General features: G+C 62.4%; 56 protein-coding genes (2 of these 56 running past the window's edge). 15 read left to right on the plus strand and 41 right to left on the minus strand.

The genetic code is table 11. The annotated features are described in order from the left end of the window. Together NKH38_RS18500 and dusB are read right to left on the minus strand one after the other, a co-directional pair. On the minus strand, window positions 1–258 hold the 5' end (the start) of the coding sequence (locus NKH38_RS18500; RefSeq protein ID WP_023706549.1) for a two-component system sensor histidine kinase NtrB. The gene continues 888 nt to the left of window position 1, outside the view; the window shows 258 of its 1,146 coding nt (coding positions 1–258); the start codon lies at window positions 256–258; its stop codon lies off the left edge, out of view. Next, window positions 255–1,277 (minus strand): tRNA dihydrouridine synthase DusB, encoded by a 1,023-nt coding sequence (dusB, locus tag NKH38_RS18505; RefSeq protein WP_352762100.1) that lies wholly within the window; start codon window positions 1,275–1,277, stop codon window positions 255–257. The genes NKH38_RS18500 and dusB overlap by 4 nt, the downstream gene beginning before the upstream one ends. A 139-nt stretch (window positions 1,278–1,416) precedes the next feature. Between dusB and NKH38_RS18510 the strand changes: the two genes are divergently transcribed. Together NKH38_RS18510 and NKH38_RS18515 are read left to right on the plus strand one after the other, a co-directional pair. Continuing rightward, window positions 1,417–2,640, plus strand: a complete 1,224-nt coding sequence (locus NKH38_RS18510; RefSeq protein WP_352762099.1) for a bifunctional 2-C-methyl-D-erythritol 4-phosphate cytidylyltransferase/2-C-methyl-D-erythritol 2,4-cyclodiphosphate synthase — start codon at window positions 1,417–1,419, stop codon at window positions 2,638–2,640. Then, entirely contained in the window at window positions 2,637–3,146 is a 510-nt protein-coding gene (locus NKH38_RS18515; protein WP_352444341.1) for a CinA family protein, read from the plus strand. Before NKH38_RS18510 ends, NKH38_RS18515 begins: the two co-directional genes overlap by 4 nt. Here NKH38_RS18515 and NKH38_RS18520 read toward each other — a convergent pair. From NKH38_RS18520 to eno, 11 genes are all read right to left on the minus strand, one after another. Continuing rightward, on the minus strand, window positions 3,122–3,583 hold the full coding sequence (locus NKH38_RS18520) for a type II toxin-antitoxin system RatA family toxin (RefSeq protein ID WP_023688454.1): 462 nt from the start codon (window positions 3,581–3,583) through the stop codon (window positions 3,122–3,124). The genes NKH38_RS18515 and NKH38_RS18520 overlap by 25 nt on opposite strands. A gap of 11 nt (window positions 3,584–3,594) precedes the next feature. Beyond that, window positions 3,595–4,560 carry a lipoyl synthase gene (gene lipA / locus NKH38_RS18525; protein WP_023688453.1) on the minus strand — a complete coding sequence of 322 codons (966 nt, stop codon included), beginning with the start codon at window positions 4,558–4,560 and terminating at the stop codon, window positions 3,595–3,597. Window positions 4,561–4,768: 208 nt separating this feature from the next. Further along, window positions 4,769–5,026 carry a GlsB/YeaQ/YmgE family stress response membrane protein gene (locus NKH38_RS18530; protein ID WP_023668920.1) on the minus strand — a complete coding sequence of 86 codons (258 nt, stop codon included), beginning with the start codon at window positions 5,024–5,026 and terminating at the stop codon, window positions 4,769–4,771. Between the two features lie 102 nt (window positions 5,027–5,128). Next, window positions 5,129–6,577: a dihydrolipoyl dehydrogenase gene (lpdA, locus tag NKH38_RS18535; protein ID WP_352762098.1), complete on the minus strand. Its 1,449-nt coding sequence runs from the start codon at window positions 6,575–6,577 to the stop codon at window positions 5,129–5,131. A gap of 21 nt (window positions 6,578–6,598) precedes the next feature. Continuing rightward, on the minus strand, window positions 6,599–7,240 hold the full coding sequence (locus NKH38_RS18540) for an SGNH/GDSL hydrolase family protein (protein ID WP_023682555.1): 642 nt from the start codon (window positions 7,238–7,240) through the stop codon (window positions 6,599–6,601). After that, a complete protein-coding gene (locus NKH38_RS18545; protein WP_023730643.1) occupies window positions 7,237–7,656 on the minus strand; it encodes a hypothetical protein in 420 nt (139 codons plus the stop codon). The genes NKH38_RS18540 and NKH38_RS18545 overlap by 4 nt, the downstream gene beginning before the upstream one ends. A 14-nt stretch (window positions 7,657–7,670) precedes the next feature. Continuing rightward, entirely contained in the window at window positions 7,671–9,089 is a 1,419-nt protein-coding gene (locus tag NKH38_RS18550) for a pyruvate dehydrogenase complex dihydrolipoamide acetyltransferase (protein ID WP_352762097.1), read from the minus strand. 18 nt (window positions 9,090–9,107) lie between these two features. Beyond that, window positions 9,108–10,529 carry a pyruvate dehydrogenase complex E1 component subunit beta gene (locus NKH38_RS18555; protein WP_023696091.1) on the minus strand — a complete coding sequence of 474 codons (1,422 nt, stop codon included), beginning with the start codon at window positions 10,527–10,529 and terminating at the stop codon, window positions 9,108–9,110. A gap of 15 nt (window positions 10,530–10,544) precedes the next feature. Beyond that, complete coding sequence (gene pdhA / locus NKH38_RS18560; protein WP_023682559.1) at window positions 10,545–11,591, minus strand: pyruvate dehydrogenase (acetyl-transferring) E1 component subunit alpha; 1,047 nt, start codon at window positions 11,589–11,591, stop codon at window positions 10,545–10,547. Window positions 11,592–11,786: 195 nt separating this feature from the next. Further along, on the minus strand, window positions 11,787–12,110 hold the full coding sequence (locus NKH38_RS18565; RefSeq protein ID WP_023682560.1) for an FtsB family cell division protein: 324 nt from the start codon (window positions 12,108–12,110) through the stop codon (window positions 11,787–11,789). A gap of 138 nt (window positions 12,111–12,248) precedes the next feature. Then, window positions 12,249–13,523 carry a phosphopyruvate hydratase gene (eno, locus tag NKH38_RS18570; RefSeq protein WP_023682561.1) on the minus strand — a complete coding sequence of 425 codons (1,275 nt, stop codon included), beginning with the start codon at window positions 13,521–13,523 and terminating at the stop codon, window positions 12,249–12,251. Between the two features lie 103 nt (window positions 13,524–13,626). On the opposite strand from eno, the gene NKH38_RS18575 reads away from it, so the two are divergent. Continuing rightward, complete coding sequence (locus NKH38_RS18575) at window positions 13,627–15,207, plus strand: glycoside hydrolase family 19 protein (RefSeq protein WP_352762096.1); 1,581 nt, start codon at window positions 13,627–13,629, stop codon at window positions 15,205–15,207. 109 nt (window positions 15,208–15,316) lie between these two features. Beyond that, window positions 15,317–15,439, plus strand: a complete 123-nt coding sequence (locus tag NKH38_RS18580; RefSeq protein WP_023688444.1) for a hypothetical protein — start codon at window positions 15,317–15,319, stop codon at window positions 15,437–15,439. Window positions 15,440–15,522: 83 nt separating this feature from the next. On the opposite strand, the gene NKH38_RS18585 is transcribed toward NKH38_RS18580, so the two are convergent. From NKH38_RS18585 to NKH38_RS18610, 6 genes are all read right to left on the minus strand, one after another. After that, complete coding sequence (locus NKH38_RS18585) at window positions 15,523–15,888, minus strand: PRC-barrel domain-containing protein (RefSeq protein WP_023668909.1); 366 nt, start codon at window positions 15,886–15,888, stop codon at window positions 15,523–15,525. An 84-nt stretch (window positions 15,889–15,972) separates the two neighbouring features. Next, window positions 15,973–16,176 (minus strand): dodecin family protein, encoded by a 204-nt coding sequence (locus NKH38_RS18590; RefSeq protein ID WP_023668908.1) that lies wholly within the window; start codon window positions 16,174–16,176, stop codon window positions 15,973–15,975. A gap of 97 nt (window positions 16,177–16,273) precedes the next feature. Then, window positions 16,274–17,152: a 3-deoxy-8-phosphooctulonate synthase gene (gene kdsA, locus NKH38_RS18595; protein WP_031199053.1), complete on the minus strand. Its 879-nt coding sequence runs from the start codon at window positions 17,150–17,152 to the stop codon at window positions 16,274–16,276. Then, complete coding sequence (locus NKH38_RS18600; protein ID WP_352762095.1) at window positions 17,149–18,024, minus strand: VOC family protein; 876 nt, start codon at window positions 18,022–18,024, stop codon at window positions 17,149–17,151. Before NKH38_RS18600 ends, kdsA begins: the two co-directional genes overlap by 4 nt. A gap of 55 nt (window positions 18,025–18,079) precedes the next feature. Beyond that, a complete protein-coding gene (locus tag NKH38_RS18605) occupies window positions 18,080–18,370 on the minus strand; it encodes a Dabb family protein (protein WP_023682566.1) in 291 nt (96 codons plus the stop codon). A gap of 113 nt (window positions 18,371–18,483) precedes the next feature. Beyond that, window positions 18,484–18,618, minus strand: a complete 135-nt coding sequence (locus NKH38_RS18610; protein WP_023688440.1) for a hypothetical protein — start codon at window positions 18,616–18,618, stop codon at window positions 18,484–18,486. 259 nt (window positions 18,619–18,877) lie between these two features. Between NKH38_RS18610 and NKH38_RS18615 the strand changes: the two genes are divergently transcribed. Then, window positions 18,878–20,128 carry a class I SAM-dependent methyltransferase gene (locus NKH38_RS18615; protein WP_352762094.1) on the plus strand — a complete coding sequence of 417 codons (1,251 nt, stop codon included), beginning with the start codon at window positions 18,878–18,880 and terminating at the stop codon, window positions 20,126–20,128. Between the two features lie 61 nt (window positions 20,129–20,189). On the opposite strand, the gene NKH38_RS18620 is transcribed toward NKH38_RS18615, so the two are convergent. After that, the gene (locus NKH38_RS18620; protein ID WP_352762093.1) at window positions 20,190–22,169 is read right to left on the minus strand and encodes a bifunctional 2',3'-cyclic-nucleotide 2'-phosphodiesterase/3'-nucleotidase; all 1,980 of its coding nucleotides are present in this window, start codon (window positions 22,167–22,169) and stop codon (window positions 20,190–20,192) included. A gap of 141 nt (window positions 22,170–22,310) precedes the next feature. Beyond that, entirely contained in the window at window positions 22,311–23,576 is a 1,266-nt protein-coding gene (locus NKH38_RS18625; protein ID WP_352762092.1) for an NAD(P)/FAD-dependent oxidoreductase, read from the minus strand. A gap of 178 nt (window positions 23,577–23,754) precedes the next feature. Between NKH38_RS18625 and NKH38_RS18630 the strand changes: the two genes are divergently transcribed. Then, window positions 23,755–24,438, plus strand: coding sequence for a 5-formyltetrahydrofolate cyclo-ligase (locus NKH38_RS18630; RefSeq protein WP_352762091.1), 684 nt, complete (start codon window positions 23,755–23,757; stop codon window positions 24,436–24,438). 37 nt (window positions 24,439–24,475) lie between these two features. Here the strand turns inward: NKH38_RS18630 and NKH38_RS18635 are convergent, their stop codons facing one another. Further along, window positions 24,476–24,694 carry a helix-turn-helix domain-containing protein gene (locus NKH38_RS18635; protein WP_352762090.1) on the minus strand — a complete coding sequence of 73 codons (219 nt, stop codon included), beginning with the start codon at window positions 24,692–24,694 and terminating at the stop codon, window positions 24,476–24,478. Window positions 24,695–24,763: 69 nt separating this feature from the next. Continuing rightward, on the minus strand, window positions 24,764–25,237 hold the full coding sequence (locus NKH38_RS18640; protein ID WP_023668897.1) for an Lrp/AsnC family transcriptional regulator: 474 nt from the start codon (window positions 25,235–25,237) through the stop codon (window positions 24,764–24,766). Between the two features lie 155 nt (window positions 25,238–25,392). On the opposite strand from NKH38_RS18640, the gene ald reads away from it, so the two are divergent. Both ald and NKH38_RS18650 read left to right on the plus strand, forming a co-directional pair. Further along, entirely contained in the window at window positions 25,393–26,508 is a 1,116-nt protein-coding gene (ald, locus tag NKH38_RS18645) for an alanine dehydrogenase (RefSeq protein WP_027050830.1), read from the plus strand. 275 nt (window positions 26,509–26,783) lie between these two features. After that, window positions 26,784–28,019: an outer membrane protein gene (locus tag NKH38_RS18650; protein ID WP_084569944.1), complete on the plus strand. Its 1,236-nt coding sequence runs from the start codon at window positions 26,784–26,786 to the stop codon at window positions 28,017–28,019. A 390-nt stretch (window positions 28,020–28,409) separates the two neighbouring features. Here the strand turns inward: NKH38_RS18650 and NKH38_RS18655 are convergent, their stop codons facing one another. The 5 genes from NKH38_RS18655 to NKH38_RS18675 form a co-directional block, all read right to left on the minus strand. After that, entirely contained in the window at window positions 28,410–28,877 is a 468-nt protein-coding gene (locus NKH38_RS18655) for a DUF1203 domain-containing protein (RefSeq protein ID WP_352762089.1), read from the minus strand. A 237-nt stretch (window positions 28,878–29,114) separates the two neighbouring features. Next, complete coding sequence (locus NKH38_RS18660; protein ID WP_023688432.1) at window positions 29,115–29,678, minus strand: GNAT family N-acetyltransferase; 564 nt, start codon at window positions 29,676–29,678, stop codon at window positions 29,115–29,117. 5 nt (window positions 29,679–29,683) lie between these two features. Next, on the minus strand, window positions 29,684–30,535 hold the full coding sequence (gene sseA / locus NKH38_RS18665) for a 3-mercaptopyruvate sulfurtransferase (protein ID WP_352762088.1): 852 nt from the start codon (window positions 30,533–30,535) through the stop codon (window positions 29,684–29,686). A gap of 95 nt (window positions 30,536–30,630) precedes the next feature. Further along, entirely contained in the window at window positions 30,631–31,374 is a 744-nt protein-coding gene (locus NKH38_RS18670; protein WP_352762087.1) for an alanyl-tRNA editing protein, read from the minus strand. Further along, window positions 31,374–32,408: a cysteine synthase A gene (locus NKH38_RS18675; RefSeq protein ID WP_023688429.1), complete on the minus strand. Its 1,035-nt coding sequence runs from the start codon at window positions 32,406–32,408 to the stop codon at window positions 31,374–31,376. The genes NKH38_RS18670 and NKH38_RS18675 overlap by 1 nt, the downstream gene beginning before the upstream one ends. A 214-nt stretch (window positions 32,409–32,622) precedes the next feature. Between NKH38_RS18675 and NKH38_RS18680 the strand changes: the two genes are divergently transcribed. Both NKH38_RS18680 and NKH38_RS18685 read left to right on the plus strand, forming a co-directional pair. Then, window positions 32,623–33,444 carry an SDR family oxidoreductase gene (locus NKH38_RS18680; protein ID WP_352762086.1) on the plus strand — a complete coding sequence of 274 codons (822 nt, stop codon included), beginning with the start codon at window positions 32,623–32,625 and terminating at the stop codon, window positions 33,442–33,444. 70 nt (window positions 33,445–33,514) lie between these two features. Further along, window positions 33,515–34,495: an alpha/beta hydrolase gene (locus tag NKH38_RS18685; RefSeq protein WP_352762085.1), complete on the plus strand. Its 981-nt coding sequence runs from the start codon at window positions 33,515–33,517 to the stop codon at window positions 34,493–34,495. A gap of 93 nt (window positions 34,496–34,588) precedes the next feature. On the opposite strand, the gene NKH38_RS18690 is transcribed toward NKH38_RS18685, so the two are convergent. Further along, window positions 34,589–36,025: a DEAD/DEAH box helicase gene (locus NKH38_RS18690; protein WP_023698795.1), complete on the minus strand. Its 1,437-nt coding sequence runs from the start codon at window positions 36,023–36,025 to the stop codon at window positions 34,589–34,591. A gap of 407 nt (window positions 36,026–36,432) precedes the next feature. On the opposite strand from NKH38_RS18690, the gene NKH38_RS18695 reads away from it, so the two are divergent. Together NKH38_RS18695 and NKH38_RS18700 are read left to right on the plus strand one after the other, a co-directional pair. Continuing rightward, a complete protein-coding gene (locus NKH38_RS18695; protein WP_023734050.1) occupies window positions 36,433–37,965 on the plus strand; it encodes an acyl-CoA carboxylase subunit beta in 1,533 nt (510 codons plus the stop codon). Between the two features lie 99 nt (window positions 37,966–38,064). Beyond that, window positions 38,065–39,042 carry a M48 family metallopeptidase gene (locus NKH38_RS18700; RefSeq protein ID WP_352762084.1) on the plus strand — a complete coding sequence of 326 codons (978 nt, stop codon included), beginning with the start codon at window positions 38,065–38,067 and terminating at the stop codon, window positions 39,040–39,042. A gap of 25 nt (window positions 39,043–39,067) precedes the next feature. Here the strand turns inward: NKH38_RS18700 and NKH38_RS18705 are convergent, their stop codons facing one another. Beyond that, window positions 39,068–41,068, minus strand: coding sequence for a hypothetical protein (locus NKH38_RS18705; RefSeq protein ID WP_352762083.1), 2,001 nt, complete (start codon window positions 41,066–41,068; stop codon window positions 39,068–39,070). Next, on the minus strand, window positions 41,065–42,618 hold the full coding sequence (locus NKH38_RS18710; protein WP_352762082.1) for an NAD(P)H-hydrate dehydratase: 1,554 nt from the start codon (window positions 42,616–42,618) through the stop codon (window positions 41,065–41,067). Before NKH38_RS18710 ends, NKH38_RS18705 begins: the two co-directional genes overlap by 4 nt. Window positions 42,619–43,002: 384 nt before the next feature. Here NKH38_RS18710 and NKH38_RS18715 point away from each other — a divergent pair, with 384 nt between their 5' ends. Both NKH38_RS18715 and glnA read left to right on the plus strand, forming a co-directional pair. After that, window positions 43,003–43,341 (plus strand): P-II family nitrogen regulator, encoded by a 339-nt coding sequence (locus NKH38_RS18715; protein ID WP_006205430.1) that lies wholly within the window; start codon window positions 43,003–43,005, stop codon window positions 43,339–43,341. A gap of 58 nt (window positions 43,342–43,399) precedes the next feature. After that, window positions 43,400–44,809, plus strand: a complete 1,410-nt coding sequence (gene glnA / locus NKH38_RS18720; protein ID WP_023672775.1) for a type I glutamate--ammonia ligase — start codon at window positions 43,400–43,402, stop codon at window positions 44,807–44,809. 136 nt (window positions 44,810–44,945) lie between these two features. Here glnA and NKH38_RS18725 read toward each other — a convergent pair whose 3' ends face one another. Then, on the minus strand, window positions 44,946–45,986 hold the full coding sequence (locus NKH38_RS18725; protein WP_023691256.1) for a glutamine synthetase beta-grasp domain-containing protein: 1,041 nt from the start codon (window positions 45,984–45,986) through the stop codon (window positions 44,946–44,948). A 316-nt stretch (window positions 45,987–46,302) separates the two neighbouring features. On the opposite strand from NKH38_RS18725, the gene NKH38_RS18730 reads away from it, so the two are divergent. Then, window positions 46,303–46,500, plus strand: a complete 198-nt coding sequence (locus NKH38_RS18730; protein ID WP_023691255.1) for a DUF2735 domain-containing protein — start codon at window positions 46,303–46,305, stop codon at window positions 46,498–46,500. A gap of 94 nt (window positions 46,501–46,594) precedes the next feature. Here NKH38_RS18730 and NKH38_RS18735 read toward each other — a convergent pair whose 3' ends face one another. The 9 genes from NKH38_RS18735 to rplQ form a co-directional block, all read right to left on the minus strand. After that, the gene (locus tag NKH38_RS18735; protein ID WP_023701772.1) at window positions 46,595–48,481 is read right to left on the minus strand and encodes an MFS transporter; all 1,887 of its coding nucleotides are present in this window, start codon (window positions 48,479–48,481) and stop codon (window positions 46,595–46,597) included. Window positions 48,482–48,659: 178 nt separating this feature from the next. Further along, window positions 48,660–49,451: an ATP12 family chaperone protein gene (locus NKH38_RS18740; protein WP_352762081.1), complete on the minus strand. Its 792-nt coding sequence runs from the start codon at window positions 49,449–49,451 to the stop codon at window positions 48,660–48,662. A gap of 11 nt (window positions 49,452–49,462) precedes the next feature. Next, complete coding sequence (locus NKH38_RS18745) at window positions 49,463–50,320, minus strand: DMT family transporter (protein ID WP_081726945.1); 858 nt, start codon at window positions 50,318–50,320, stop codon at window positions 49,463–49,465. Between the two features lie 62 nt (window positions 50,321–50,382). Next, on the minus strand, window positions 50,383–51,363 hold the full coding sequence (locus NKH38_RS18750) for an RluA family pseudouridine synthase (protein WP_023691252.1): 981 nt from the start codon (window positions 51,361–51,363) through the stop codon (window positions 50,383–50,385). A 131-nt stretch (window positions 51,364–51,494) separates the two neighbouring features. Beyond that, on the minus strand, window positions 51,495–51,869 hold the full coding sequence (gene crcB, locus NKH38_RS18755) for a fluoride efflux transporter CrcB (RefSeq protein WP_023672768.1): 375 nt from the start codon (window positions 51,867–51,869) through the stop codon (window positions 51,495–51,497). 53 nt (window positions 51,870–51,922) lie between these two features. Further along, window positions 51,923–52,753 (minus strand): aspartyl/asparaginyl beta-hydroxylase domain-containing protein, encoded by an 831-nt coding sequence (locus NKH38_RS18760; protein WP_023730667.1) that lies wholly within the window; start codon window positions 52,751–52,753, stop codon window positions 51,923–51,925. Window positions 52,754–52,936: 183 nt separating this feature from the next. After that, window positions 52,937–54,247 carry a replication-associated recombination protein A gene (locus NKH38_RS18765; protein ID WP_352762080.1) on the minus strand — a complete coding sequence of 437 codons (1,311 nt, stop codon included), beginning with the start codon at window positions 54,245–54,247 and terminating at the stop codon, window positions 52,937–52,939. Window positions 54,248–54,294: 47 nt separating this feature from the next. After that, window positions 54,295–55,788 carry a DegQ family serine endoprotease gene (locus tag NKH38_RS18770; RefSeq protein WP_352762079.1) on the minus strand — a complete coding sequence of 498 codons (1,494 nt, stop codon included), beginning with the start codon at window positions 55,786–55,788 and terminating at the stop codon, window positions 54,295–54,297. Window positions 55,789–55,985: 197 nt separating this feature from the next. Continuing rightward, window positions 55,986–56,197, minus strand: partial view of a 50S ribosomal protein L17 gene (gene rplQ, locus NKH38_RS18775; protein ID WP_023682598.1) — the end only. The gene runs 220 nt beyond the window's last position; only the last 212 of its 432 coding nucleotides appear in the window; the start codon falls outside the window, past its right edge; the stop codon is at window positions 55,986–55,988.

A 56,197-nucleotide genomic window follows, 5' to 3' on the forward strand; every position in this document is an offset into this window, starting at 1 on the left:
ACGGTATTCGTTGACCGGCGCACGGCGCTCGCGCACCTGGTCGACCAGCTGCAGCAACGGGCTGCCGAACGGGATCAGCTTGGACAGTGTGTTGCGGGCAAGCATGTTGGCACTTGAGCGGAAGAAGTCTTCCGCATCGGCATTGGCGTAGGTGATGAACCCGTCCGGATCGACCATGATGACCGGACGGCGGATGGTGTTCAGCACGATACTGGCGGCATCCGCCATGTCGGAGCTCGGTGTGACCGTGGCGTTCATGCGGCGCTCCGCAAGGGCGTGGCTTCGCCGGAAAACACCTCATGCAGCAAGGCAATGACGCGGGCGGGTTCGAAAGAGGTGAGGATGGCTTTCCGCCGCCCATCGGAAACGCCAGCAGCGTGGCGGTCGAGATACCAGCCGAGATGCTTGCGCGCCTGGCGCAAGCCACTTTCGACGCCGTAAAGCGTCAGCATGTCTTCGTAGTGGGAAACGATGTAGTCCGCCATGGCTTGCGGGCTTTCCGGCACGCCGGAGGGCGCGTCGCCCGCAGCCGTTGCCGCGATGTGGCCCGCCGTCCATGGCGCGCCATAATGCGCGCGGCCGATCATCACCGCGTCGGCGCCCGACTGTTCAAGGATTTCGGCGGCCTCCGCGGGCGAGCCCACATCGCCATTGGCGACGACCGGGATCGAGACGACGTCCTTGATGCGGGCGATGGCGCCCCAATCGGCCTTGCCTTGATAAAACTGGCAGCGCGTGCGCCCATGCACGGTCACCATTTTAACACCGGCCTCTTCGGCGCGGCGCGCCAAGACGGGTGCATTGAGCGCATTGTCGTCCCAGCCGAGCCGCATCTTGACCGTGACCGGCACCTGGACCGCGCCGATCACCGCTTCGATCAGCGACAGCGCGTGGTCGAGATCGCGCATCAGCGCCGAGCCGGCATAGCCGCCGGTCACCTTCTTGGCCGGGCAGCCCATATTGATGTCGATGATGCCGGCGCCCTCGCCCGCAGCGATGCGCGCGCCCTCGGCCATGTGCTCGGCCTCGCGGCCGGCAAGCTGGACCATATGGACGGGCAGCCCGGAATGACGGATGCGCAGGTCGCAGCCGGCCCTGCCCTTGGCAAGCTCGCCGCTCGCCACCATTTCCGACACGACCAGGCCCGCGCCATGCGCGTAGGCGCGCTGCCGGAACGGCTCGTCCGTTATTCCCGACATGGGCGCGAGGAAGACGCGGTTGCGGATCGTCACGCCGCCAATGTCGAGCGGCGAAGCCAATTTTGTCACTTCAGGCATGCACAAAAACCAAGCATATCGGATTGCTGCACATTCTCTAGCCATAAGAAAGGCATTGTGCAACGCGCAATGACGTCACATTGCGGCGCATTTGGGAAAATGCTGGCCTTCGCCATAAGCCGCGACTAAGCCTCTCGGCATGACAGACGCAAGCGAAAAACCGGCCGAGGCGACGACGGACAAGGTCGGCGTGGTCATCGTTGCAGCCGGCCGCGGCGCGCGTGCCGGACAGGCCGACGGGCCGAAGCAATATCAACGCATCGGTGGCCGTGCCGTCATCGCGCGCACGCTGGAGACGTTCCTGGCGCATCCCAAAATTGGCCCCGTCGTCGTCGCCATCCATGCCGATGACCGCGCGCTTTTCGACAAGGCAGCCGGCGTGTATGCCGAGCGGGTTACCGCCGTGGTCGGTGGCGAGTCGCGCCAGGCCTCGGTCCGGCTCGGCCTGGTGGCGCTGAGGGAACGTACGCCCGGCCGTGTCCTTGTCCATGACGCGGTGCGGCCGTTTGTCGACACGGCCCTGATCGACCGTATCATCGCCGCCATTGGCGAGCGCCAGGGCGCGCTGCCCGCTTTGCCCGTCGCCGATACGCTGAAGCGCGAGTCGGCCACCGGCATGATCGAGGAGACGGTGCCAAGGGCCGGCCTTCATGCCGCGCAGACGCCGCAAGGCTTTCCGTTCTGGCCGTTGCTCGCCGCGCACGAAAAAGCCCATCATCTCGGCAAGACGGATTTCACCGACGATGCCGCGATCGCCGAATGGGCGCATATTCCGGTGAAAATCGTTCAGGGGTCGCCGGACAACGTCAAACTGACCTGGGCAAGAGATATTGCGATGGCGGATCAGCGGCTTACTGGCGAGCGTTTTCCAGACATTCGCACCGGCAATGGCTATGACGTGCACGCCTTCGAGGCAGGCGACCATGTCACTCTGTGCGGCGTCGCCATTCCGCACAGCAAGAAGCTTTCGGGACATTCGGATGCCGATGTCGGCCTGCACGCGCTGACCGATGCGCTGCTCGCCACTTGCGGCGCCGGCGACATCGGCACGCATTTCCCGCCTTCCGATCCGCAATGGAAGGGCGCGGCGTCGAAGATCTTCGTCGAGCATGCGGCCAGGTTGGTGCGCGAACGCGGCGGCCGCATCGCCAATGCCGACATCACGCTGATCTGCGAGGCTCCGCGCGTCGGCCCGCATCGCGAGGCCATGACCAACGCGTTGTCGGCGATGCTGGGCATTTCCAGCGATCGCATCTCCATCAAGGCGACTACCAACGAAAAACTCGGCTTTGTCGGCCGCGAGGAAGGCATCGCCGCCATCGCCACAGCCAGTGTCGTCTTCCCCGGGGAGGTTCCCGCATGAACAACAGCGATCTTGCCAACGCCCTGCTCCAGGTCTGCCAGCAGCGCGGCATCATGCTGGCGACGGCCGAGAGCTGCACCGGCGGCATGATCATCTCGGCACTGACCGACATTGCCGGCTCGTCCGCTGTCGTCGATCGCGGCCTCATCACCTATTCCGATGAAGCAAAGATGGAGATGCTCGGCGTCTCGCCCGCCACACTCGAGGCGCATGGCGCCGTCTCGCGCGAAACGGTTCTGGAGATGGCGGAGGGCGCTCTGGCGCGCTCGCGCGCCGGGCTGGCGCTTGCCGTCACAGGCATTGCCGGCCCAGGCGGCGGTTCGCCGGAAAAACCGGTCGGCCTCGTCTGGTTCGGAGTTGCCCTAAGAGGTGGGCCGGTGGCTGCCGAGCTCAATATGTTTGCCGACAATGGCCGCGACTTCATCCGCCGCGAGACGGTCAAGCATGCGCTGGAGATCGCGCTGCGCGCGCTCGGCGACACTCATGAGATGGGCGTCGTTCCGTAGATGACGTCCGCACGTTTTTCGAAGGCTTCGGAAAACATGCGGAAGGCACGATCGAACATGGTGCCCATCACCACGCCGAGGATGCGGCTCTTGAACTCGTAGTCGATGAAGAAGCGGACGTTGCAGCCGCCGCCGTCGGCCGGCTCGAAGCGCCAGATATTGCTGAGATATTTGAACGGTCCATCGATGTATTTGACATCGATTGTGTTTTCGTCCGGCTTCAGCAGCACTTGCGTCGTAAAGGTCTCGCGGATCGCCTTGTAGCCGATGCTCATATCGGCAACGAGAATGGTGCGGCCGTCACGCTCCTTGCGCGAGCGCACCGTCAGCGCCTCGCACAGCGGCAGAAATTCAGGATAGGTCTCGATATCGGCGACCAGCGCAAACATCTGCTCCGGCGTGTGGGCAACGCGGCGTGTGGCTTCGAATTTCGGCATTGAAGCAGGATTTAACTGGCTTTTTTGAGCTGCGCCTCACGCGCCGCCCGCAGCCTGGCGAAATCGTCACCGGCATGATGCGAGGAGCGCGTCAGCGGGCTCGACGCCACCAGCAGGAAACCCTTGGTCTTGCCGATCGTCGCGAAGGAGTTGAACTCCTCCGGCGTGACGAAGCGGATCACCGGGTGGTGTTTCTTCGACGGCTGCAGATACTGGCCAATGGTCATGAAGTCGACATTGGCCGAGCGCAGGTCATCCATCAGTTGCAGGATCTCGTTCCGCTCTTCGCCGAGGCCGACCATGATGCCGGACTTCGTGAAGATCGACGGGTCGAGCTCCTTGACCCGCTGCAACAGCCGGATCGAGTGGAAATAGCGAGCACCCGGCCGCACCGTCAGGTAGTTCGACGGCACGGTTTCGAGATTGTGGTTGAAGACATCGGGCTTGGCCGCCACGACGATCTCCAGCGCGCCCTCCTTGCGCAGGAAATCGGGCGTCAGGATTTCGATCGTCGTCAAGGGCGTCGCTGCTCGGATCGCCCGGATAACCTCGGCGAAATGCTGCGCGCCGCCATCGGCGAGATCGTCGCGGTCGACCGAGGTGATGACGACATGGGTCAGCCCCATCTGCTTGACGGCATGCGCGACACGCGCCGGCTCATCGGCATCGAGCGCGGTGGGAATGCCGGTGGCGACATTGCAGAAGGCGCAGGCGCGCGTGCAGATCTCGCCCATGATCATGAAGGTGGCGTGCTTCTTTTCCCAGCACTCGCCGATATTGGGGCAGCCGGCCTCTTCGCACACCGTGACCAGCTTGTGCGACTTCACGATCTCGCGGGTTTCGGCATAGCCCTTCGACATCGGCGCCTTGACGCGGATCCAGTCGGGTTTGCGCAGCACGTCCTGATCAGGCTTGTGTGCCTTCTCGGGGTGCCGCAGGCGCGGCGCGTTGGCGATCGTGTCGAGAACAGTGACCATCTCAAACCTGACTTGTTGGCGTCTGCCCGTCGGCATTCGCCCTTCTGGCGTCATCTAGGGCTTTTCGGTGCAAAGAAAAAGGCTGCGGCGGCGCATGCCGCCACAGCCTTTTTCGCATAGCGGGGATCCAGAGCAATTCCAGGAAAAGTGTGACACGGTTTTCCGTCCGGAATTGCGTCAGAAGAACGAGTTAAAACGGCGAGCCGTTTTATCTGCGTATCAGCCGCCCGGCAAAGATCAGCAGGCAGGCGCCGATGAAGCCGGTGATCAGGTAGGCGAGCCAGCCGACACCGAAGGGTTCGATGTTGAGCGCCCTGAGAATTGCGTTCAGCACCACCGCGCCGACAATGCCCATAATGATGTTCATCAAGACGCCGGTATTGCTCTTCATGACCATCTCGGCCAGCCACCCGGCCAAACCGCCGATGATGATGGCCGCAATCCAGCCCACGCCATTCACGTCCATATGCCAACTCCTCCAGTGTCAGGTGAAAATGCATCCGGAAACGAACTGTCTTGCCGTAAGGTTCCTCCGGCGCATGCGTCTGAGTCTCGCGGCAGCAATTTATCACGCGTTGAGCGCACGGCCATAGGCATCGAGCACGCTTTCCTTCATCATCTCCGACAGCGTCGGATGCGGGAAGATGGTGTGCATCAGTTCTTCCTCGGTGGTCTCCAGGTTCATCGCCACGACGAAGCCCTGGATCAGCTCCGTCACCTCGGCGCCGACCATATGCGCGCCGAGCAGCTGGCCGGTCTTCTTGTCGAAGATGGTCTTGATGAAGCCCTGGTCCTCGCCAAGCGCGATCGCCTTGCCGTTGGCGCCGAACTGGAAGCGGCCGACACGAATGTCCTTGCCTTCGGCCTTGGCCTTGGCTTCGGTGAGCCCGACCGATGCGACCTGGGGGTTGCAATAGGTGCAGCCCGGGATCTTCAGCTTGTCTGTCGCATGCACGCCCGGGAAATTGGCGATCTTTTCGATGCAGACCACGCCCTCATGCTCAGCCTTGTGAGCCAGCATAGGCGGCCCGGCGACATCGCCGATGGCGTAGATGCCGGGAACGTTGGTCTTGCCATAGCCGTCAATGACGACGCAGCCGCGATCGGTCTTCACGCCGAGCGTCTCGAGGCCGAGATTCTCGATGTTGCCCTGCACGCCGACGGCCGAGATCATGCGGTCGGCGGTGATCTTCTCGACCTTGCCGTCTTTCATCTCGACGTGGGCAGTGATCGAGTTGGCACCCTTCTCGACCTTGGTCACCTTGGCCTCGAGGATGATCTTCATGCCCTGCTTCTCGAACTGCTTCTGCGCGAATCTCGAGACCTCGGCATCCTCGACCGGCATCACCGCCGGCAAAAGCTCGACCACCGTCACCTCGGCGCCCATGGTGCGATAGAAGGAGGCGAACTCGATGCCGATGGCGCCCGAACCCATAACCAGCAGCGACTTCGGCATCTCCTTCGGCACCATCGCCTCGAAATAGGTCCAGATCAGTTTGCCGTCCGGCTCGATGCCGGGCAGCGCGCGCGGCCGGGCGCCGGTGGCCAGAATGATGTGCTTGGCGGTATAGGTGCCCTCGCCCTTGACGCCCTTGGGCACCGGCGGCTGCGGCTCCATCGGTTTCTTGGCCGTCTTGGAGACGACGATTTCACCCGGCTTGGAGAGCTTGGCCTCGCCCCAGATAACGTCGACCTTGTTCTTCTTCATCAGGAAGGCGACGCCGCCATTGAGCCTCAACGACACTTTGCGCGAGCGGTCGACGACAGCGGCCGTGTCGGCGCTGACCTTGCCGCCTTCGAGCTTCAGGCCGTAGTCCTTCAGATGATCGGAATAGTGCATGATCTCGGCCGAGCGCAGCAGCGCCTTGGTCGGGATGCAGCCCCAGTTGAGGCAGATGCCGCCGAGATGCTCGCGCTCGACGATGGCAGTCTTGAAGCCGAGCTGGGCGGAGCGCACCGCCGTGACATAGCCGCCGGGGCCTGAGCCGATGATTATGACGTCGTAGGATTCAGCCACGGGGTTTCTCCCTGATTTTCTCTAGAGTTCCAGCATCACACGCACCAATGGCGCCAATGCGTCACCTATATTGCGCGTGTTTTCGGCATCGAGATGGACCCCGTCGATCGGTGTGGTCTCGGCCACCGTGCCGGCATCGAAAAAGCCGCAGCCGGCCTCGTCGGCGAGCGCGGAATATTGCGGCGCCAGCCGCTTCGAGGCCTCGTCGCCGCCGGCAAACATTTCCTTGAATTCGGCATTGTCGGTGCGGCTGACCGCTGGTGGCGCGACGATCAGGATTTGCGGCGCGGCCCAGTCGAACGGATAATCGTGGCCGCGCACGATGTCGATCAGCCGCTGCACGCCCTGCTTGGCCGCGACCGGATTGCCGTGGATCCAGGGCTTCATGTCGTTGGCGCCGAGCATGATGATGATCAGGTCGAGCGGCGCATGGCTGGTCAGGATCGTCGGCAGCACCTTGGCGCCATTGCGGTCGGCACCAGCCAGGTGATCGTCGAAAGCCGTGGTGCGGCCGTTCAGACCTTCGGCAATGACTTCGATATCGTCGTCGCCCAACGCCGCCTTGAGCACGCTCGGCCAGCGATCTTCCAGCGCATGACGCCCGAGGCTCGCCGCGTCATAGCCCCAGGTCAGGGAATCGCCGTAGCAGAGGATCGTCTTCATGCACCCGCACCCGCCTCCGCCCTAAGCCCGCGCCGCACGCGCCATCCCACGAACAGCCACTGCACGATAACCGTGGCGATGCTTGGCAAAAACAGACCGGCGACAACGGGGAGATCGCCCGACCACTGGGCTTTGCCAGGCGGCTGCGAGAAGGTCCAGGCAATCAGCCCGATTCCGGCCAGCACGAACAACGAAACCCCAACAAGCCCCGTCAGGTTTATCGCCCTTTGCGGGTTTGGCACCAATTGCGCGATGAAAAACGCCACGGTCGCAACGATGGTGACCAGCGCCGAAACCATGAAGACCAGGATGTATTCGGAATTCGCATTGGTGACGATTGCCAGCCACAGCGCCACCAGCCCGCCGGCCAGGCCGGAAAGGATCAGGGCGAAAAGGCTGGTGACGAATTTCCGCACAGCCTTTTTCCTTCCTAGACCAGCATGCCCATCGGATTTTCGATCATGCGCTTGAAGGCGACCAGAAGTTCGGCGCCGAGCGCACCGTCGACGGCGCGGTGATCGGTCGACAGCGTCACCGACATGATATTGGCGATTCTGATCTCGCCATTCTTGACCACCGGCCGCTGCTCGCCGGCACCCACCGCCAGGATCGTCGCATGCGGCGGGTTGATGACGGCGGCAAAGTCCTTGATGCCGAACATGCCGAGATTGGAGACAGCCGTCGTGCCGCCCTGATATTCCTCAGGCTTCAGCTTGCGGCTGCGCGCACGGCTCGCCAGATCCTTCATCTCGTTGGAGATAGTGGACAGCGTCTTTTCGTCGGCGTGGCGGATGATCGGCGTGATCAGGCCGCCGGGGATCGACACGGCAACGCCGACATCGGCGTGCTTGTGCTTGACCATGGCGCTTTCGGTCCACGACGCATTGGCATCCGGCACCGCCATCAGCGCCATCGCCATCGCCTTGATCACCATGTCGTTGACCGACAGCTTGTAGACGGGCACTTCGCCCTTGTCGGTCTTCTTCATCGGAGCCGCCGCATTGATCTGTGTGCGGAGCGCCAGCAGGGCATCGAGCTCGCAGTCGAGCGTCAGGTAGAAATGCGGGATGGTTGTCTTGGCCTCGACCAGGCGGCGCGCAATGGTCTTGCGCATATTGTCGTGCGGGACGAGCTCGTAGGACCCTTCGGCAAACAGCTTCAGCACCTGTTCGTCCGACATCGCCTTGGGTGCCGGAGCCGGCGCAGACGCCGGAGCGCCGGCAGGTGCGGCTTTCGCGGCCGGCGCGGCCTTGGCGCCACCGCCGGCGATCGCCGCCTCGACATCGGCCTTGACGACACGGCCATGCGGGCCGGTGCCACTCACGGCGGACACATCGACGCCGGCGTCTTTGGCTATGCGCCGCGCCAGCGGCGAGGCGAAAGTGCGCTCGCCTGACGATTGGCTGATCTCCCCCCTTGTGGGGGAGATGTCCGGCAGGCCAGAGGGGGGCGCGACAGACTGAGAGGTCGGCGGGACAGCGCCCCCCTCTGTCGACTTCGTCGACATCTCCCCCACGGGTGGGGAGATTGACGCCTTATCCTGTTTGGCATCGGCTTTCGCGGGCGCGGCATCGCCGCCGCCCTTTGCCGCCGCCCCTGCATCCTCGCCTTCGCCAGCCAGAATGGCGATCAGAGCATTGACCTTGACGCCTTCGGTGCCGGCCGGAACGACGAGCTTGGCAACCGTGCCCTCATCGACGGCCTCGACTTCCATCGTCGCCTTGTCGGTCTCGATCTCGGCAATCACGTCGCCCGGCGAAACCTTGTCGCCCTCCTTGACCAGCCACTTGGAAAGATTGCCCTCTTCCATCGTGGGCGAGAGCGCCGGCATGGTGATGTTGATTGGCATGATGTCCTCCCGACCGGCTCAGCGATACGTGACGGCTTTGACCGCCTCGATGACCTCGCCGACATTGGGCAAGGCCAGCTTTTCGAGGTTCGCCGCATAGGGCATCGGCACGTCCTTGCCGGCGATGGTGATGACCGGCGCGTCGAGGAAATCGAAGGCGCGCTGCGACACCTGATTGGCGATGTGGTCGCCGACCGAGCTTTGCGGGAAACCTTCTTCCACCACGATCAGGCGGTTGGTCTTTTTTACGGAGGCAATGACGGTGTCGAGGTCGAGCGGGCGGATGGTCCGGAGATCGATGATCTCGGCATCGATGCCCATGCCGCGCAGTTCGGCTTCCGCCTTGATGGCGTAGGTCATGCCGATGCCGAACGAGACGATGGTGACGTCCTTGCCCTGCTTGTGAATGCGCGCCTTGCCGATCGGCAGCACGAAATCATCGAGCTTCGGCACGTCGAAGGACTGGCCGTAGAGGATTTCGTTTTCAAGGAAGATGACCGGGTTCGGATCGCGGATCGCCGCCTTGAGCAGGCCCTTGGCGTCGGCAGCCGTGTACGGCATCACCACCTTCAGGCCGGGAATATGGCTGTACCAGGCGGCATAGCACTGCGAATGCTGGGCGCCGACGCGGGCGGCAGCCCCGTTCGGGCCGCGGAACACGATCGGCGCGCCCATCTGGCCGCCCGACATATAGAGCGTCTTGGCGGCGGAGTTGATGATCTGGTCGATCGCTTGCATGGCGAAATTAAAGGTCATGAATTCGACGATCGGCTTCAGGCCGGCCATTGCCGCACCCACGCCGACGCCGGCAAAGCCATGCTCGGTGATCGGCGTGTCGACCACGCGGCGCGGCCCGAATTCCTGCAGCAGGCCTTGCGTGATCTTGTAGGCGCCCTGGTATTCCGCGACCTCCTCGCCCATGACGAAGACATCGCCGTCGCGGCGCATTTCCTCGGCCATGGCATCGCGCAAGGCCTCGCGCACCGTGGTCGAGACCATCTCGGTGCCGGCGGGAATATCGGGATCGGCCGCAGGTTTGGCCGCCGGAGCGGCGGGAACTGCCTTCGGAGCCTCGCCGGCATCCTGGGGAGCCGCTTTTGAACCTTCCTCGGCTGCATCGGTCCGCTGACCGCCAGCGGAAACGGCATCCTGGGTGGAGGCAGGCTTGCCGCTCTTTTCGACATCGCCTGCACTTTCACCGTCCTGCAGCAACACGGCGATCACCGCGTTGACCTTGACGCCTTCGGTGCCGGCGGGAACCACGATCTTGCCGATCGTGCCTTCATCGACGGCCTCGACTTCCATCGTCGCCTTGTCGGTTTCGATCTCGGCGATGACATCACCGGCGACGACCTTGTCGCCCTCGTTCTTCAACCACTTGGAAAGATTGCCCTCTTCCATGGTCGGCGAGAGAGCGGGCATGAGAATTTCGATCGGCATGTCCTTGCCCTCCCGTTACAATACGATGTCGGTCCAGAGCTCGGACGGATCCGGCTCTGCGTCGTGCTGGGCAAATTCGGCAGCGTCGGCGACGATGTCGCGGACTTCCTTGTCGATGTTCTTGAGCTCGTCCTCGGTCGCCCACTTCTTGGCCGTCAGCCGCGCCTTGACCTGCTCGATCGGATCATGATCCGAGCGCATCTTCTGCACTTCTTCCTTGGAGCGGTATTTCGCGGGATCCGACATCGAGTGACCGCGATAGCGATAGGTCTGCATCTCGAGGATGATCGGACCGTTGCCGGCACGGCACCATTCGGTCGCCTGATCGCCGGCGGATTTGACCGCACGCACATCCATGCCGTCGACCTGAATGCCGGGAATCTTGAACGAGGCGCCGCGATGCGAAAAATTGGTTTCGGCCGACGAGCGCGACACCGAAGTGCCCATGGCGTAGCGGTTGTTCTCGATGATGTAGATCACCGGCAGCTTCCACAGCGAGGCCATGTTGAAGCTTTCATAGACCTGACCCTGATTGGCAGCGCCATCGCCGAAATAGGTCAGCGACACATTGTTGTTGTCGCGGTAGCGGTTGGCGAAGGCGAGACCGGTGCCGAGCGAGACCTGCGCGCCGACAATGCCGTGGCCGCCGTAAAAATGCTTCTCCTTGGAGAACATGTGCATGGAGCCGCCCTTGCCCCTCGACAGGCCACCACGGCGTCCGGTCAGCTCTGCCATGACGCCCCGCGGTGACAGTTCCATCGCCAGCATGTGGCCATGGTCGCGATAGGCGGTGATCATCTGGTCGCCGTTGATCAGCGACATCTTCATGCCGGTGACGACCGCTTCCTGGCCGATATAGAGGTGGCAGAAGCCGCCGATAAAGCCCATGCCGTAGAGCTGGCCGGCCTTTTCCTCGAAGCGACGGATAAGCAGCATGTGCCGGTAGGCGGCAAGCTCCTCGTCCTTGGTGAAGTCGGCCGGCTTGGGGGCGGAAAGCCCCGTTGATTTGGCGGATGTCGATTTAACGGATTTGGCAGGCGCTTTTTTGGCGGCGGTGGCCATGCATCACTCCCTGTTGGCGTCTCTTCGCGGACACTAAAGCAGACCATGTCTGCTCCGGGGAGGATCAGCTCCTCCCCACCGATTGGAAGGAAGCTAACATGCGAGACCGTGTTTCGCCATGCAGAAAAACGCATGGCTGGCATGCGCCTAAACGCCCAGAATCATTAGAGATAACAGCGATTAACCGAAATTCGGTTATTTGGAATTGGCCGGCAGCATGATGGTGATTTCATCGGGCTGGGACAGATTGAGCGCCCGGCGTGCCTGCTCGTCGAGCATATCCTTTTCGAGCGTGCCCTCATGCATCAGCTGGACGCGCCGCTCCAGATCGATCCGGCGCGCCTTGATGGCATCGTACTTGGCCTGCAATTCGATGGTCTGCGCTTCGAGCTGATATTTGGAATTGATGCCGAACTCGCCATGATAGGCATGGAAGCCGAAATAGGCCAGGAACGCCACGCAAAGCGACGGGATGATCAGCCGGCCGGTGTTTCTCTGCTTGTGCTGGCGTGTCCACATGGTCGCAATCCTTTGACCGCCATTTGTCGCTCGATTGTGCTTAATGGACGGTTACGGACAGGTGCATTAGCCAGCGGCCGCAACGAAAAAGGGCGGGAAAATCCCGCCCTTCCATCGTTTTCGCCAGTTCGGCAGAATTTAGGCTTTGACCACCGACTTGCCAGCGTAGCGCGCCTGCTTGCCGAGCTCTTCCTCGATGCGGATCAGCTGGTTGTACTTGGCCATGCGATCCGAGCGCGACAGCGAACCGGTCTTGATCTGCCCGCAATTGGTGGCGACGGCGAGGTCGGCGATGGTCGAATCCTCGGTTTCGCCCGAACGGTGCGACATGACTGCGGTGTAGCCTGCCTTATGCGCGGTCTCGACAGCGTCGAGCGTTTCGGTGAGCGAGCCGATCTGGTTGACCTTGACCAGGATCGAATTGGCGACACCCATGCGGATGCCGTCGCGCAGCCGCGCCGTGTTGGTGACGAAGAGGTCGTCGCCAACCAGCTGCGTCTTGTTGCCGATCAAATCGGTCAGGTACTTCCAACCCTCCCAGTCGTCCTCGGCCAGGCCGTCCTCGATCGAGATGATCGGATAGTCGGCGGCGAGCTTGGCCAGGTACTTGGCCTGCGCCTTGGGATCGCGGGTCTTCTTCTCGCCCTCATAGACGTAATTGCCGTCCTTGAAGAATTCGGTCGCCGCACAGTCGAGACCGAGCGCGATCTCTTCGCCCGGCTTGAAGCCGGCCTTCTCGATCGATTCCATGATGAAATCGAGCGCCACCGGCGCACTCTTCAGATTGGGCGCGAAGCCGCCTTCGTCGCCGACATTGGTGTTGTGGCCGGCATCCTTGAGCTTCTTGCGCAGCGTGTGGAAGATTTCCGAGCCCCAGCGCACCCCTTCGCGCAGCGTCGGCGCGCCGACCGGCAGGATCATGAATTCCTGGAAATCGATCGGATTGTCGGCATGCGCGCCGCCGTTGATGATGTTCATCATGGGCACCGGCAGCAAATGCGCCTTGGTCCCGCCGACATAGCGGTAGAGTGGCAGGCCGGCGGCTTCCGCTGCTGCCTTGGCGACCGCCAGCGAAACGCCGAGAATGGCGTTGGCGCCGAGCCGGCTCTTGTTGGGCGTGCCGTCGAGCTCGATCATGGTCTGGTCGATGTGGATCTGGTTTTCGGCTTCCATGCCGCCGATCGCCTCGAACAGCTCGCCATTGACGGCCTCGACCGCCTTGAGCACGCCCTTGCCGAGATAGCGGGCGCCACCGTCGCGCAGTTCGACGGCCTCATGCGCGCCGGTCGACGCGCCCGACGGCACGGCGGCGCGGCCCATCGAGCCGTCTTCGAGAACGACGTCGACCTCGACGGTCGGATTTCCACGGCTGTCCAGGATTTCACGCCCGACAATGTCGATGATGGCGGTCATTGCGATGTCCCCGATTGATCGATTGAAAGCGTCGCGCCCCTCTTAGCCAAAGTGCCGCAAAAGGCAATCAGGAATGGCATGAAATAATAGTGACGATCGCCCCATGCGCTCAGGCCGTGGGGCATGGGCGACGCCATCTGAACGCAAACAGCCCGCCCTGACGTCATATGTCTGGCGCCGCATGGGGCGGGTGCCCCTCCCCTTTGATCGCGGCAATCCCTTATCACAAAATACCAGGCGGCACGCAAACTCCAGCAGATGCTTCAAAAGAGGCTACCGCCAACGTGACAAACTTCACAATGCAGAGAATTCGAAGATGTTAGCGTCACATCTACAACGCGAACTATTTGGCGACCACAGTGAAATCAACAAACTTGAACTCTTTGGGGAGGCGGCAATGGCAGCGATTTCAGGCACTGGCTGGGAACTTCTTATTAGCCGCAGAGTCGAGCATATGAGGGGCACCAGACGCAGGACGGTTGGTACCTATAAAGTCTTCCACAACGGCACGGCAGTAACGGGTCTATCGGGGTTCGTGTGTGAATCTCGCGGCCCTGGCGACAATTCCAAAGAAGACAATGGCAGGCGCATCGAGCCCGGCACCTATCCACTGGCGACACAGGCCGGAGGCAAATATGTGACCATAGGCTACACTGGCGCCAAGACGCCACCCAAACCTGGACTCGAACTGCTGAAGACCAACAAGCGCACCGAAATCCTGATCCATCCGGGCGTCAATTTCCTGTCCAGCGTCGGATGCATCAACCCGACGAAGAAGGTGAGTGGTCCGCTTTCCGACATGGATTTCACGGAGAGCCGGACACGCGTAATCGCCCTCATTGACGATCTGAAAACCTTTGCCGGCGGTGGCTTCCCGAAAAGCAACGGCAAGCGAATTCCCAATGCTTCGGTGGTCGTCGAAGGCGAACCGGTGCTGTCGACCGAGAGTGTCGAGAGCGTGCTCGAAGCGGTTGCGGGCGATCCGAACAAGGGTTTGCCGGCAGCGGTCTTCCAGAAATTCGCGCCGAGACCGGCAAGCGGTTCCAAGCGAACAATCTATGACGGTTACATCGGCGCCTTTACCTCCGACAAGGGCCTCAAGACACTTGGCGATCATGGCGTGTGCAACAATTATGATCGGCTGATGCATTTCTTCGCTCAAGCGGCGATGGAAACCGGTGGCTTCACCCTCATTCGCGAATCCCTGACCTACACGACCGTGGCGGCAATCCGGAAAGCATGGAGGTCGCGAGCCGCGGGCAAGACCGATCAGTGGATCGAGGACAACCTGCTGCGCAAGCCGCAAGCCCTGGGCGACTGGGCCTATGGCGGGCGGATGGGCAATGTGAAAGGAACGTTGGACGGCTTCAATTTCCGCGGCGGCGGTACGTTCCAGACCACCGGGCGCGACGCGTACATGGCCAAGGGCAAGCTCGCCAAGGTTGAACTCGCCAATCATCCTGAACTGATCGAGGATCCACAGATTTCGCTGCTCGCAGCTTGCGCCGAATGGAAAGGGTCAGGCTGCAATGCCTTTGCCGATGCCGGCCTGATTAAAAAGATCTCGCGCGCGATCAACGTCGGCAACGCCAATTCGACCACGCCGGCCAATGGCGAAGCGGATCGGATCGCCTGGCATGAGAAGGTTTTCAAGGCGGTCAAGAATGCCGGACTCCTCGGCTGAGCATGCCTCGGATCACGTTCGACAACACCACGTCATCATAATTCAGAGATAACAATCTCTGTGTCGACTAGGATGGTGATGCGCGGGGCGAAACAGGAGGAGTTTCGCCATGTCCGAGTTGAGCGGTATCGTGAGTTTGTTCCTGATCGCGGCGGCGTTCCTGACGTCGTGCGATACGCAGCAGCCGCCAAAGGCGGCGACGCAGCTGTCCACGCTTTACGCAGCAGAATAATTTAGAAACTGTTGGGTTGCACTGAAAAGGCCCCCGTTTCGGAATTTCGGGGGCCTTTTCACGTCAGGCGTCAGCGCAGCTGATCAATGCCAATACGGCGTGACCTTGTAGTAATCATAGGAAGCATCACGTGCGGCCTCGCCATCGGCGCCGGCCAGTTCATTGATCGAATAGGCGGGTGCTGCCTTCAGCTGCTCCTTCGAGAACGGCACGACATAGCCGCCCTTGTCCTCGTCATAGTCGAGGCTCGCCCACGGAATGGCGTGATACTTCTCGCCAATGCCGAGAAATCCACCGAACCCGATCACCGCGAACATGATGCCGTTCGACGTCTTGTCGAGCATGATGTCCTCGATGCTGCCGATGCTCGTGCCTTCGGTGTTGTAGACCGACGTGCCGATGACGCGCGAAGCGGCGATGGCTTCGGTGTGGCCTGTCTGGGTGGTCATGGCTGCTGCTCCTCATGTCGTTGATCGATACTTTGACAATGAGGGGCGCGGGCGAAAGTTCCCGTTTTTTCGAGCGGCGGGCGGTTACTCCGCGAGGATGAACGTCACCTTCATGTTGACGCGATAGGCCGCGATCCTGCCGTCCTCGACGACGATCTTCTGGTCCTGGATCCAGGCGCCTTCGACGTTCTTCAGGGTCTTTGAGGCGCGCTCAATCCCCTTCTCGATGGCGTCCTGAAAGCTCTTTTTCGACGACGACGTGATTTCGGTGACGCGGGCGACGGACATGGCTTCCTCCTGCCAAGACGCTCATTTGCAGCAGCGAGCCTACAGCCGGCTTATGCCTTCCACAAGCAGGGCAGCGCGCGCGCCATAGCCGAAACCATCAGCCTCGGTTCAGGTCAGCAGCATTCTTGGCGATGCGGTCGAACGCCATCAGTCTTTCGAGCAGCGCCGGCATGTCCTTCAGTGGCAGCATGTTGGGCCCGTCGGAGGAGGTCGAATTGTCGGGATCCTGGTGGGTCTCTATGAACACGCCGGCGACGCCGACGGCAACGGCAGCCCGCGCCAGCGTCTCGACAAAGCGGCGCTCTCCACCGGAGGAACCGCCCTGCCCGCCTGGCTGCTGCACCGAATGGGTGGCGTCGAAAATCACCGGCGCGCCGATCTCGGCCATCACAGGCAAGGCCCGCATGTCCGACACCAGCGTGTTGTAGCCGAAAGACGCGCCGCGCTCGGTGGTCAGCACATTGAGGTTGCCCGAACCGGTGATCTTGGCCACCACGTTCTTCATATCCCAAGGCGCCAGGAATTGCCCCTTCTTGACGTTGATCACCTTGCCGGTCTTGGCGGCGGCGACCAGCATGTCGGTCTGGCGCGACAGGAACGCCGGAATCTGCAGCACATCGACATGGTGTGCGACGATCGCGCACTGCTCCTCGGTGTGGACATCGGTCAGAATGGGAACCGAAAATTCCTTGCGCAACTCGTCGAACACCGGAAGCGCCGCGTCCATGCCGGCGCCGCGCGTTGCCGACAGCGAGGTGCGGTTGGCCTTGTCGTAGCTGGTCTTGTAGACGAGGCCGATGCCGAGCTTGCCGCTCAGTTCCTTCAGCGCGCCGGCCATGTCGAAAGCGTGCTGGCGCGATTCGAACTGGCACGGGCCGGCGATCAACGCCAAGGGCCCGCTGTTGTCGAAGACGACGTTGCCGACGGTTACCGACGAATTCGGCGCCAGCGAATTGGGCCCTTGCGGCTTGCTCATGGGGTCTCCCGGAAGATGAAAGCCGCGCCCTGTCCGGATGCCGGCTGCACGACGATTTCGTTGCCCGCTATATCGTGCCCGACGGCGTTGTCTGCAAGCAGCCTCGCGACAGCGCCGACACTGCGGACTGAAAAGACAATCGCGGCGAAGCGAACTCTTGTCGGCGCACCGGCCGGAATGTCGAAGCGCGCGGTGAAAGCCGCAGGATCCAGAACGGTCAGACGCGCATTCGGCAGGTCGAAGACCGCGCTGCTCTGCTGCTCCGGGCCAACCACTGTCGAGATCAGGCTGATCTGCGTGGAAGGCGCGTCGCTGACCGCGACGATTTCGGCAATGCCGGTCACGCCGTTGGCATGGGCCTGCAGTGCCGTACGGTCGATTTGAGGGGCGTTGATCCGCTCGCAAGCGAACAGAAAGGCGTCCATCGTCTCGGCGTCGCCGGCGGCGAAAGCCAGTTTGAACGAGGCCATGTCGCTCTTTCCGGCCGTGTCGGTGAAGGCGCGGGAAAAGCTCAGTACGTCTCCCGCCGACAGGCCGGCTTTGATAAAGCGCGCATGGTCCGCATCGGCATCGTCGGTGGCCAGCACCACGGCGGAAAAGCCCTCATCGCCCAGCCTGGCGCGATAGAGCCGGTCGCGCGCGACAAAGACATTGCCACCGGCAAATGCCTCGTCTGCAGCCTGTTCATTCCCGACCGCCAGCGGTTCGAGATAGGTGCCGTCGGCAAGGAAGACGCAGCAATTTTCGGTGCCGAAAGGGTGGATGCCGGTTGGTGCGACGATGAAGCCAAGCGATGTCAGCCGCGCCCGCGCCACGGCGAGGCTCGCCGTCGGCAACACAAGATGGTCAAGCGGATGGATCGTGCTGGTCATGCCGGCGCGGTGTGCATCATTCCGGAAATCGGTTCAAGGCCTCTTGCCAGCCCGATCAGGCCATCGCCACGACATCGGCCGAATAGCGCAATTCGCGCAATGGTTTGACCCGGCTGGTCGTCTCGGCATAGAGCGGGTGCGCCTTGTAGGCGGCAAGCGCGGCATCATCCTCGAACTCGGCATAGACGACCACGTCGATCGCATCCGACAGCGGATCGACCTTGGTGTTGAGCGTCACCTCGAAGAGGCTTGAATGCGGGATCTTGCCCAGCGCGAGCAAGCCCGTGCGCACGGCCTCGACATCGTCCTTGCGCCGCGCGCTGAAGAAAACGATATGCCGGATCACGCCTGCCTCCACGTTCGATTTGCGGCATGTTTTGTGTGAGCGGGACCGTCGCGTCAACCGCCACGATGTCGCGCCCGGCAATGCCGGCAGCGACTTTGCAGAGGCGCAAAAAGCTAGGCTTTGCCGGTGACGTAGCGCACGACGCGCGACATCTCCCTGACCGTCGTGTCGAGATAGCGGCCCTGATTATAGAGGCCGTCCCAGATCAGGAAAAAGGCGATGGCGACGATGACGATGACATAACGCATGGCTGAAACTAACGTATGTGGCTGTTCGTAACCATAGCGATTTCACCGAGGGCCGCGCTCTCCCGCGGATTCTGGCCTCAGGCCGGCAAGCTGGGCCAGCGCCGCACGAAGCTTGCCTCTTGAAGTTTCGGCCAATGCCATGGAAGATTGTGGGGAAAATTCACGCAGGCTACGGCGTTCGCGCCTGGCGAATGAAAGTGGAGGATGTGGAGGCCGGCAGATCTTGCGCCGCCCCCGCGGAAGTCCAGGGGGGTGTGAGATGGCTGTCAGGGAATACAAAGGCTTCGGCGACGCCATCAGGCTGGACGAACTCAATTTCGCCGAGATGGTCAAGGGCCTGCCGGCCAAGGCGCGCATGGTGCTGTCGGCGGCGATGAAATTGCCGCGCGGTTCGCTGAAGGTGAGGATGCCGGATGGCCGGGCGGTTCTTGTCGGCGGCAACGGACCCGGCCCGGATGCCGAACTGGTGTTGAAGAACTGGCGCCTGCCCGGCCGTGCCTTTTCCGGCGGCACCATCGGCGTTGCCGAATCCTACATGGACGGCGACTGGGAAAGCCCTGATGTAACCAGCTTCCTGGAACTGTTCGTCGTCAACTCGGCCGTTGGCGAACGCATTGCCGGCGGCGCCAGCTGGCTCATCAACACGGTCCAGCGCATCCGCCACTGGTTCAACGAAAACACCCGCACAGGCTCGAAGCGCAACATCTCGGCGCATTACGATCTCGGCAACGCCTTCTACAAGCAATGGCTCGATCCCAGCATGACCTATTCGTCGGCGCTCTATGCGACCGGCGCCAACGACCTGGAAAGCGCTCAGGCCGCCAAATACCGCGCGCTGGCCAAGGATACGGGTATCGGCAAGAAGGACCATGTGCTCGAGATCGGCTGCGGCTGGGGCGGTTTTGCCGAATTTGCCGCGCGCGAGATCGGCTGCCGCGTCACCGGCCTGACCATCAGCCGCGAACAGCACGATTTTGCCAAGGCGCGCATCCAGAAGGCCGGGCTTGCCGACAAGGTCGAGATCAAGCTGCAGGATTACCGCGACGAAACGGGCACTTACGACCGCATCGCCTCGATCGAGATGTTCGAGGCGGTCGGCGAAAAATATTGGCCGGTATTTTTCGGCAAGATGAAGGCGTGCTTGAGGCCCGGCGGCACCGCCGGCCTGCAGATCATCACCATCAACGAGGCCGCCTACGACACCTATCGGGCGAGGCCGGATTTCATCCAGCGCTATGTCTTCCCCGGCGGCATGCTGCCGACGCCGTCGATCCTGAAGACGCTGGGCAGCGACCATGGCCTTTCCCATCTGCGCGAGCGCGTCTTTCCGGACGACTATGCCCGCACGCTTGCCGAATGGCGCAACCGCTTCTGGGCGTCGTGGGAAAAGATCGTCCCGCTCGGCTTCGACGACCGCTTCAAGAAGCTTTGGGAATTTTATCTCCACTATTGCGAAGCCGGCTTCAGGGCCAGCTACATCGACGTGCGCCAGGTGGTCTACAAGGCCTGATCCGAAGCGTGATTGAGCGGGCGTATGCCCGCTCGTTTTCCCTGTTACCTGCGCGTTTGACTCAAAGCAGGATGCGATACTTCGCAAACCCGGATTCGCCCTCGCCGGCCGGCTCGATCTTGAGCGATTTCACTCCCGATATAAAATCCTTCGCTTTGGGGCCGGTCTCGAACACGACGCTGGTGCCGGGCAGCGGCGTGAACGACCAATTGTCGTCGGCCGAGGGATTGATCGTGCCTTCGCTGACGACGTAGCGCACGATCACGTCGCGGTTGGTGTCCGGCGCCTCGTAGATGATCTTCGAGGCATTGATGTCGGGGAAATTGCCGCCACCGCCGGCGCGGTAATTGTTGGTGGCGACGACGAATTTCGCTGCCGGATCAATAGGCTTGCCGTCGAAGCTGAGGCCGATGATGCGGTTCGAGCCGGCATTGGCGACGCCACCCTTGGCATCGTATTTCGGCAGCTGCGACAGGTCTATTCCGTAGCTGACGCCATCGATCACATCGAAATTGTAGGACGGGAATTCGGTGTCGATGAGCGCCTGGTCGGCCTTGCCCGGCTCGATCTTCCGGAAAATGCCGGCCGACATTTCCAGCCATTCCTTCACTTGCGCGCCGGTGATTTCGACGGCGCGCACCGTGTTCGGATAGAGATAGAGGTCGGCGACGTTCTTGATGGCGATGTCGCCCACCGGCACGTCGGTATAGTAGTCGGCGCCGTTGCGCCCGCCGGCCTTGAAGGGTGCTGCCGCCGACAGCAGCGGCACATCCTTCCACTGCGTGCTCTTCAATATGTCCTTGAGATACCAGCTCTGCGCCTGGTTGACGATCTGCACCGACGGATCGTCGGCGACCAGCGCGAAATAGGAATAGAGCGGCGCCGAGGTCTTGCCGACCGGTCGGCGGACATAGGCAAGTGTCGCCTCATGGTCCGGCTTCAGCGCATCGACGACGCGCTGGTCGTCCGCCACCGTCGGCTTGTTTGCCTTGTCGACGCGCTGGTAGATCGGCCTTGCCTCCGATGTGGCCGAGGCTACGCGCCATTTCGATCCGTCCCGTTCCAGAAGCAGATCGATCAGACCCATATGCGAGCCCCAGAAACCGCCCATCACGGCGGGCTTGCCCTGCAGCGTGCCTTTCTCGGTGTCGACGCCTTCGAGCGCCTGAAAATCCTTCTTGCCGGGGAAGACGAGATGCTGATGGCCGGTGAACACCGCATCGATGCCTTCGACGCGGGCGACGAAGAAGGAGGCGTTCTCCATGCCGTCGCCCTGCTTGATATCGATGCCGGAATGCGAGAGCGCGATGACGATGTCGGCGCCCTCCTCCTTGATCTGCGGCACCCATGCCCTGGCCGCCTCGACGATGTCGCGCGTCCTGACATTGCCTTCCAGGTTCTTCAGGTCCCAGACCATGATCTGCGGCGGCACGAAGCCGATGATGCCGATCTTGATCGGCTGCTCGGCGCCCGACCCGTCCTTGATCTTCTTGTCGAGGATGACATAGGGCTTGAGGTAGAGCTTGTCGTCGCGCGGTTTGGCGGCAAGCTCGGTGCCGCGGATCAGATTGGCGCAGACGAAGGGGAAATTGGCCCCGGCCAGCACCTTGTCGAGGAACGACAAGCCGTAGTTGAACTCGTGATTGCCGAGCGTCGAGCATTCATAGCCCAGCAGGTTCATGCCCTTCATGATCGGATGCAGATCGCCTTCCTTGAGGCCCTTCTCATAGGCGATGTAATCGCCCATCGGATTGCCCTGCAAAAGATCGCCATTGTCGATCAGCATCGCATTGGTGGCTTCCTTGCGCACCGCCGCGATCAGTGAGGCCGTCCGCGACAGGCCCATCGTGTCGTTGGCTTTGTCTGCGTAGTAGTCGTAAGGCAGCACATTCACATGGATGTCGGTGGTCTCCATGATCCTCAGATGCGCCTGATTGGCCTGCGCTCGGGCGGAAAACGGATGCAGCATGATCAGCGCCCCGCTGGCGGCCGCACCGGCAAGAAAACTACGGCGGGAGACGGGGTAATTGAGATGCGGCATTGGTTTTCCTTCCCAGCGACGTGACAAGATCCCAGCCCCGGGCGGAAGCTTCGCGCCGAAAACCGGCCATGTCCATCGGGAAGTCAGTCGATCAGCAAAAGGTGACGGCTGGATGAATATCCTTGGCCGCGGTTGAGAACCTCAGCCCTTGTTATCATCGCCCTGGGTGATCAGCCGCGCGCTGCGCTGGCCGGTGAAATAGATCCATAGCCAGCTAAGCGACACCGAGAGCCGGTTGCGAAAACCGATCAGGAAGTAGATATGCGCCACGCCCCACAGCCACCAGGCAAGCCATCCCGTCAGCTTGATCGAGCCGAAATCGATCGCGGCTGCCCACTTGCCGATCGTCGCCAGGTCGCCGGCATGTTTGTAGCGGAAAGGGCGCGGCGCGCTATCGCCAGCCAGCCGCGCCTTGATCGTCGCCGCAACATGCTTGCCTTCTTGCTTGGCCGACGGCGCCACGCCGGGGACCGGCTTGCCATCCGGCCGCAACACATGCGCGGTGTCGCCGATGACGAAGATCTCCGGACTGTTCGGCACGGTCAGATCGGGCTCGACCATTACCCTGCCCGCCCGGTCCACCGGCGCGCCCAGCCACTCTCCCGCGGGCGAAGCCGCTACGCCGGCGGCCCACAGGATGGTTCGCGCCGGCAGATGCGTCTCGCCAAAGACGACGCCTTCGGCATCGAGGCGCGTGACGGCGCGGCCAAGCTCGACCGTGACGCCCCGCCGCTCCAGCGCCTTGCGCGCATAGTCGGACAGCTTTGGCGCGAAATTGGCTAGGATCCTGTCTCCGGCCTCCACCAGCACCACACGCGCCTCACGCGTGTCGATGTTGCGGAATTCGCCGCGCAGCGTTTCATGCGCGAGTTCGACAATGGTGCCGGCAAGCTCCACGCCGGTCGGGCCGCCGCCGACGATGACCAGTGTCAGCAGTGCCTGGCGCTTGGCCGGATCGGTCTCGCGCTCGGCCTGCTCGAAGGCGAGCAGGATGCGCCGGCGAATGGTGGTTGCGTCTTCAAGCGTCTTCAGCCCGGGCGCGAAAGGCTCCCATTCGTCGTGGCCGAAATAAGCATGACGCGCGCCGGTGGCGAGCACCAGCGTGTCGCAGGGAACAGAACTGCCGTCCTCAAGCAGCACGCGTTTGCCTGGACGGTCGACGCCGGTGACGTTGCCGAGCAGGGTCGTCACGTCCTCGCGCTTGCGCAGCAGATGACGGATCGGCCAGGCGACTTCCGAGGTCGCCAGCGAGGTGGTCGCCACCTGGTAGAGCAGCGGCTGGAAAAGGTGATGGTTGCGCTTGTCGATCATGGTGATGCGCACGGGTGCGCCGGAGAGCGCGCGGGTCAGCTCGAGACCGCCGAACCCTGCGCCGACGACAACGACATGATGGCTGGTTTCACTCATCGCATTCACCCCTGTTTGTCTCCCTTTATCTAGTGATTTTTGTGCACCGCAACAATGTCGCGGCGAGCTAGATTGCCGCTTAAGGCTGCCCAGGACTCGTCGCCGGATGTCGCGAATGCCTATGTCGGCAAGCATGGACGGGTATAGCCTTGCAGGGCTGGAACCACGGGAGTGAAGCATGGCCAACGACGATGACAAAGATGGCAAAGGGCGGGCGCAATATTCTTCGCCGCCTTGCTTCATGCACGAACTCGATCCGGAATTTCGCGCGCCATTGACCGACTGGACCGATGTGCGCCGTTGGCGCAAGGACGAGCGCGAACGACTGATCGCGGCGCGGCTGGCGGTTTCCGCCGACACGCGGGCGGCGATGTCGCAAGCCATCGCCGAAGGCCTTGACGCCGCGATCGGCGACATTGCCGGCCGCATGGTCAGCCTCTACTGGCCGTTTCGCGGCGAGCCGGACCTGCGGCCATGGATGGCGTCGATCAACGAACGCGGCGGCCGCACGGCGCTGCCCGTCGTCGTCGACAAGGGACAGCCGCTGGTCTTCCGTGCCTATGTTCCCGGCGACCGGCTGGAAAAGGGCGTCTGGAACATCCCGATCCCGGCCGAGGGCGATCCGGTATTGCCCGATATCGTCATCTCGCCGATTGTCGGCATCGACCCGCGCAATTACCGCCTGGGTTACGGCGGCGGCTTCTTCGACCGCACGCTGGCGGCGATGCCGTTCAAGCCATTGGTCATCGGTGTCGGCTACGAGTTGCAGCGCATCGCCACCATCTACCCGCAGCCGCACGATATTCCGATGGACCAGATTGTAACTGAGGCGGAAAACCTGAGCCCCAACCCAACAGTGTAGTCTCCGAGCTTACGCTGAGACGGAGGGTCAGGAATGGTTACTTCTGACGCCCGGCCTTTACATCGCCTCCGCTCGTGCGATCTGTCCTCTTCCGCATGCTACCAATCACCAGCAATGCCTCTGTGATTTCGCGAGCCTTTTGGCCGCGCTCGATTGCTGAATAATGCGCCTGGCTAACCTTTAATTTTTCCGCGACCTCCAACTGAGTTAGCCGCTTGTCCAACCTCAACGCTCGGAGATCGCCCGCTCTGGTCATTTGTCGCTCCTCTAAATCAACCTTGGCTCACGTGATAATACAAAATAATAAAAAATACAAGGCGACTTTTTAAGCAAGCTCGGGCTTCATGCCCATGGCCGTCCGATCGACGATCTCGCGCAAGGCAAACGACGAATTGATCTTGGTCACATGCGGCATCGCCGACAGCCACTCCTTGTGGATGCGCTCATAGTCGACCAGATCCTTGGCGGCGATGCGCAGGATGTAGTCGTATTCGCCCGACATCAGGTGGCACGACAGCACATTCGGGCAGCGCTTGATCGCCGCCTCGAAATCCGACAGCGTCTTTTCGAATTGGCCCGACAGCGATATGTGCACGATCGCCGTCATCTGGTGGCCGAGCGCGGCATTCGAAAGCCGGGCGTGATAGCCGCGGATGGTGCCGGATTTCTCCAGATTGTCGAGCCGGCGCGAACAGGCCGACTGCGACAGGCCGACCCTTTCGGCGAGCGCCGCATTGGGTATGCGCCCATCCTTCTGCAGAGCCTCGAGAATGGCGATATCGATCCTGTCGAGCGGCATTTCTCGTGATTCCTGCGAAATTTCCTTGATTTCGCGCAACGATTATCGAAACGCGTGACCCCGCGCAAGCGCATTCGCAAACACCTGCGCAACGATTCGTGGTTCACTCGGTTGATACAGGGAACGAGCCCGAAGGGCCGGATCAGGAGAAGACTATGCGCGTCGGCTGCCCCAAGGAAATCAAGAACCACGAATACCGCGTCGGCCTGACGCCGGGCTCCGTCCGCGAATATGTCGCGCATGGCCATGAAGTGCTGGTCGAAAGCGGCGCCGGCGCCGGCATCGGCGCCGATGACAATGCCTACCGCGCCGCCGGCGCCACCATCGCCAGGACCGCCGCCGACGTGTTCACCAAGTCCGACATGATCGTCAAGGTCAAGGAGCCGCAGCCCAACGAATGGGCGCAGCTGCGCGACGGCCAGATTCTCTACACCTATCTGCACCTGGCCCCGGATCCGGAGCAGACCAAGGGCCTGCTCGCGTCCGGCGTCACCGCAATCGCCTATGAGACCGTAACCGACGACCGCGGCGGCCTGCCGCTCTTGGCGCCGATGTCGGAAGTTGCCGGCCGCCTGTCGATCCAGGCCGGCGCGACCGCGCTGCAGAAGGCCAATGGTGGCCGCGGCGTGCTGCTCGGCGGCGTGCCCGGCGTACTGCCCGGCAAGGTCACGGTGCTCGGCGGCGGCGTCGTCGGCCTGCATGCCGCCCGCATGGCGGTCGGCCTCGGCGCCGACGTCACCATCATCGACCGCTCGATCCCGCGCCTGCGCCAGCTGGACGACCTCTTTACCGGCCGCGTCCACACCCGCTACTCCACAGTCGAGGCGCTTGAGGAAGAATGCTTCTCGGCCGACATCGTCGTCGGCGCCGTGCTCATCCCGGGTGCTGCTGCACCCAAGCTGGTGACTCGCGAAATGCTGTCGGGCATGAAGAAGGGCTCGGTGCTGGTCGACGTCGCCATCGACCAGGGCGGCTGTTTCGAGACCTCGCACGCCACTACCCATGCCGAGCCGACCTATGAGGTCGACGGCGTGATCCACTACTGCGTCGCCAACATGCCGGGAGCCGTGCCGGTGACCTCGGCGCACGCGCTCAACAACGCGACGCTGCATTATGGCCTGCAGCTGGCCGACAAGGGCCTGAAGGCGCTGGTCGACGACCACCATTTGCGCAACGGCCTCAATGTCCACAGGGGCAAGATCACCAATCGCGCCGTCGCCGAAGCACTCGGCTATGAGCTGGTCGAACCGAAAGTGGTTCTGGCTGCCTGACCAGACGCCTTAATCGACTCAAGCAGTTCTGCCTCCCTCACCCGCCGGTTGCGCCGGCGGGTTTTTTATTGGCCGCGTGCTCACAAATTGCGGGCTCTAAGGCAACATCACGGCGAAACGGCCCGGCTTGGCGGTGCTTTTGCCTGCCGATGTGGCATTTTTGTCATTCCAATATTGGCGAGCGTCCTGTTAGAACACGGACGGGTTTGTTCTTATGCTAAGGGGCTAAAATGTTCATCTCTGCTAAATCCGTTCTTCTCGGGGCCGTTTCGGCAATGGCTTTGATATCGGTAGCGCATGCCGCCGATGTTGTGCAGCCAGTGGAAGAACCTGCCGGTTTCAACTGGAGCGGCGCCTATGTCGGCATCGGCGGCGGCTTCGGCGCCACCGTGCATCGCATCAGCGTCGACCCGGTGATCGACTTCAACGGGATCGGCGGCAACGGCGTGTTTGGCGAAATCACCGCCGGCTACGACTATATGGTCTCCGAGCGCTTCCTGCTTGGCGGCTTCATCGACGCAAACATCGGGAATATCGGTCCGTCGATCAGCCTTCCGGGCGCTGATATCGACCTGACGAACGCTTATGGCTTCGACGTCGGCTTGCGCGCCGGCTATCTCTTGAACCCCGATACGCTCGGCTATGTGCTCGGCGGCTACACCTGGAACCATTTCAAGCTCGAGGGTTCGGGCTTTGCCGACGGTCTTGATTTCACGGAGAACCGTGGCGGCTATGTCGTCGGCGTTGGCATGGAAACCGTGCTGCGCGGCAACTGGACGATCAAGACCGAGTACCGCTACGCCAACTATGGCGACGACTCGGTGGCTGACCTCGGCATTATCGGCGGCCCGGGGACCTCTCTGGATGTCGAGCCATCCAGCCATACCTTCCACATCGCGGCCAACTACCGCTTCGGCGCCCAGAATGGCGGCGGTGCCTCGTTTGCTGCTCCGACCTACAACTGGACCGGCTTCTATGTCGGCGGCGCGCTTGGCGCCGGCACCGTGGTGCATGACCTGACGCTCGCCAGCGCCCTCGAATTGGATGGCATCGGCGGCGAAGGCGTGTTCGGCGAGGCGAGCATCGGTTACGACCATGATTTCGGCGGCTGGGTCGCCGGCGTTCTGGTCGACGCCCGCTATTCCGGCATACGCTCGAAGCTGGACATTCCGGGTGGGTCGATCAAAGGCGATGCCGACTATGGCTTCGATGCCCTGGCCCGCATCGGCGCCAAGGTCAACGAATCGACGCTGGCCTATGTCCTCGGCGGTTACAGCTGGCAGCATTTCGACCTGCATGCCTCCTCGCCCGTTGGCGACATCATCGACTGGGGCTCGAGCGGCTTCTCGGTCGGCGGCGGCCTGGAAACGGCCGTTTCCAGCAACATGACGCTTGGTCTCGAATACCGCTATTCGCAGTATGAGAAAGAGGATTTCGGTTCGGACGGCTTCCTCACCGACGAGCCTTCCTTCCAGACCGTTCGCGTCGGCGCGAAGTATAAATTCAACTAAACGCCGCACACACACACGGCGAAGGCCCGTCGGTCAATTCCGGCGGGCTTTTTCTTTGCGCAAAATTCCTGACGTCGGAAGTGAACAGGCTGGCGGACAACAAAAAAGCGGAGCCAAAGCCCCGCTTCCTCGGTCGTCGAGATCCCCGCCGGTTCATCCGCGGTCGGCAATCCATCGACGCTGGTTTTTAGCGCGAGAATGCGACGGGAGTACGACAAGTCCCAACCGGCATCGGCGTGAGTCGCCATGCCGGCCGACAATCGCGATGCTGTGTGAAGTGCTTCACATCCGCCATTCGAAAAGCATGCGCAGACAGAGCTGCCAACTTGACGGATGGAGCCGTCACACGGTTCCCAACTGCCCGCCAGACCACCGGCGGGCATCTTTTTGTCAGAAACGCTCGATGCGGCACTGATAACAATTGTTGCGCGCCGAGCGGACGTGGACATAGGCGATGTAAGCGCGCTCAAACAGCGTCTCTGCCCGCGCCGCAATGCCGCCAGCCGGAATGACGCCGCCGCTGCCATAGACGATGCGGTCATCCGCACCATAGCCGCGCACGATATAGTCGCTGCTGTCAAGCATCTCTGGAAGCGCTTCCGTCTCGGCTGCGCGTTCGCATTCCTGCGCATGCAGGAAGATCGGTCCTGTCTCGGCGTAAGGCTGCAACGCCGGAAACGGCCGGTAGGCCAGGATCAGATAGCCATCGCCTTCGGCGACGTTTCTCAGGCAATGCCGGCACGGCACGCCGTCGCCATCGGAAACCTTCCGCTCAGGCGTTTGGCCATAGGCGTCCGCCCCGCCGCGCTGCAGCGCTCTCACATCTTCAGTCGGCAAGGCTTTGAAGTGAACGGTCATGGCTGAATCTCCGGTGTCGTTGACCGGAATATGCCGCCACATAGCTGCTTCCCACCCGATTCCTGCCAAGGCTGCCGGCCATTTCAAGCCGGACTGCTCAGAACCCTGGCATGATCAGTGGATGAAATGTCGAAGCGGCGCAGCGTCACCCGGCGATTGCGCCACTTCTCGTCCTGGGTCCGCACGAGCAGGAATTCCTCGCCATGAACGGTCGGTTCAGCCTTTAGTCGGAGAAAGTCACGGCCGCATGACGCTGGCCGAACGCTCGGCGAACGGCAGCGGATGCACGGTCTCCTTCTTTTGCGCCACCGGTGCAAAACCGAGCTTCTGGTAGAGCGGCAAGGCAGCCGGATGGTCGAGCGTGCAGGTCTGCACCGTTACCCGTTTCGGTCCATACGACCATGCTGCGGCGATCGCCGCACCGAGGAACCAACGGCCGATGCCTTGCCCGGTCGCATGTTCCATCATGCCGAAATAAGCGAGTTCGACTTCCTCTGGCAAATGCGGCTTGAGGTCGAAGAAACCGGCCGGCGCGCCGTCGAGATAAAGCACCCTGATGTCGCGGTCCTCGCGGTGGATCCCGGCGGCAAGCTCGTCATCGTCCAGCCTCAGCACATTGACCCAGTGCCATTTGCGCCCGACCCGATCCATCAGATAGCGGTAGAAATGCAGCGGAATGTCCTTGGTCCTGAGCAGCGCGATCTGCCTGTTGTAAGGCAACGGCGGCGAATAGGCCGGCGGCACATGCATTTCCAGAAACGTGACCGTGACCTCGATGTCGTCCAGCGCGCCGTTTTCCATCGCCATCATTCCTTGCCCGTCACCACGGGCGTGTCTGCCAGCCCGCCCCATTCCGTCCATGAGCCGTCATAGAGCCGGTTGTCGGTGTGGTCGAGCGTCTCCAGCGCCAGCGTGACGACGGCCGCCGTTATGCCGGAACCGCAAGAGGTGACGACCGGTTTCGACAGATCGATGCCGGCATCCTCAACGGCCTTGCGCAACTGGTCCTTCGACAACAGCGCGCCATCCAGCGACAGCGCCGAATAAGGCAAATTGTGCGCGCCGGGCATGTGGCCGGAGCGAACACCCGCGCGGGGCTCTGGCTCGGCGCCGGTGAAGCGGCCCGCGCCTCGGGCGTCCGCAATCTGGCTCTCGCCAGTCTCGACGATGCGGCGCATGTCGGCAAGGCTGGCGACGCGAGCGGCATCGAAATCGGCATGAAACACATTCGGCGCGATCTTGGTCGGCTCCGCCGTCACCGGCCGGCCCGCCGCCTTCCAGCGGTCGAAGCCGCCGTCGAGCACATAGACCTGGAACACGCCCATGACGCGGAACATCCACCAGGCGCGCGGCGCCGAGAAGAAACCCGGACCGTCATAGACAACGATGGTGTCGTCGGCCGAAATTCCCATGGCGCCTACATATTGCGCGAAATGCTGTGGCGAGGGCAGCGTGTGCGGCAGCTTGGCATCAGGATCGGAGGCCGCATCATGATCGAAGAATCGCGCGCCCGGAATATGCGCAGCCTCATACTCGGCGCGCGCATCGCGCTTCTGCGCCGGCAGATACCAGGATGCATCGACGATCGTCAGGCCGGGCTCGCCAAGACGGCTCTGCAACCAGTCCGCATCGACGGTGAAAGGGCTGTCATCGGCCATTGTTCTTCTCCTGCTCCGCCTTGGCGAAGCATTGCTTCCTGTTGACCATGATCTTCCCCGAAAACCAGCTTCCACTTTTCGGGATCATGGTTCGTTCAAGCTACCGGCAGCGGTCCGAAGCGAATGCGAAAACGCCGGTTTTCGCGGCCCTTCTTCTCGATCTTGCCGATATGGATTTCACCGACTTCGCCGGTGCTTTTGACATGGGTGCCGCCGCAGGGCTGGCTGTCGATCGAAGCGTTGTCGCCGATGCAGACCAGGCGGATCTTGCCGGTGCCGGCGGGCGGCCGGACATTCTTGGATTTCACCAGGCCAGGATTGGCTGCCAGTTCCTCGTCGGTGATCAGCCTGATGAAGATCGGATGATCGGCTCGCACCAGCTCCATCAGCCCGGCGGTGACGTCTTCCCTGGTGAAGCCGGCATCGGGAGCGTCGAAGTCGACGCGGCTGTCATCTTCGGAAACCGCAGCACCGGTAATCGGAAACGGACAGACTACGGTGAGCAAATGGCAAGCTGCGTGCATGCGCATCAGGAGATGCCGCCGCTCCCAGTCGATGGCGAGTTTCACCCGCTCGCCGACCTCGGGTGCCGGCTGCTCCGGCGCCGGTACATGGATGATCTCGTCCTTGGTCTCGCCGGTGATGGTGGCGGCAATGGCGATGCGGCTGCCGTCGGCGCGCTCTAATGTGCCGGTATCGCCAGGCTGGCCGCCCGATGTGGCATAGAAGATGGTCCGGTCGAGAATGATGCCGCCGCGCTCGTTGATGGCGACAACAGTGGCGTCAGCCGCTCTGAGATAGGCGTCGTCGCGAAACAGCGCTTCTGTTCTGTGCGCCATCAGGCGACCTTCTCATACGGCACCGAAATTGCGCTGCGCTCATCCATCCAGCCCGGCACCGGCAGGTTCTTCTCGCGCAGGAATTCCGGGTTGAACAGCTTCGACTGGTAGCGCGTGCCATAGTCGGCAAGGATGGTCACGATGGTGTGGCCGGGGCCAAGCTCGCGCGCCAGCCGTATCGCGCCGGCAATGTTGATGCCGGTCGAACCGCCGACGCACAGGCCTTCTTCCTGGATCAGCTCGAAGACGATCGGCAGCGCTTCCTCGTCCGGCACCTGGAACGAGAAGTCCGGCGTGAACCCATCGAGATTTGCCGTGATGCGCCCCTGCCCTATCCCTTCGGTGATCGAGCTGCCGTCGGACTTCAATTCGCCACTGGTGTAGAAGGAATAGAGCGCCGCACCTAGCGGATCGGCGAGCGCGATCTTGACGTTGCTGCTCCTGGCCTTCAGCCCGAAGGCGACGCCGGCCAGCGTTCCGCCCGAACCCACCGCCGAGACGAAACCGTCGACCTTGCCGCCGGTCTGCGTCCAGATTTCTTCCGCCGTGGTGCGGATATGGCCGTCGCGATTGGCAACGTTGTCGAACTGGTTGGCCCAGATCGCGCCGTTCGGCTCCGACCTCGCCATCTGCTCGGCTAGCCGCCCCGACAGTTTCACGTAGTTGTTGGGGTTCTTGTAAGGCACCGCCGGCACTTCGATCAGCTCGGCGCCAAGCAGCTTGATCGTGTCCTTCTTTTCCTGGCTCTGGGTGTCGGGAATGACGATCACTGTGCGATAGCCCAGCGCTTTGGCAACCAGCGTCAGGCCAATGCCGGTATTGCCTGCCGTGCCTTCGACGATGACCCCGCCCGGCTTCAACAGCCCGCGCTGTTCGGCGTCGCGGATGATGAACAGGCCTGCGCGATCCTTGACCGACTGGCCGGGGTTCATGAACTCGGCCTTGCCCAGGATCTCGCAGCCGGTCTGCTCCGAGGCCTTGTTGAGGCGGATCAGGGGCGTGTTGCCGATCGCTTCGATCACAGAACGGGGCATCCGGGATTCCTTATGTAGCTGCGGCGAGACCCTAGAAACCCGAAGCGTGCGTTTCAAGGCAAGAATTCGCCTGGTCCAGTCGCATTTCGGGCACTGCAATCTCCCGCGGCCGGACAACGCGCGATGACGATCATTTCAACCAGTACGGAAAAGCGCTCTTTTCATTCGATTTTTTCACCGCTAGAGCACTAATGACAGATCGGCAGGGCGCAGAATGACACTTTACCGGGCCAACCCGAAGCACGGCGTCGCCTGGATAACCGGCGGCAGCAGCGGCATCGGCCGTGCGCTGGCAAAGGACCTCGCGGCAAAGGGCTTTGTCGTCGCGGTCACCGCACTCGACGGCGACCCACTCGACGCGCTCATCGTCGAGACTGCGCAGATGCCGGGACGTGTCGTCGCCTACCCTTGCGACGTCACCGATGAGCCGCGCATGGCAAGCACGGTGGCGGCGATCGAAAAGGAGCTCGGCCCGATCGTGCTCGCCGTCTTCAACGCCGGCAACTACATCGCCACGCCCGGCGAAGACCTCAGGGTCCGCGACTTTCGCCAGACCTTCGAGGTCAACTATTTCGGTATCATCAATGGCCTCGTCCCGCTCATGGAGCGCATGCGCATCCGTGCGCGCGGCCATATCGTGCTTGTCGGGTCGGTCACCGCCTATTTCGGCTGGCCGACCACGGCGGCCTATGGCGGCTCGAAGGCGGCGATCAACATCCTGTCCGAGTCGCTGAAATACGATTTCGACAAGATGAATGTCCGCATCCAGGTGATGAATCCGGGCTTCATCGACACGCCGTTGACCGAAAAGAACATGCTGCCGATGCCGGGACTGATGCCGGTCAACCGCGCCTCGCGCCGCATGCTGCGCGGCATCGAGCATGGCGGCTTCGAGGTTACCTTCCCTCACCGGCTGAGCTGGGGGCTGAAGCTGCTGGCACTGCTGCCAAGGCCAGTCTGCCGGTGGTTCATCAGCACGGCGACCCGCTGGACAGGGCGGCCGCTGAATTTCGACCGCAAGCCGCCGAACGAATAGCTGTCCACAGCCCGGCTGTTGCCTGACTGCACCGGCCGCCATAGGCTTTAGAATTGTTGTGATGTCTGAGATGGGGCGACGGATCGTGCTTGCGGTGCTGGGCGTCGTCATCATCCTTGTCCTGGCCCTCCTGCTTGGTCCGCGCGTTCCCGTCGACACAACAATCAGCTTCGACCCCAAGGTGATCGGCGACGATCCGCAAGCGTATATCGCGCGTGAAGAGGCTACCGTTCCCAACGTCCGCGACGCGCTCGAGAAAGAAATCATCTGGGCCGATCCGATGGTTCACGCCAGGACGCCATTGGCGATCGTCTATATCCATGGCTTTTCGGCATCGAAGGGCGAGGTTCGCCCGCTGGCCGACGAGGTCGCCGACCAACTCGACGCCAACCTTTTCTACACCCGCCTCACCGGTCATGGTCAGGACGGCGCTGCTATGGCGCAAGGCAGCGTCAATGCCTGGATCAACGACTATGAGGAGGCGCTCGCCATCGGCCGGGCCATCGGCGACAAGGTGATCGTCATCGGCACCTCGACCGGTGGATCGCTGGCGGCATGGGCGGCGACTGAGCCTGGCGCATCGGACGGCGTCGCTGCAATCGCATTCATCTCGCCGAATTTCGGCGTCAGGGCTGCAGGCGCCGAGCTGCTGACCATGCCCTGGGGCAGGCAGATCGCCGAGTTCGTCGGCGGCAAGGAGCGCAGCTTTACGACCCGCAACGCGCTGCACGAGAAACTCTGGACGCACACCTATCCAATGGCGGCCGTGCTACCGATGGCGGCGCTGACCAACCTTGCCTACGCAGCGCCTGTGGAGAAGGCAACCATACCGGCGCTGTTCATCTTCTCGGATTCCGACAAGGTGGTGCGCCAGGATCGCACCCGCGAAATCGCCGGCCGCTGGGGCGCACCGCATGAACTGGTGCCCGTCGACGACAATGGCGATCCCGACGACCACGTCATTGCCGGCGACGCGCTGTCGCCCTCGACCACGGCTTTCCTGGCGCAGCGGATCGTCGTGTGGGTGAAGGCAATTGCCGGGCAGCCCTAAACGAAAAGGACGGCCGAAGCATTGCCCCGGCCGTCCTCATATACAATCGTCAGCAATCAAGCCAGGCTCGACGAGCCTGACCGGTTCGTCTGATCACGCAGCCCGCGCCGCGGGCCGCTTGCCGCCGAAGCGGCGCTTGTTGTTGCCCTTGAAGGCCTTGGCGCCTTCCGGCTTGCGCTCGCTTGCACCCGCAAAGGCCGGCTTGTCACCAAAACGCTTCTTGGCGAAGCCGTTGTTCTGGCCACCGGGCCGCCTGCCGTCGCGACGGCCATTGCGGTCGTTGCGATCGTTGGCGGGCTCGAAGCGCTCGTTCTTTTCGGCCGGATTGCGCACCGGATCCGGGCTGCCGAGATGGTCGGCAACGATCGGCAGCTTGCTGCGGATGATGCGCTCGACCTGACGCAGCTTGCTGTTTTCGGAAGGATCGCAAAGCGTGATGGCAATGCCGTCCATCCCGTTACGGCCGGTACGTCCGATGCGGTGGACATAGCTTTCGGCCTCATCCGGCAGATCGAAATTCACCACATGGCTGATGCCGGGGACGTCGATGCCGCGCGCCGCGATGTCGGTAGCCACGAGAATGCGCACCGAGCCCTCGCGGAAATCGTTGAGCGCCTTCTGGCGGGCGTTCTGCGACTTGTTGCCGTGGATGACGGCGGCCTTGAAGCCGTCGCGTTCGAGGTCCTTGGTCACCCGGTCGGCGCCATGTTTGGTGCGCGAAAAGATGATGACGGACTTCATTGCCTCGTCGGCGAGCATCGTCGACAGCACCTGGCGCTTCTGCTTGGTGCGGGCAAAGACGACGCCCTGCACGATTTCGGCAGCAGCGGTGCTCTGCGGCGCGACTTCGACGCGGATCGGGTTCTTCAACAGGCCCTTCGCCAGTTCGGCGATTTCATTGGGCATGGTGGCCGAGAACAGCACCGTCTGACGGTCGGGCGCGGTCGCCTTGGCGATCCGCTTGACGTCGTTGATGAAGCCCATGTCGAGCATGCGGTCACCCTCGTCGAGCACCAGCCATTTGGTGTCGGAGAGAATGAGGTCGCCCTCGCGCACCAGGTCGGTCAGGCGGCCGGGCGTGGCGATCAGGATGTCGACGCCGGGAGCGACCTTCTTCACCTGGCTGAAGCGCGAGACGCCGCCAAGCACGAGAGCGGTCGAGACATGCGCGCCCTTGGCGAGGATCTTGATGGTGTCCTCGATCTGGACGGCGAGTTCGCGCGTCGGCGCCAGGATCAGCGCACGGGTGGTCTTGGCCCGGCGCTTGGTGCCGAGCGCGATGATCTTCGACAGGATCGGCAGCGCGAAGGCAGCGGTCTTGCCGGAGCCGGTCTGGGCGATGCCGAAGATATCACGGCCTTCCATCTGCGGCGGGATCGCCTGCGTCTGGATCGGCTTCGGCTCGGTGAAGCCGGCGCCATGCGTCGCCTTGAGCAGCGCGCCGGTAATTCCAAGAGCTGCGAAACCGGTGAGTTCCGTAGTGTTGCCGGCCGAGATTGCGTTACCGGCTGAGGTGTTTTCGTTGGTCAAAATAGTCTTCTTTCACGCGGTCTTGGCCGCAAACATCGATGACGGCAGGGCGCAACCTGCCGTCGAAAAATTTGATATGAAACGACAAGGCGGGCGGACGGTAACGTCCACTCGGCTGCGCTGTCGTGCCCGCAGGCGTCATGCCACGGGGCTCTTTCGCCACTTCGTGATGTATCGGAAAGAGAGGCCGATATACCGGAAAGAGGGAAAACAGACGCAACCAGTCTCATTTGTCGAGAAGGCCGGAATCTCCGGCCCAAGCGCCTATGGGCTGCATATGGCTGAGTTCGCTCCGGAATGCAAGGGGCCACATGTTGCAGCGCAATAATCGAGGCCGAAAGCGGCGCTTGCACACGCCTGCAGGCATCATTACCACAAATGCAGCTGCCATTTCTGGAGACCGAGCGATGAAGGACGTGCTGAAGGAACTCGAGCGCCGCCGCGAGATCGCCCGCATGGGTGGCGGCCAGGCCCGCATCGACGCCCAGCACAAGAAGGGCAAGCTGACGGCGCGCGAACGTATCGAGGTCTTTCTCGACGAAGGCTCGTTCGAGGAGTTCGACATGTATGTCGAGCATCGCTCGACCGACTTCGGCATGGAGAAAACCAAGATCGCCGGCGATGGTGTCGTCACCGGCTGGGGCACCGTCAATGGCCGTCCGGTCTATCTCTTCGCCAAGGACTTTACCGTCTTCGGCGGCTCGCTGTCGGAGGCTCACGCCGAAAAGGTCATCAAGGTGCAGGAGATGGCGCTACGCAACCGCGCGCCGATCATCGGCATCTACGACGCCGGCGGCGCCCGCATCCAGGAAGGCGTGGCGGCGCTAGGCGGCTATGCCGAGATTTTTCAGCGCAACGTGCTCGCATCCGGCGTCATTCCTCAGATTTCCGTGATCATGGGCCCGTGCGCCGGCGGCGACGTCTATTCGCCTGCGATGACCGACTTCATCTTCATGGTGCGCGACACCTCTTACATGTTCGTCACCGGGCCGGATGTGGTGAAGACGGTCACCAACGAGACGGTGACGGCCGAGAGCCTTGGCGGCGCGTCCGTCCACACGACCAAATCGTCGATTGCCGACGGCGCCTACGACAATGACGTCGAGGCGCTGTTGCAGATGCGCCGGCTGGTAGACCTTTTGCCCGCGTCAAATACGTCGGAGCTTCCTGAGATCGAGTGCTACCAGTCGGTCACCGACCATGATCTGTCGCTCGACCGGCTGATCCCAGACAACGCCAACAAGCCTTACGACATCAAGGAGCTGATCCTCAAAGTTGCCGATGAAGGCGATTTCTTCGAGATCCAGCAGAACTTTGCCAAGAACATCGTCACCGGTTTCGGCCGCGTCGAAGGCCGCACCGTCGGCTTCGTCGCCAACCAGCCGATGGTGCTGGCCGGCGTGCTCGATTCCGACGCAAGCCGCAAGGCGGCGCGCTTCGTGCGCTTCTGCGACTGTTTTTCCATTCCCATCGTCACCTTCGTCGACGTACCCGGCTTCCTGCCCGGCACCGCGCAGGAATATGGCGGCCTGATCAAGCATGGCGCGAAACTCCTGTTTGCCTACGCCGAGGCGACCGTGCCGAAAATCACGGTCATCACCCGCAAAGCCTATGGCGGCGCCTATGACGTGATGGCCTCAAAGCACCTGCGCGGCGATATGAACTATGCCTGGCCGACGGCGCAGATCGCGGTGATGGGGGCGAGAGGCGCGGTCGAGATCATCTACCGCAAGGATATTGGCGACGCCGAAAAGATCGCAGCTCACACAAAGGCTTACGAGGACCGTTTCCTGTCGCCCTTCGTCGCCGCCGAACGCGGCTATGTCGACGAGGTGATCATGCCGCATTCGACCCGCCGCCGCATTGCCCGGGCACTGCGCATGCTGCGCAACAAGGACATGCAGAACCCTTGGAAGAAGCACGACAACATCCCGTTGTAACATCCAATGTCGCGACTGATCATCAGCGCCGGTCGGCGGTTTGGCAGGTTCACGGTCCTGTTTTTCGTTGTTCCCGCCCTCGTCGTCTTCTGCGTCTGGATGTCCCTGCTCGACAACCATCCGATCTGGTTTATGGCCAGCGGCTTTGTCGTCATGCCGATCGCCACCACGGCCTTGGCATTTCTGTTCGGCACATTGTTTGCGGGCTTCCGACGCAGCAAGATCAAAGGCGTCAGTGAAGCAGAAGCGCCCGGCCTGTGGGCGCTGTGGCGGAGCGTCGCCGGACCGCGCCGTGCTGCGCGCACGGTTGTCATACTAGAGGGCAACCTGAACGCCAGCGTGCGCGAAGAGCGCACGCTTCTCGGCCTTCTCGGCAATCGGCTGTTTCTAACCATTGGCATCCCTCTCCTCGCAGTGACCGATGAAAGAGCGCTTGCCGCGATCCTTGCCCATGAGGACGCGCATGTGCGCAACAAGGATACCAATGGCAGCCTCAATCTCGCTGAGTTCGAAAACGGTTTCGGATTTGTCTTCGAGTATGCCCCGCCCGGAACCACGATCACAGGCAGCCTGCTCCACGCCGCTATCGGCTGGCTGGCGCAATCGTTCGAGCGGGAAGAAATCCGGCTTTCGCGCGAAGCGGAGATCAAGGCAGATCGACACGCGGCATCCTCCGGCGACGCCGAGCACGCCGCACGCGCGCTGTTGCTTCTTGCCACGGCAGACGTGCATTTCACGGAGACGGTCTATGACCCTTTGCAGCATGAATTGCGAGGTGCTTTGCGTCCGCCGCGAGCGCCGCTCGAGCGCGTGCTGGAAGCTGCCGGCCAGCTGCGAGAACCCATTTGCCTCAATGTTTGCGCCCGCAAGGCGTGGGCAAGCCCGGATGACGCAAAGTCTACCCATCCATCATGGGCTCAACGGCTGGCGGCGCTTGGCTACACGGAGCCGCCCGACCTGGACCCGATCGCCGTGACCGCGCTCTCGACGCTGCTGAACTCGAGCGTAGCACAGCGGCATATTGCGGAATTCGACACCAAATGGACTGCGCGGATGGAAGACTATCTCCAGCGCTGAACTGGTGGTCGCCCAACTCGCAGGCTCACTCCTCTTCCGCCGCGCCGAACCCCGCATCCCTGGGGGCGCTGGTCGCGGTCGCCCAAGGCGTTGCGTGGTTGTCGATGCGCATCTGGAAGATGAAATAGGTCGGCGAGCAGTAGCCGATGCCTTTCACCTTGGCAGCACCCGGCGTGTCCGGCGGCAGCGACTGGCACATATAGTCCTCGCGGCAGAAATGATCAGCCGAGCAGGCTGGACGGTTGCCGCGGTTGACCGCGCCGCCGAGGCACTGGTCGAAATTGTTGGTGGCGACGCAGGTGTCGAATTTCTTGCCGCCGACCATGCCGCAAATTTCCGATGGCATCGGCTTGCCCGTCTTGAATGCGGCGAAGCTGCGGTCCTTGTCGTCGCAGGCGCGATAAGCGATGCCTGCCGGTACGCCGATTTTCGGTGGCCGGCAGGTGTAGGCGGTCCGCGAAAAGGTCGGCGCAAACGCCGCGAACTGGCCGGTGATCTTGTAGCGGTCGTTGAACGGCTGAGACGGGTTGCTGGCGATCGACCCGGCCAGGCAGGGATGGCCCGAAAACATCTTTGGACTGTCCGTGGGCAACAGACATTGCGCCAACGCGGTATGCACGCCTGAAGCCGTCGCGAGCGGCGTGCAGACGGTGCCGCCACCGCATTGCCAGGTCGCGCCGAAGCGTTTTGCATCATCCGGCATCAGGCACGGCATCGCCATCTCGGCCGGGGCGTAGTCGACATCGCCGGCATCGGTCCATGTCGCTGGCGGCGCGAAGGACAGCGGCCGGTAGCGATTCGGCTCCTTGCCTTCTTCCGTCGCGCGCAGCCAGGCCTCACGTCGCGGAATCTCGGCATGGAGATGCGGCGAGATGCCGACCTCGATCCGGTTGAGAGGCGACGTCGTTTTGTCGTCGAGGCCGATGAAGTGAAAGCCGGCCGTCGAGCCCGCCTGGTGGCAGCCCTGGCAGGCGCCATTGTCCAGCCGCTCGACCAGCGCCTCCGGTGTCCGCACCAGCTTTAGCGCCGCATAGTCCAAGCCGGCGAAATCCGCTGGCTGGAACAGCGGCGTGAACGGATGGTTGGCCCGTCTCGCGCTGCCGAAGGTCGACCACGAGATGATTTTCTTGGCCAGGAATTCGTCGGGGATTTCGTAGACGCCGAGATCGACGGCCGCGACATTGGCGCTGACGTAGTCGGCGAGCCCTTTCTTCAGTGCGGCATCATCCGAGAGCCGCGCAACGTCAGGCGTATTCTCCAGCGGCTTCTCGCTGATGGCAGCGCCATCGATGCCGAAGATGCGCATGAGGTAGGCAGCCTGCCCGCCGAACTCGGTCTCCTGTCCGGAGGGGAAACGCACCACCTGCGCGTTGAGCTCGAGCTGCTTGAAAGTCAGTTCCTCCGGTGCCAGCGGCCCGCCGGCCAGCCAGCCGGCGTCGACACTCTCGTCCAGCTGCGGCGTCCAGCGTCCGGCAACGCCGACGCAACCGCCATCGGCATCCGGAGCTACGCTGTAGACGGCGTTGAAGTTGAACGGGAGCCGCGAGGCCAAAACCTTGCCGTTCTTGCGGAAACTGTAGGCCAGGCGATAGACAAAGCGCACCTCGCCGCAACTCTTGTCGCCTTGCAGGGCGGCGAAATCGCGCCGGTCGAGCCGGTTGACGACCCCGACCAGGCGGAAGCGTGCGGCCTCGGTCTTCAGCCAGCGCATGTCCATGATGCGGCCGACATTGCCGTCGGTCACCTCGTAGAGCGTACGCCCGCCGGCCTTGATCTCTGCCCGCAGCGCGGCAATATCGGCCGCCACCATGTCGACAACAGCATGATAGGCCGGCGCCTCACTGTAGAGCGTCTTCAGATCGTCCGGGCCGTCGACGGCGAAAATGCGGGCGAAGCCAAAACCCTTGACATCGAGGGCGGCGAGCACCGCCGGATCGTCGACGATGGTCACGGGCTCTTGAGCACGCACGCCATGTGACGCGAACAGCGCGATGATGGCCGCAACGACGAACGCGAAATGCTTCATCTGATCGCCACCTTCTGCCGTGCATCGACCAGTTCACGCAGCACCGGCACCAGTGCCAGCGGGAGATCCTCGGCGATCAGACCCGGTCCAAAGCGGCTGCCGGCCTCGGCGTGTATCCAGACCGCTGCGCAGGCGGCCTCGAATGCCTGCATGCCCTGCGCCAGCAGCGCGGCGACAATGCCCGCCAGCACGTCGCCGGAACCGGCGGTGGCGAGCCATGGTGCACCATTGGCGTTGATCACCGCGCGGCCGTCCGGCGCCGCGATGACGGTGTCGGCGCCCTTGTAGACCATGATGGCGGTGGCTCGTTCAGCGGCTGCGCGCGCCTTGGCGAGTTTCGACTGCTTCTTGTCCTTCGCGATGTCGGGAAAAAGTCTGGCGAATTCGCCCTCATGCGGCGTCAGCACCAATACCGGCGCCAACGGGAGCAGCGCGGCGTCGAACAGGGCCTGAGGCTGATGCGCCAATGACGTGATGGCGTCAGCATCCAAGACAATGGCAGGGCGCTGAATTCCGAATGAACTCGTCGACATGCGGTTTAGGTCAGCGACCGTCGCGATCAATTGCAACGCGAAATCCCCCACCTTGGGTTTCGGCCCGAGCCCTGGTCCGAACACAAGTACTTCGGGGTGCCTCGCCGACAAAAATTCCTGCACTTCCTCCATCGAACCGGCCTCGCGCAGCATGATCGATGTCAGATGCGCGGCGTTTACCTGCATGGCATTTTCAGGCGAGAGCACGGTCACCGCCCCTGCCCCGGCTCTGGCTGCAGCCATCGCCGACAGCCGCGCCGCACCTGTCGCGCTCGGCCCGCCGGAAAAGACGCTGACGTGGCCGCGCTTATACTTATGTGTATCGACCGCCGTTTTCGGAAAACTGTATAGCCAGAAGTCAGGCGTGTTCTCGAACGTCTTGATCTTGAACTCATCGACGATCGCATCCGGAATGCCGATATCGGCGACGATGATCTCGCCGCAGAGGCTGCGCCCCGGCATCAGCAGATGGCCGGGCTTTTTCCGCACGAACGTCACCGTCACGTCGGCCTTGAAATAAGCGTTGCTCAAGCCGGTCTCGCCCGACACACCAGAAGGCAGATCGATTGACACCACAGGCACGCGCTCCGCCGCGGCCAATCCTGAGACGGCAGAGGCATGCAGGGATATCTTCTTCGACAATCCCGCACCATAGAGCGCGTCCACGACGACTTCACCCGGTTCCGGGTAGCAGTGTCCGATGTGCTCGACCGGCAGATTGCAGGCCTCGGAAGCTCGCGCCGCATCACTCCCGGGCTTCTGCTTGCCTTCGGCCCAGAGCGCCACATTCACACCAGCCTCGGCCAGCAACCGCGCTACAACATAGCCGTCGCCACCATTATTGCCGGGGCCGCACAGCACGTGCACGCGGCTTGCTGCGGGATAGCGTGCCAGGACCACAGCAGCGACCGCTTCGCCGGCGCGCTGCATCAGGCCATAGCCGTCGAGCGGACCGGCCGCGATCGCCAGCCGGTCGGCCTCGCCCATCTCGGCCGGCGACAGGACTTCATTGCTCATGGATTGCCGATCCGCATTTCGTTCAAGGCCGACCCCTTTGTCCCTATCGAGCATTGTCCAGTTTCGGATTCGAAGCAAACGGCCAGGTGCTGCGTTGGCGTGCGGCCAATCCTTTCGCAGACTGGTGCCACGGATCCGCGCGGGCCTGCAAAATGCGCAATCTGCCTAATTATCGTGCAGACGCCCGAAGCGGCAATGTGTAGGCTTCGGGCAGCTTTGCCGCAGCCGAAGCAGAGGATGACGCGAATGTGCATCCCGGCGCGGCGCGGCATTGGAATTGCGCGAAACCGCTTCGCGTGGGCTGAAATTGGCACAGTTCGTGCTTGATGGAGGCGCAAGCGGGGCGCACAACCCGTTTTTTTGGCAGTGGAGGCCACTTTTTACATGAAAAAGATCGAAGCGATCATCAAGCCGTTCAAGCTAGACGAAGTGAAGGAAGCGCTTCAGGAGGCCGGTCTGCAAGGCATTACCGTGACCGAGGCCAAGGGCTTTGGCCGCCAGAAAGGCCATACCGAACTCTATCGCGGCGCCGAATATGTCGTCGACTTCCTGCCCAAGGTGAAGATCGAAGTCGTGCTGGGCGACGACGCCGTTGAAGGCGCCATCGAAGCCATCCGCAAGGCGGCGCAGACCGGCCGCATCGGCGACGGCAAGATCTTCGTCTCCAACATCGAGGAGGTCGTTCGCATCCGTACCGGCGAAACGGGGATGGACGCCGTCTGAGCTTTCTGATTTCAGATTAACGTCTCCTCGAAACGTCATCACACAGGGAAGAAACGACATGACGACAGCCAAAGACATCATGAAGCAGATCAAGGACAACGACGTGAAATTCGTCGACCTGCGCTTCACCGATCCGAAGGGCAAGCTGCAGCACGTGACGATGGATGTCATCGAGGTCGAGGAAGACATGTTCGCCGACGGCGTCATGTTCGACGGCTCCTCGATCGCCGGCTGGAAGGCGATCAACGAGTCCGACATGGTGCTGATGCCCGATGCGGACACCGTCCACATGGATCCGTTCTTCGCCCAGTCGACCATGGTCATCCTGTGCGACATTCTCGATCCGGTCTCCGGCGAATCCTATAACCGCGATCCGCGCGGCACTGCAAAGAAGGCCGAGGCCTACATGAAGGCCGAAGGCATCGGCGACACCATCTATGTCGGCCCCGAAGCCGAGTTCTTCGTCTTCGACGACGTCAAGTACAAGGCCGATCCCTACAACACCGGCTTCAAGCTGGACTCGACCGAACTGCCGTCCAACGACGACACCGATTACGAGACCGGCAATCTCGGCCACCGCCCGCGCGTCAAGGGCGGCTATTTCCCTGTGCCGCCGATCGACAGCGCGCAGGACATGCGCTCCGAAATGCTGACCGTGCTCGCCGAAATGGGCGTGCGCGTCGAAAAGCACCATCACGAGGTTGCCGCTGCCCAGCACGAGCTCGGCATCAAGTTCGACACGCTGGTCCGCAACGCCGACAAGATGCTCATCTACAAATATGTCGTGCACCAGGTCGCCAACGCCTATGGCAAGACGGCCACCTTCATGCCGAAGCCGATCTTCGGCGACAACGGCTCGGGCATGCATGTCCACCAGTCGATCTGGAAGAACGGCAAGCCGACCTTCGCCGGCAATGAATATGCCGGCCTGTCGGAGTCGTGCCTGTTCTACATCGGCGGCATCATCAAGCACGCCAAGGCGATCAACGCCTTCACCAACCCGCTGACCAACTCCTACAAGCGCCTTGTGCCTGGCTATGAAGCACCGGTTCTGCTCGCCTACTCCGCGCGCAACCGTTCGGCCTCCTGCCGCATTCCGTTCGGCTCGTCGCCGAAGGCCAAGCGCGTCGAGGTCCGCTTCCCCGATCCGGGCGCGAACCCCTACCTCGCTTTCGCCGCCATGCTCATGGCCGGCCTCGACGGCATCAAGAACAAGATCCACCCGGGACAGCCGATGGACAAGGATCTCTACGACCTGCCGCCGAAGGAACTGAAGAAGATCCCGACCGTCTGCGGTTCGCTGCGCGAAGCGCTGCAAAGCTTGGACAAGGACCGCGGCTTCCTGAAGGCCGGCGGCGTGTTCGACGACGACCAGATCGACTCTTACATCGAGCTCAAGATGGCCGAAGTGATGCGCTTCGAAATGACCCCGCATCCGGTCGAATACGACATGTACTATTCGGTCTGAACGATAAGCCTCAGCGACAAGGAAAAACCCGGCGTCAGTTCAGACGCCGGGGTTTTTGTTTGACCAATAGCAGACCGTAGACGTGGTAGCAGCAGGCTACGGCGCAGGCTTATGAAGCCTGCGCCGCTATAGATGCTTAGGCGGCCGCCGAAACCTGGGCGCTGGTCGAAACCTCCGCGATGGTCTTCAGGATCTGCGAAGCGATCTGGTAGGGGTCGCCCTGCGAGTTCGGGCGGCGGTCTTCCAGGTAACCCTTGTAGTCATTGTTGACGAAGGAATGCGGCACGCGGATCGAGGCGCCGCGGTCGGCGATGCCGTAGCTGAAGCGGTTCCACGGCGCGGTCTCATGCTTGCCGGTCAGGCGCTTGTCGTTGTCCGGGCCGTAGACGGCGATGTGGTCCATCAGGTTCTTGTCGAATTGAGCCATCAGCGCTTCGAAATAGGCCTTGCCGCCGACTTCGCGCATATAGGCGGTCGAGAAGTTGGCGTGCATGCCCGAGCCGTTCCAGTCGGTGTCGCCGAGCGGCTTGCAGTGATACTCGATGTCGATCTCGTATTTTTCGGTCAGGCGCTGCAAGAGATAGCGGGCCATCCACATCTGGTCGGCGGCCTTCTTGGAGCCTTTGCCGAAAATCTGGAATTCCCACTGGCCCTTGGCCACTTCGGCGTTGATGCCTTCATGGTTGATGCCTGCTGCGAGGCAGAGGTCGAGATGCTCCTCGACGATCTGGCGCGCGATCGGGCCGACATTCGAATAGCCGACGCCGGTGTAGTACGGGCCCTGCGGCGCCGGATAGCCGCTCTCGGGGAAGCCGAGCGGACGGCCGTCCTTGTAGAAGAAATACTCCTGCTCGAAGCCGAACCAGGCGCCCTCGTCGTCGAGGATGGTGGCGCGCTTGTTGGACACATGCGGCGTCACGCCATCGGGCATCATCACTTCGCACATCACCAGCACGCCATTGCTGCGGGCCGGGTCCGGGAATACGGCGACCGGCTTCAGCACGCAGTCGGAGCTGTGGCCTTCGGCCTGCTGCGTCGAAGAACCGTCGAAGCCCCACAGCGGCAGCTGCTCGAGCGTCGGGAACTCGGCGAACTCCTTGATCTGGGTCTTGCCGCGAAGATTGGGGACCGGCGTGTAACCATCGAGCCAGATATACTCGAGCTTGTATTTCGTCATTCTAGAGCCTCTCGTTGCTTGATCACCGAACCTGGATGACGCCGGCGCGCCGAGCCATCCAGCAGCCCAGCTGCCGGTCGATAAAATGCAAATCGTGTGCCACTTCAGTTGGTCAGGGTGCGGCAAAAATGCCCTTTTATCCCGCCGGTGATGGCAAGCCGCCTAAGCAATGCGCCCGGATCAATCAAAGGCAGAATTTGCTTAAATAACAGGCAAATGCCGATCTTTCTTTAGGCATCTTGCCTAAAAGGATTGCAGGACCTACCTTGATGGAAAGATGAATCGAAGAGCCTCTCCAGAAGAAAGGAGACCGACCATGGAAATCACCTCAGCCCGTCCGTCGGCCAAAATCCTGATGTTCCCGGCGGCATCGCGTGTAACTGCCTCAAATTTAGGCGTAAAGGCCAAGTTTGCGGCAGAGCTTGCTTCGCTGCGCGATCACCCGCTTGCCCATGGCGAGGCCTGGTATCATGAGGCCGCCATTGCGGAGGCCGAACAGCCTCGCAAGAGCTAGGCGTCTTCCGCGCTGATAGATCGAACAGGCCCACAAATCAAAAACCCGGCGCGATCGCTCGCGCCGGGTTTTTTGTATGACACAGACCTGTCGGCTACTGCTTGGTATGCAGGTCGGTGCCGAGCGTATCCCTGACGAAGATCATGCCGATGATCAGCGTCACCGCCGCGATCACCACCGGATACCAAAGGCCATAGTAGATATCGCCCTTGTAGGCGCTGAACGCGAACACGATCGCGGGCAGCAGCCCGCCGAACCAACCATTGCCAATGTGATAGGGCAGTGACATGCCGCTGTAGCGGATGCGGGTCGGGAACATCTCGACCAGGATCGCCGCGATCGGCCCATAGACCATGGTCACGTAGAGGACCAGGATGAACAGGATGCCGATGACCTTGGCCCAGTTGACCTGTGCGGGGTCGGCAAACATCGCGAACGCGCCCGCTGCCGGAACGCTGTAGACGGTCACCTCGGTGGCGCCCGCGGCCTCATCCTTGGTCAGCACCTTGTCCTTGATCGCCTGTTCGGTCGGGACTGCGGTCTTCTCGCCTGCGCGGATGGCTGCCGCGTCGAGCTTCAGTTCAGGATTGGCCGCGACAAAGGCGTCGAGCTTCTGGTCGGCAACCTTGGCGGCAGCACGCTTCAGCGGATAACCGCCACTCTGAAGCGCGAGGTTGATACCCTTCTTGAAGGCAGCGTCGCTGGCAGCCTTCTTGTCGCCCGCGGCCTTGGCATCATAAGACGCCACGGTTTCGCTGCCGATCATGACACTCGCCGGGGTCCCCGCCGCCGCCGTCGAGACGATGTCGTAAGGCACCGAGTTCTTGGCAAGGAAATCGGTCGCGATATCGCACGAACTGACCGGTACGCGTGTTCCGGTCGGGTTGAACTGGAAGTTGCAGTCTCCCGGAGCCGCCGTCACCGTGGCGCGCGTGTTCTGCTGTGCGGTGGCGAGCGCCGGATTGGCGGCCCAGGTCAACGCCTTGAACAGCGGGAAGGTGGTGACGACCGCCAGCGCAAGGCCGGCCATGATGATCGGCTTGCGGCCGATCTTGTCGGACAGCCAGCCGAAGAAGACGAAGAAGCCCGTGCCGAGTGCCAGCGCAATGGCGATCATGATGTTGACCGACTGCGCGTCGACCTTGAGCACATTGGCCAGGAAGAACAGTGCATAGAACTGGCCATTGTACCATACCACGGCCTGACCGGCGGTGAGGCCGAACAGCGCCAGGATGGCGATCTTGGCGTTTTTCCACTGGCCGAAGGCTTCCGACAGCGGCGCCTTGGAACTCTTGCCCTCTTCCTTCATGCGCAGGAAGGTCGGCGATTCCGAAAGCGACAGCCGGATCCAGACCGAAATGCCGAGCAGGATAGCCGAGACCAGGAACGGAATGCGCCATCCCCAGGCGTTGAAGGCGTCCTTGCTTACGGAATTCTGCACCAGCAGGATGACAATCAGCGACAGGAAAAGGCCGAGCGTCGCCGTCGTCTGGATCCATGAGGTGTAGAAGCCGCGACGGTCGTCCGGCGCATGTTCCGCGACATAGGTCGCGGCGCCGCCGTACTCGCCGCCAAGCGCCAGGCCCTGCAGCATGCGAAGCGCGATCAACAGGATCGGCGCCAGAATGCCCAGTGTCTCTGAGCCCGGAAGCAGGCCGACAAGGAAAGTCGACAGACCCATGATCATGATGGTGACAAGGAATGTGTATTTGCGGCCGACGAGATCGCCGATGCGGCCGAACACCAGCGCGCCGAACGGGCGCACGATGAAGCCGGCAGCGAAGACCAGCAGCGTGAAGATGTAGCGGGTGCTTTCGGGAAACGAGTTGAAGAAGGTCAAGCCGATCGCGCCGGCCAACGCTCCGTAGAGATAGAAATCATACCATTCGAAAACCGCGCCCAGCGAGGAGGCGAAGATGACCTTCTTCTCCTCTCGTGTCATGCCGCGGCTGGCTCCGCCGGCGGTCGATGCCAATGCCATTGAACTGTCCTCCCGTGAATCGTCTGCCTTCGACGCTGGGCGTCATCGTCGGCGTTCCCTCTGAACGCGACTCAAACCAGCCATCAGCGTAAAAAATGACAGAAAGCGACCGCCGGAGTCAGACAGACCTTGGGTTTATGACTTTGGTATTAGGTGCAGTGCGGCAAAAGGCCGAGGATCAGGTCTTCAGCGCATCGAGCAGGCCGACGGCCGCCATCATGTCGCGCTTGCGGGCCGAGCGGCGTGCGACAGCCTCGGCATCCTGGCCCCAATGCTCGATCTGCCAGTCCTCGTCGACATGGCCGGCGGCCCAAGCCGCGTCGCCATCGAGCGCGCCGTAATCGACCGCCAGCGCCAGCAGCGCCGACCCGGTCAGCGAAGTCATGACATGGATTGCGGCCAGCCGCAGCGGCTCGGCACGCTGGGCAAGATGGGCGCCGAGCACTGCGAAGCTCTCGCGCGGCTGTTCGACATGGATAATGCCCTCGGCGAGGTTGAACCGAGCCCCTAATGTCACCCTCGCCCAGTCGATCACCGGATCCCAATGCTGGTTCTGCCGCTCGACCAGCCCCTGCGGCGCGTCGGCGCGGTAGCAGGTCAGATCGGACGAGGCAAAGCGCAAGACGTCCTCCAGCACCGCCTGCGGGTCGCTGGCGACGCCGTCGATGGCGGTGTTGACCAGACGCAACACCGGCATCGTGACCGGGTCGATGGTCTCGCCCTGTGCAGCGAACTCATTGGCGACCAGGGCGGCGGCCTTTTCGGTCGGCAGCGCCAGCAGCGCCTTGCCCGGCGTGCGCACCGGCTTGCCATCGAGGTGGACGGCAAAACCGTCCTCCACAGCTACGACCGACACGTCCTTGTAGAAGCGCTTCGGCAGGTGCGTCTTCATCTGGATCTGCGCGCGGCGGACCGGATCCGGATCGGACAGATGCTTTCCCGCTTCGAGGTCGTTGAGGATGTCACGCATGGTCGAACTTTCTATCCAGGTACCTGCTTGCGCGCCGGCCGGTTGACGATGATCAGGCCGACAGCAATCAGCCCAAGCGCCACAAAGATCCTGGTCGTCGGCGCCTCGCCCAGAATGATAGCGCCGCAGAGGACGCCGAACACCGGCGACAGGAAAGCGAAGCTCGACAGGGCCGATGCCGGATAGCGCCTGAGCAGCCAGAACCACAGCACATAGGTGAAGGCAACTATATAGAGCGACTGGAACAGCAGCGCCAATGCCGGCAAGGCACTGACCGCGCGGATCGGCGGGCCGGCGAAAGGCATCACCAGGACACCGACAATGGCCGCACCGGCCAACTGATAAAGCAGCAATTTCTCGGCACTGGTCTCGACCAGTTTAGAACGCTTGATGACGATGCTGGTCGCCGCCCACAGGATACCGGAGCCGAGGCTGAGCAGATCGCCCATCAAGGTCATCTCGGTGCCGCCGGCAATCCCGTCGGAAAACACCGCCACCAGGCCGCAGAAGGCGAGAACGAGCCCGCCAAGCTTGCGCGCGTTGATACGCTCACCGAGCAGGAAATGGCCGCCGATCAGGACCCAGAACGGCATGGTGTTGACCAGCAGTGTGTTGCGAGCAACGGTCGTGTATTCCAGCCCGATATAGAGGCACAGGAACTCGACGCCGAACAGCACGCCGACAATGATGCCGGCGACAAGCGACCCGTCGGCCTTAAACAACCTGATGCCGCGCAGCCAGCACCAGCCGAGCACACAGAGCCCGCCGATGATCGAACGTGCGATCGAGACGAAAACCGGGTCGAAGCCGGCATAGGAGATCTTGGCGGCGACGTAGTTCAGCCCCCAGGAAAAGGTCAGCCCGACCATGATGGAAGCAGCCGCCAGATCGACCGCATCGCGGCGATCCAATGCCGAGGCAACGGCCAATGTCAGTCCTCCGCGCTGGCGTCGTCGAAGCCGATCAGGTTCCAGCTCTGGCGCATATGCGGCGGCATCGGCGCGGTGACGTCGATGACGCCCTTGTCCGGGTGCGGAATGACGATGCGGCGCGCATGCAGATGCAGGCGGTTTTGAATGCCGCCCGGAAAGTCCCAGTTGGTGTCGGCCTCGAAATATTTGGGGTCGCCAAGGATCGGGCAGCCGATATAGGCGGCATGAACGCGCAGCTGGTGGGTGCGGCCAGTGTACGGCTCCATTTCCAGCCAGGTCATCGTCTGAGCCGCCTGCTCGATGATGCGATAGTAGGACACGGCGTGGTCGGCGCCCTTTTCGCCATGGGCTGCCACGCGCACGCGGTCGCCGTCCTCGGTCGGCTCCTTGATCAACCAGGTCGAGATCTTGTCCTCACGCTTGGGCGGGACACCCTTGACCAGCGCCCAATAGGTCTTCTTGGTCTCACGCGCCCGGAATGACTCGGAAAGCTTCATCGCCGCAAGCCTGGTGCGGGCAACCACCAGCACGCCCGACGTGTCGCGGTCGAGCCGGTGCACCAGGCGCGGCTTCTCGCCCTTCTGGCTGCGCCAGGCCTCCAGCATGTCGTCGACATTGCGGGTGACGCCCGAGCCGCCTTGCACCGCCAGGCCCGCCGGCTTGTTGAAGACGAAGACTTTTGGATCTTCGTGGATCAGCATCTTGGCCAGCACATCGGCGTCGCCCTGGTTGCGGATCGAGTAACCCGTAAGCGCACTCTCGCCCTTCTTGTCGACCTCGAGCGGCGGCACACGCACCACCTGGCCGGGCTCGACACGGCTGTCGGCCTTGACCCGGCTGCCATCGACGCGGATCTGGCCCGAGCGCAGCAACTTCTGCAGATGGCCAAAGCCGAGGCCGGGGAAATGGGTCTTGAACCAGCGATCGAGCCGCATGCCCGCCTCGCCGGCCTCCACCGTGATCTGTTCTACGCCTGCCATGATTTTCGCTTTATCCGTTTCTAACGCGTGACCCCGAAAATCTACTCCGGCTTTCGGAAAGGAATGCGCAAGATCAAAGTTTCTGCAGCGCGTCCAGGAGGATGCGCCGTGCTCCAGGCGGGGCAATAACACTATGAAACGGTTCTTGCGAGCCAAAGTCCCAGAAACAGGGCGATAATGGCGCCAACGACGCTGGCCAGCGCATATCCCAACGCCGGCAGCGTCGCTCCGCGCTCCCATAGGGTCGCGAAATCGAGCGAAAAGGCGGAGAAGGTGGTGAAGCCGCCAAGGATGCCGGTGGCGACGAACAGCCGGAGCTCATTGGAACCGCCGCGCCGCATCAGCGCGGCGATGAACAATCCCATGGCAAATGAGCCGACGATGTTGATCGCCATCGTCCCCCAGGGATAGTTGGGGCCGACGAGGCGCAAGGTGCCGATGTTGGTCAGGTGGCGGATGCCGGCGCCGATGCCGCCGCCGACCACAACAAGAAGCAGATTGAACATGCCCGTTTACTGCCCGGCCAAGGCAGTGCGGTCAATCCCTTCAGGCCAACGCCTCAGGTCGTCTCGACCTTCTTTGCCTTGCTCGAGCCGATCATCTTCCAGTTCTTGTAGAACATGGAATTGATGCGCTCGACGGTGACCGAAACGATGGCCAGAAGTCCGGCGATGAAACCGGGGAACGGCGACGGGCGGATGATGTCCATGAACACGCAGTAGCGGCGCCCATCATACTCGTTGACCGATCGGTGCAGCAGCGTGTCGTCGAAAATATAGAGCGGGTTATCGTGCCAGTAATTCCTGGCGCCGTTGCATTCGACGAAAACCTCTGCCTTCACCGGCAAGAGATTGTAGAGGATGCGCAGGCTGAGCCGCAGCGGTCCAAAATGCCAGGAAGTCGATTCCTTGCCTCTGAAGACAGACACGGCAATGGTCTTGATGTATTTGAAATCCTTGTTGAATTCCGCGACATTGTCGATCCGGTGCTTGCCGTACCACTGATAGACATACATGCCGCGACGACCGGTGCCGAAATTGGCGTCGATATCGGCGATGATCTCGTCCTTGCGCGCCTTGAAGACGTCAAGAACCTCGCTGACCTCGCGCTGATAATCGGCGGGAAACTGCTCCAGCTTCCACACGCCCGGGTTCCTGTAGCAAACGAGGTCCACCACCAGATTGAAGGGCGACAGCAGCCAGGTGAAGATGCCATTGCCGAGGAAATAGCCGCGCAACAGCGACAGATCCTTGTTGGCGTTGCGCAGCACATCGATCAGGCCGCAGACGATCCAGATCGTGGTCAGGATCGGAATGAAATAGAATCCGAGCGCGAGCAGCGGGACAGCAATCACAGCCTGGCGAAGCATTTTGCGAAGGGATTTTGTCATTTTCTGTTCGCGCGGCGCGCTGTCCCCGTTCCGAATTATCGCCCGTCCTGGCAGCCTCCCGGCCGAGTCATGCGACGTGATAGGGCTTTTTGTCATGCGGTACAATCACACTGCTGTGACTGGCGGGGACAGAATTTCAGTTCATCGCGGGCAGGCCGAGTTCGTCCCGTTTGTCCCGCGCGCCTATTTTTCCCGCTCGCTGCGCAGCTTTGCCCAATAGTCCAGCCGTTTCTTGATATCGCGCTCGAAGCCGCGTTCGGGCGGATCGTAAAAGGTCTGCCGGCCCATCTTTTCGGGGAAATAGTCCTGGCCGGAAAAGGCATCGGGCTGGTCGTGATCGTAGCGGTAGCCGGCGCCGTAATCCTCCTCTTTCATCAGCTTGGTCGGCGCGTTGAGGATGTGCTTGGGCGGCAGCAGCGAACCGAACTCCTTCGCCGCCCGCGTGGCTGCCTTGAAGGCGGTATAGACGGCGTTGGATTTGGACGCGGTGGCGAGATAGATGGTGGCCTCGGCGAAGGCCAGTTCGCCTTCGGGCGAGCCGAGGTAGTCGTATGCGTCCTTGGCGGCGTTGGCCACGACCAGCGCCTGCGGGTCGGCGAGCCCGATATCCTCCATCGCCATGCGCACCAGCCGGCGGCCGAGATAGAGCGGATCCTCGCCGGCGTCGAACATGCGGGCGAGATAGTAGAGCGCCGCGTCGGGATCGGACCCGCGCACCGATTTGTGCAGCGCCGAGATCAGATTGTAGTGGCCGTCCTGGCCCTTGTCGTAAATCGGCGCGCGGCGCTGGACGATGCGCTGCAACCCTTCGGGATCAAAAACCTCGCCGGGTTTGGCGGCGCGCCAGACTTCCTCGGCCAGCGTCAGCGAGGCCCGGCCGTCACCATCGCTCATGCGGATGAGCATCGCCCGCGCCTCTTCGTCGAGCGGCAGCGCCCTGCCCTCTGTCTCCTCCGCGCGCGTCATCAGCTTGGCGATGCTCTCCTCGCCCAGCGAGTGAAACACCAGTACCCGCGCGCGCGACAAAAGCGCGGCGTTCAGCTCGAAGGACGGATTTTCGGTCGTGGCGCCAACCAGCACGACGGTGCCGTCCTCCATGACCGGGAGAAACGAATCCTGCTGAGCGCGGTTGAAGCGATGGATCTCGTCGACGAACAGCAGCGTCTGGCGGCCATTCGTGCGGCGCAGCTTCGCTGCTTCGAACACTTTCTTCAGGTCCGCGACGCCGGAAAACACCGCCGATATCTGCTCGAACGCAAGACTGGTCTCACCGGCCAACAGCCGTGCAACGGTTGTTTTGCCGGTTCCCGGCGGTCCCCAGAAAATCATCGAGCCGAGCGAACCCGAGTTGATCAGCCGCGTCAGCGCGCCGTCCGGCCCGGTCAAATGCTCCTGGCCGACGACCTCGCCAAGGTTTTTCGGGCGCAGCCGATCGGCCAAAGGCCGGCCGGGCGGCGCTCTTTCCGGTTCATCGACGCTGAACAGATCGGCCATCTAGGTCTTCTGGTTGGAGCACGATCCTCAGAAATGGGAAGATCGCCTCAGTAACGCAACACCTGGCGCAGTATCTGCCCGCCGCGCTCGACGGTAAAGCGCCACCAGCGTGTATCCTGCTGGGCAAGCTGCGCCAGTGTCGCCGCCGTATCGACCGTCGTGCCGTTCACCTCGCGCACGATGTCGCCCGGCTGGAAGCCGAAATCGGCGGCCGGCGAATCGCGGTTGATGTCGACCACTGTGACCCCCTTTAGGTCGGTGCGCAGGCCGAGCCGCTGGGCGAGCCCGGGCGACAGTTCCGCGACCTTGGCGCCGGAGAACGGGCTGCGGCCATGCAGGGTCACTTCCGACGCCTTGGCGCCTTCCGGCGCGCGCTCCAGTGCAATCTCCATCGTCGCCTGCTGGCCCTTGCTCAGGATGGCGAAGGTCGCCTTGGTGCCGATCGACAGGGTCGCCATGCGGTAATCCAGCGCCTCGATGCCTTCGACCGTCGTGCCATTGAGCTGCAGCACGACATCGCCGGGCTTCAGCCCTGCCTTGGCCGCCGGTCCGGCTTCCTCAACCGACGACACCAGCGCGCCGGTCGGCTTCTCCATGCCAAGCGATTCGGCGATCTGCGGTGTGACCGCTTCGAACTCGGCGCCTATATAGGGCCGCTCGAAGAAATCGAGCCCGGCCTTGGCCGCGTCGGCGAAGGCGCGCACCATGTTGGCGGGGATGGCAAAGCCGATGCCGATCGAGCCGCCGCTGCGGCTGTAGATGGCGGTGTTGATGCCGACCAGCTGGCCGCCCATGTTGATCAGCGCGCCGCCGGAATTGCCGGGATTGATGGCGGCGTCGGTCTGGATGAAGTAGCCCGAATCCGAAACGCCGATATGGCTGCGGGCAAGCGCCGACACGATGCCGCTGGTGGTGGTCTGGCCGACGCCGAACGGATTGCCGATTGCCAGCACCAGGTCGCCGACCTCGAGCGCGTCGGAATCGCCGATGGCAATCACCGGGAACGGCTTGTCGGAGGTGATCTTGAGCACGGCGAGGTCAAGCGTCTCGTCCTTGAGCATGACCTTCGAGGTGAATTCGCGCCCGTCGGCGGTCGCGACCTTGACCTCGTCGGCATCCTTGATCACGTGGAAATTGGTGACGACGACGCCGCTCGGGTCGACCAGCACGCCCGAGCCGAGCGAGGATTGTGCGCGCGGCTGCGCGCGGCCGAAGAATTCCTCGAAGAAAGGATCGCCGTCGAAGGGCGACGTGACCTTGGCCGTCTGCGAAGCATAGACATTGACCACGGCCGGCGCCGTCTGCTTGACCAGGGGGGCAAACGACAGCTGCACCTCTTCGCGGCCGAACGGCACGCGCTTGTCGGGACCGGAGGTGCCGTTCTCGCCTTCGACGCCATGCAGGAGGTCGGTCAGCACATCGGAGAGCCCCGGGTCGGCTGGCTTGGCGGCGTCCTCGGCCAGAGCCTGCCTGACTGTCGGCGCGGCTGCGAACGCCATCATGGCGAAGAGCAGAACAAGAGACAGTCGGTTGGCGCGCATTCGCGAATCCTCCAAGGCAAGTTCGGGGGCATTGTCCCGACGATTGTGCAGAATGAAAGGCTAATGCACTGAAATGCGGCGATTGTCGTGCAAAAGCACTTGGCCGGCAGGCAAAAAAGCCTGGCGAAGGATGCCCTCGCGACAATGCAAAAAAGGGGCCCGAAGGCCCCTTGAAGTCATTCCTGAAAAACCGAGCCTTATGCGGCAGCGGCTTCCTCGTCGGTGCCTTCGGCCTCGATGCGGGCGCGGTCGCCGGCGCCCTTGGCCGAGGTGTCGCGGTCGACGAACTCGATGACTGCCATGGCGGCATTGTCGCCGTGGCGGAAGCCGGCCTTCATGATGCGCAGATAGCCGCCATTGCGGGTGGCGTAGCGCGGCGCGATGGTGTCGAACAGACGCTTGACGACGC

The sequence above is a fragment of the Mesorhizobium sp. M1078 genome (genome assembly GCF_040318615.1).
Taxonomy (GTDB): Bacteria; Pseudomonadota; Alphaproteobacteria; order Rhizobiales; family Rhizobiaceae; genus Mesorhizobium.

Coding starts and splice junctions, on each gene's coding strand:
- dusB (WP_352762100.1), bottom strand. CDS start 1,277: ATGCCTGAAGTGACAAAATTGGCTTCGCCGCTCGACATTGGCGGCGTG.
- NKH38_RS18510 (WP_352762099.1), top strand. CDS start 1,417: ATGACAGACGCAAGCGAAAAACCGGCCGAGGCGACGACGGACAAGGTC.
- NKH38_RS18515 (WP_352444341.1), top strand. CDS start 2,637: ATGAACAACAGCGATCTTGCCAACGCCCTGCTCCAGGTCTGCCAGCAG.
- NKH38_RS18520 (WP_023688454.1), bottom strand. CDS start 3,583: ATGCCGAAATTCGAAGCCACACGCCGCGTTGCCCACACGCCGGAGCAG.
- lipA (WP_023688453.1), bottom strand. CDS start 4,560: ATGGTCACTGTTCTCGACACGATCGCCAACGCGCCGCGCCTGCGGCAC.
- NKH38_RS18530 (WP_023668920.1), bottom strand. CDS start 5,026: ATGGACGTGAATGGCGTGGGCTGGATTGCGGCCATCATCATCGGCGGT.
- NKH38_RS18540 (WP_023682555.1), bottom strand. CDS start 7,240: ATGAAGACGATCCTCTGCTACGGCGATTCCCTGACCTGGGGCTATGAC.
- NKH38_RS18550 (WP_352762097.1), bottom strand. CDS start 9,089: ATGCCAATCAACATCACCATGCCGGCGCTCTCGCCCACGATGGAAGAG.
- NKH38_RS18555 (WP_023696091.1), bottom strand. CDS start 10,529: ATGCCGATCGAAATTCTCATGCCCGCTCTCTCGCCGACCATGGAAGAG.
- pdhA (WP_023682559.1), bottom strand. CDS start 11,591: ATGGCCACCGCCGCCAAAAAAGCGCCTGCCAAATCCGTTAAATCGACA.
- NKH38_RS18565 (WP_023682560.1), bottom strand. CDS start 12,110: ATGTGGACACGCCAGCACAAGCAGAGAAACACCGGCCGGCTGATCATC.
- eno (WP_023682561.1), bottom strand. CDS start 13,523: ATGACCGCCATCATCGACATTGTCGGGCGTGAAATCCTGGACAGCCGT.
- NKH38_RS18575 (WP_352762096.1), top strand. CDS start 13,627: ATGCGCTCAGGCCGTGGGGCATGGGCGACGCCATCTGAACGCAAACAG.
- NKH38_RS18580 (WP_023688444.1), top strand. CDS start 15,317: ATGTCCGAGTTGAGCGGTATCGTGAGTTTGTTCCTGATCGCGGCGGCG.
- NKH38_RS18585 (WP_023668909.1), bottom strand. CDS start 15,888: ATGACCACCCAGACAGGCCACACCGAAGCCATCGCCGCTTCGCGCGTC.
- NKH38_RS18590 (WP_023668908.1), bottom strand. CDS start 16,176: ATGTCCGTCGCCCGCGTCACCGAAATCACGTCGTCGTCGAAAAAGAGC.
- kdsA (WP_031199053.1), bottom strand. CDS start 17,152: ATGAGCAAGCCGCAAGGGCCCAATTCGCTGGCGCCGAATTCGTCGGTA.
- NKH38_RS18600 (WP_352762095.1), bottom strand. CDS start 18,024: ATGACCAGCACGATCCATCCGCTTGACCATCTTGTGTTGCCGACGGCG.
- NKH38_RS18610 (WP_023688440.1), bottom strand. CDS start 18,618: ATGCGTTATGTCATCGTCATCGTCGCCATCGCCTTTTTCCTGATCTGG.
- NKH38_RS18615 (WP_352762094.1), top strand. CDS start 18,878: ATGGCTGTCAGGGAATACAAAGGCTTCGGCGACGCCATCAGGCTGGAC.
- NKH38_RS18620 (WP_352762093.1), bottom strand. CDS start 22,169: ATGCCGCATCTCAATTACCCCGTCTCCCGCCGTAGTTTTCTTGCCGGT.
- NKH38_RS18625 (WP_352762092.1), bottom strand. CDS start 23,576: ATGAGTGAAACCAGCCATCATGTCGTTGTCGTCGGCGCAGGGTTCGGC.
- NKH38_RS18630 (WP_352762091.1), top strand. CDS start 23,755: ATGGCCAACGACGATGACAAAGATGGCAAAGGGCGGGCGCAATATTCT.
- NKH38_RS18635 (WP_352762090.1), bottom strand. CDS start 24,694: ATGACCAGAGCGGGCGATCTCCGAGCGTTGAGGTTGGACAAGCGGCTA.
- NKH38_RS18640 (WP_023668897.1), bottom strand. CDS start 25,237: ATGCCGCTCGACAGGATCGATATCGCCATTCTCGAGGCTCTGCAGAAG.
- ald (WP_027050830.1), top strand. CDS start 25,393: ATGCGCGTCGGCTGCCCCAAGGAAATCAAGAACCACGAATACCGCGTC.
- NKH38_RS18650 (WP_084569944.1), top strand. CDS start 26,784: ATGGCTTTGATATCGGTAGCGCATGCCGCCGATGTTGTGCAGCCAGTG.
- NKH38_RS18655 (WP_352762089.1), bottom strand. CDS start 28,877: ATGACCGTTCACTTCAAAGCCTTGCCGACTGAAGATGTGAGAGCGCTG.
- NKH38_RS18660 (WP_023688432.1), bottom strand. CDS start 29,678: ATGGAAAACGGCGCGCTGGACGACATCGAGGTCACGGTCACGTTTCTG.
- sseA (WP_352762088.1), bottom strand. CDS start 30,535: ATGGCCGATGACAGCCCTTTCACCGTCGATGCGGACTGGTTGCAGAGC.
- NKH38_RS18670 (WP_352762087.1), bottom strand. CDS start 31,374: ATGGCGCACAGAACAGAAGCGCTGTTTCGCGACGACGCCTATCTCAGA.
- NKH38_RS18675 (WP_023688429.1), bottom strand. CDS start 32,408: ATGCCCCGTTCTGTGATCGAAGCGATCGGCAACACGCCCCTGATCCGC.
- NKH38_RS18680 (WP_352762086.1), top strand. CDS start 32,623: ATGACACTTTACCGGGCCAACCCGAAGCACGGCGTCGCCTGGATAACC.
- NKH38_RS18685 (WP_352762085.1), top strand. CDS start 33,515: ATGGGGCGACGGATCGTGCTTGCGGTGCTGGGCGTCGTCATCATCCTT.
- NKH38_RS18695 (WP_023734050.1), top strand. CDS start 36,433: ATGAAGGACGTGCTGAAGGAACTCGAGCGCCGCCGCGAGATCGCCCGC.
- NKH38_RS18700 (WP_352762084.1), top strand. CDS start 38,065: ATGTCCCTGCTCGACAACCATCCGATCTGGTTTATGGCCAGCGGCTTT.
- NKH38_RS18705 (WP_352762083.1), bottom strand. CDS start 41,068: ATGAAGCATTTCGCGTTCGTCGTTGCGGCCATCATCGCGCTGTTCGCG.
- NKH38_RS18710 (WP_352762082.1), bottom strand. CDS start 42,618: ATGAGCAATGAAGTCCTGTCGCCGGCCGAGATGGGCGAGGCCGACCGG.
- NKH38_RS18715 (WP_006205430.1), top strand. CDS start 43,003: ATGAAAAAGATCGAAGCGATCATCAAGCCGTTCAAGCTAGACGAAGTG.
- glnA (WP_023672775.1), top strand. CDS start 43,400: ATGACGACAGCCAAAGACATCATGAAGCAGATCAAGGACAACGACGTG.
- NKH38_RS18725 (WP_023691256.1), bottom strand. CDS start 45,986: ATGACGAAATACAAGCTCGAGTATATCTGGCTCGATGGTTACACGCCG.
- NKH38_RS18730 (WP_023691255.1), top strand. CDS start 46,303: ATGGAAATCACCTCAGCCCGTCCGTCGGCCAAAATCCTGATGTTCCCG.
- NKH38_RS18735 (WP_023701772.1), bottom strand. CDS start 48,481: ATGGCATTGGCATCGACCGCCGGCGGAGCCAGCCGCGGCATGACACGA.
- NKH38_RS18740 (WP_352762081.1), bottom strand. CDS start 49,451: ATGCGTGACATCCTCAACGACCTCGAAGCGGGAAAGCATCTGTCCGAT.
- NKH38_RS18745 (WP_081726945.1), bottom strand. CDS start 50,320: ATGGTCGGGCTGACCTTTTCCTGGGGGCTGAACTACGTCGCCGCCAAG.
- NKH38_RS18750 (WP_023691252.1), bottom strand. CDS start 51,363: ATGGCAGGCGTAGAACAGATCACGGTGGAGGCCGGCGAGGCGGGCATG.
- crcB (WP_023672768.1), bottom strand. CDS start 51,869: ATGTTCAATCTGCTTCTTGTTGTGGTCGGCGGCGGCATCGGCGCCGGC.
- NKH38_RS18760 (WP_023730667.1), bottom strand. CDS start 52,753: ATGACAAAATCCCTTCGCAAAATGCTTCGCCAGGCTGTGATTGCTGTC.
- NKH38_RS18765 (WP_352762080.1), bottom strand. CDS start 54,247: ATGGCCGATCTGTTCAGCGTCGATGAACCGGAAAGAGCGCCGCCCGGC.
- NKH38_RS18770 (WP_352762079.1), bottom strand. CDS start 55,788: ATGCGCGCCAACCGACTGTCTCTTGTTCTGCTCTTCGCCATGATGGCG.